44 protein-coding genes and 1 pseudogene (1 of these 45 running past the window's edge) are annotated in these 57,671 nt (G+C 37.1%); 40 read left to right on the top strand and 5 right to left on the bottom strand.

Annotated features, from left to right (window positions below):
* The 13 genes from BAU16_RS05350 to BAU16_RS05295 all read left to right on the top strand — a co-directional run.
* Positions 1–910: the 3' portion of a glycoside hydrolase family 1 protein gene (locus BAU16_RS05350; protein WP_161526650.1), read on the top strand. The gene continues 482 nt to the left of window position 1, outside the view; only the last 910 of its 1,392 coding nucleotides appear in the window; its start codon lies off the left edge, out of view; the stop codon is at positions 908–910.
* A gap of 148 nt (positions 911–1,058) precedes the next feature.
* Positions 1,059–1,886: an MBL fold metallo-hydrolase gene (locus BAU16_RS05345; RefSeq protein ID WP_161526649.1), complete on the top strand. Its 828-nt coding sequence runs from the start codon at positions 1,059–1,061 to the stop codon at positions 1,884–1,886.
* Position 1,887: 1 nt separating this feature from the next.
* Positions 1,888–2,541 (top strand): YitT family protein, encoded by a 654-nt coding sequence (locus BAU16_RS05340; protein ID WP_161526648.1) that lies wholly within the window; start codon positions 1,888–1,890, stop codon positions 2,539–2,541.
* Between the two features lie 9 nt (positions 2,542–2,550).
* Positions 2,551–3,894 carry a family 20 glycosylhydrolase gene (locus BAU16_RS05335; RefSeq protein ID WP_161526647.1) on the top strand — a complete coding sequence of 448 codons (1,344 nt, stop codon included), beginning with the start codon at positions 2,551–2,553 and terminating at the stop codon, positions 3,892–3,894.
* 18 nt (positions 3,895–3,912) lie between these two features.
* Positions 3,913–4,161 carry a sulfatase-like hydrolase/transferase gene (locus BAU16_RS13665; protein ID WP_337248004.1) on the top strand — a complete coding sequence of 83 codons (249 nt, stop codon included), beginning with the start codon at positions 3,913–3,915 and terminating at the stop codon, positions 4,159–4,161.
* Complete coding sequence (locus BAU16_RS05330) at positions 4,143–5,429, top strand: sulfatase-like hydrolase/transferase (RefSeq protein ID WP_237579210.1); 1,287 nt, start codon at positions 4,143–4,145, stop codon at positions 5,427–5,429. The genes BAU16_RS13665 and BAU16_RS05330 overlap by 19 nt, the downstream gene beginning before the upstream one ends.
* Before the next feature lie 206 nt (positions 5,430–5,635).
* Positions 5,636–6,589 carry an ABC transporter permease gene (locus BAU16_RS05325; protein WP_161526646.1) on the top strand — a complete coding sequence of 318 codons (954 nt, stop codon included), beginning with the start codon at positions 5,636–5,638 and terminating at the stop codon, positions 6,587–6,589.
* A gap of 11 nt (positions 6,590–6,600) precedes the next feature.
* Positions 6,601–7,524, top strand: a complete 924-nt coding sequence (locus BAU16_RS05320; protein WP_048603646.1) for a carbohydrate ABC transporter permease — start codon at positions 6,601–6,603, stop codon at positions 7,522–7,524.
* Positions 7,525–7,549: 25 nt separating this feature from the next.
* Positions 7,550–9,022 (top strand): ABC transporter substrate-binding protein, encoded by a 1,473-nt coding sequence (locus BAU16_RS05315; protein WP_048603647.1) that lies wholly within the window; start codon positions 7,550–7,552, stop codon positions 9,020–9,022.
* A 72-nt stretch (positions 9,023–9,094) separates the two neighbouring features.
* Complete coding sequence (locus BAU16_RS05310) at positions 9,095–9,730, top strand: YesL family protein (RefSeq protein ID WP_161526645.1); 636 nt, start codon at positions 9,095–9,097, stop codon at positions 9,728–9,730.
* Positions 9,702–11,435, top strand: coding sequence for a sensor histidine kinase (locus tag BAU16_RS05305; protein WP_161526644.1), 1,734 nt, complete (start codon positions 9,702–9,704; stop codon positions 11,433–11,435). The genes BAU16_RS05310 and BAU16_RS05305 overlap by 29 nt, the downstream gene beginning before the upstream one ends.
* Positions 11,428–12,909 carry a response regulator transcription factor gene (locus BAU16_RS05300; protein WP_161526643.1) on the top strand — a complete coding sequence of 494 codons (1,482 nt, stop codon included), beginning with the start codon at positions 11,428–11,430 and terminating at the stop codon, positions 12,907–12,909. Before BAU16_RS05305 ends, BAU16_RS05300 begins: the two co-directional genes overlap by 8 nt.
* 80 nt (positions 12,910–12,989) lie before the next feature.
* Positions 12,990–14,396 (top strand): sulfatase-like hydrolase/transferase, encoded by a 1,407-nt coding sequence (locus BAU16_RS05295; protein ID WP_048603651.1) that lies wholly within the window; start codon positions 12,990–12,992, stop codon positions 14,394–14,396.
* Between the two features lie 109 nt (positions 14,397–14,505).
* Here BAU16_RS05295 and BAU16_RS05290 read toward each other — a convergent pair whose 3' ends face one another.
* Both BAU16_RS05290 and BAU16_RS05285 read right to left on the bottom strand, forming a co-directional pair.
* Positions 14,506–16,650 carry a GH92 family glycosyl hydrolase gene (locus tag BAU16_RS05290; protein WP_161526642.1) on the bottom strand — a complete coding sequence of 715 codons (2,145 nt, stop codon included), beginning with the start codon at positions 16,648–16,650 and terminating at the stop codon, positions 14,506–14,508.
* Positions 16,647–17,702, bottom strand: coding sequence for a GntR family transcriptional regulator (locus BAU16_RS05285; RefSeq protein WP_161526641.1), 1,056 nt, complete (start codon positions 17,700–17,702; stop codon positions 16,647–16,649). The genes BAU16_RS05290 and BAU16_RS05285 overlap by 4 nt, the downstream gene beginning before the upstream one ends.
* 157 nt (positions 17,703–17,859) lie before the next feature.
* Here BAU16_RS05285 and BAU16_RS05280 point away from each other — a divergent pair, with 157 nt between their 5' ends.
* The 6 genes from BAU16_RS05280 to lacD all read left to right on the top strand — a co-directional run bounded on the left by BAU16_RS05280 (position 17,860) and on the right by lacD (position 26,023).
* Positions 17,860–19,149 carry a glycoside hydrolase family 125 protein gene (locus BAU16_RS05280; protein ID WP_161526640.1) on the top strand — a complete coding sequence of 430 codons (1,290 nt, stop codon included), beginning with the start codon at positions 17,860–17,862 and terminating at the stop codon, positions 19,147–19,149.
* 12 nt (positions 19,150–19,161) lie between these two features.
* Positions 19,162–21,837, top strand: a complete 2,676-nt coding sequence (locus tag BAU16_RS05275; protein ID WP_161526639.1) for an alpha-mannosidase — start codon at positions 19,162–19,164, stop codon at positions 21,835–21,837.
* A 1-nt stretch (position 21,838) separates the two neighbouring features.
* Positions 21,839–22,702 carry an ROK family protein gene (locus tag BAU16_RS05270; RefSeq protein WP_048603656.1) on the top strand — a complete coding sequence of 288 codons (864 nt, stop codon included), beginning with the start codon at positions 21,839–21,841 and terminating at the stop codon, positions 22,700–22,702.
* A gap of 310 nt (positions 22,703–23,012) precedes the next feature.
* Positions 23,013–23,741, top strand: a complete 729-nt coding sequence (locus tag BAU16_RS05265) for a GntR family transcriptional regulator (RefSeq protein WP_161526638.1) — start codon at positions 23,013–23,015, stop codon at positions 23,739–23,741.
* Between the two features lie 16 nt (positions 23,742–23,757).
* Positions 23,758–24,924 (top strand): SIS domain-containing protein, encoded by a 1,167-nt coding sequence (locus BAU16_RS05260; RefSeq protein ID WP_048603658.1) that lies wholly within the window; start codon positions 23,758–23,760, stop codon positions 24,922–24,924.
* 85 nt (positions 24,925–25,009) lie between these two features.
* Positions 25,010–26,023: a tagatose-bisphosphate aldolase gene (gene lacD / locus BAU16_RS05255; RefSeq protein ID WP_161526637.1), complete on the top strand. Its 1,014-nt coding sequence runs from the start codon at positions 25,010–25,012 to the stop codon at positions 26,021–26,023.
* A gap of 46 nt (positions 26,024–26,069) precedes the next feature.
* Here lacD and BAU16_RS05250 read toward each other — a convergent pair whose 3' ends face one another.
* The gene (locus BAU16_RS05250; protein WP_048603660.1) at positions 26,070–26,942 is read right to left on the bottom strand and encodes an AraC family transcriptional regulator; all 873 of its coding nucleotides are present in this window, start codon (positions 26,940–26,942) and stop codon (positions 26,070–26,072) included.
* Between the two features lie 159 nt (positions 26,943–27,101).
* On the opposite strand from BAU16_RS05250, the gene BAU16_RS05245 reads away from it, so the two are divergent.
* The 6 genes from BAU16_RS05245 (at position 27,102) to BAU16_RS05220 (ending at position 32,764) form a co-directional block, all read left to right on the top strand.
* Positions 27,102–28,175 carry a Gfo/Idh/MocA family protein gene (locus tag BAU16_RS05245; RefSeq protein ID WP_048603661.1) on the top strand — a complete coding sequence of 358 codons (1,074 nt, stop codon included), beginning with the start codon at positions 27,102–27,104 and terminating at the stop codon, positions 28,173–28,175.
* Positions 28,176–28,184: 9 nt separating this feature from the next.
* Positions 28,185–28,922 carry a sugar phosphate isomerase/epimerase family protein gene (locus BAU16_RS05240; protein ID WP_161526636.1) on the top strand — a complete coding sequence of 246 codons (738 nt, stop codon included), beginning with the start codon at positions 28,185–28,187 and terminating at the stop codon, positions 28,920–28,922.
* Positions 28,922–29,638 (top strand): ThuA domain-containing protein, encoded by a 717-nt coding sequence (locus tag BAU16_RS05235; RefSeq protein WP_161526635.1) that lies wholly within the window; start codon positions 28,922–28,924, stop codon positions 29,636–29,638. Before BAU16_RS05240 ends, BAU16_RS05235 begins: the two co-directional genes overlap by 1 nt.
* Positions 29,635–30,603: a sugar phosphate isomerase/epimerase family protein gene (locus tag BAU16_RS05230; RefSeq protein ID WP_161526634.1), complete on the top strand. Its 969-nt coding sequence runs from the start codon at positions 29,635–29,637 to the stop codon at positions 30,601–30,603. The genes BAU16_RS05235 and BAU16_RS05230 overlap by 4 nt, the downstream gene beginning before the upstream one ends.
* The gene (locus tag BAU16_RS05225; protein ID WP_161526633.1) at positions 30,603–31,631 is read left to right on the top strand and encodes a Gfo/Idh/MocA family protein; all 1,029 of its coding nucleotides are present in this window, start codon (positions 30,603–30,605) and stop codon (positions 31,629–31,631) included. The genes BAU16_RS05230 and BAU16_RS05225 overlap by 1 nt, the downstream gene beginning before the upstream one ends.
* 641 nt (positions 31,632–32,272) lie before the next feature.
* Positions 32,273–32,764, top strand: a complete 492-nt coding sequence (locus tag BAU16_RS05220) for a hypothetical protein (RefSeq protein WP_161526632.1) — start codon at positions 32,273–32,275, stop codon at positions 32,762–32,764.
* 316 nt (positions 32,765–33,080) lie between these two features.
* On the opposite strand, the gene BAU16_RS05215 is transcribed toward BAU16_RS05220, so the two are convergent.
* The gene (locus tag BAU16_RS05215) at positions 33,081–34,778 is read right to left on the bottom strand and encodes a sensor histidine kinase (RefSeq protein ID WP_161526631.1); all 1,698 of its coding nucleotides are present in this window, start codon (positions 34,776–34,778) and stop codon (positions 33,081–33,083) included.
* Positions 34,775–36,301 (bottom strand): response regulator transcription factor, encoded by a 1,527-nt coding sequence (locus BAU16_RS05210; protein WP_161526630.1) that lies wholly within the window; start codon positions 36,299–36,301, stop codon positions 34,775–34,777. Before BAU16_RS05210 ends, BAU16_RS05215 begins: the two co-directional genes overlap by 4 nt.
* Positions 36,302–36,474: 173 nt before the next feature.
* Here BAU16_RS05210 and BAU16_RS05205 point away from each other — a divergent pair, with 173 nt between their 5' ends.
* The 15 genes and pseudogenes from BAU16_RS05205 to BAU16_RS05135 all read left to right on the top strand — a co-directional run bounded on the left by BAU16_RS05205 (position 36,475) and on the right by BAU16_RS05135 (position 57,662).
* Complete coding sequence (locus BAU16_RS05205) at positions 36,475–37,770, top strand: ABC transporter substrate-binding protein (RefSeq protein WP_161526629.1); 1,296 nt, start codon at positions 36,475–36,477, stop codon at positions 37,768–37,770.
* A 59-nt stretch (positions 37,771–37,829) separates the two neighbouring features.
* Positions 37,830–38,699, top strand: a complete 870-nt coding sequence (locus tag BAU16_RS05200) for a carbohydrate ABC transporter permease (RefSeq protein WP_161526628.1) — start codon at positions 37,830–37,832, stop codon at positions 38,697–38,699.
* A gap of 17 nt (positions 38,700–38,716) precedes the next feature.
* A pseudogene (locus tag BAU16_RS05195) lies at positions 38,717–39,520 on the top strand (carbohydrate ABC transporter permease); the annotation flags it as partial.
* Positions 39,521–39,548: 28 nt separating this feature from the next.
* Positions 39,549–41,732, top strand: coding sequence for an alpha-galactosidase (locus BAU16_RS05190; RefSeq protein WP_161526626.1), 2,184 nt, complete (start codon positions 39,549–39,551; stop codon positions 41,730–41,732).
* A 278-nt stretch (positions 41,733–42,010) separates the two neighbouring features.
* Positions 42,011–43,399, top strand: coding sequence for an extracellular solute-binding protein (locus BAU16_RS05185; protein WP_161526625.1), 1,389 nt, complete (start codon positions 42,011–42,013; stop codon positions 43,397–43,399).
* 64 nt (positions 43,400–43,463) lie between these two features.
* Entirely contained in the window at positions 43,464–44,339 is an 876-nt protein-coding gene (locus tag BAU16_RS05180) for a carbohydrate ABC transporter permease (protein WP_048603673.1), read from the top strand.
* On the top strand, positions 44,339–45,154 hold the full coding sequence (locus BAU16_RS05175) for a carbohydrate ABC transporter permease (protein ID WP_048603674.1): 816 nt from the start codon (positions 44,339–44,341) through the stop codon (positions 45,152–45,154). The genes BAU16_RS05180 and BAU16_RS05175 overlap by 1 nt, the downstream gene beginning before the upstream one ends.
* A 59-nt stretch (positions 45,155–45,213) precedes the next feature.
* Positions 45,214–46,239: a LacI family DNA-binding transcriptional regulator gene (locus BAU16_RS05170; RefSeq protein ID WP_161526624.1), complete on the top strand. Its 1,026-nt coding sequence runs from the start codon at positions 45,214–45,216 to the stop codon at positions 46,237–46,239.
* Positions 46,240–46,452: 213 nt separating this feature from the next.
* The gene (locus BAU16_RS05165; protein WP_161526623.1) at positions 46,453–48,762 is read left to right on the top strand and encodes a glycoside hydrolase family 31 protein; all 2,310 of its coding nucleotides are present in this window, start codon (positions 46,453–46,455) and stop codon (positions 48,760–48,762) included.
* Between the two features lie 110 nt (positions 48,763–48,872).
* A complete protein-coding gene (locus BAU16_RS05160) occupies positions 48,873–51,011 on the top strand; it encodes a glycoside hydrolase family 65 protein (RefSeq protein ID WP_161526622.1) in 2,139 nt (712 codons plus the stop codon).
* Positions 51,012–51,509: 498 nt separating this feature from the next.
* Positions 51,510–52,160: an SGNH/GDSL hydrolase family protein gene (locus tag BAU16_RS05155; protein ID WP_161526621.1), complete on the top strand. Its 651-nt coding sequence runs from the start codon at positions 51,510–51,512 to the stop codon at positions 52,158–52,160.
* On the top strand, positions 52,157–53,938 hold the full coding sequence (locus BAU16_RS05150) for a sensor histidine kinase (RefSeq protein ID WP_161526620.1): 1,782 nt from the start codon (positions 52,157–52,159) through the stop codon (positions 53,936–53,938). The genes BAU16_RS05155 and BAU16_RS05150 overlap by 4 nt, the downstream gene beginning before the upstream one ends.
* Before the next feature lie 3 nt (positions 53,939–53,941).
* Complete coding sequence (locus BAU16_RS05145; protein WP_161526619.1) at positions 53,942–55,384, top strand: response regulator; 1,443 nt, start codon at positions 53,942–53,944, stop codon at positions 55,382–55,384.
* Positions 55,385–55,523: 139 nt separating this feature from the next.
* Entirely contained in the window at positions 55,524–56,822 is a 1,299-nt protein-coding gene (locus BAU16_RS05140; protein ID WP_161526618.1) for an ABC transporter substrate-binding protein, read from the top strand.
* A 15-nt stretch (positions 56,823–56,837) separates the two neighbouring features.
* The gene (locus BAU16_RS05135; RefSeq protein WP_161526617.1) at positions 56,838–57,662 is read left to right on the top strand and encodes a carbohydrate ABC transporter permease; all 825 of its coding nucleotides are present in this window, start codon (positions 56,838–56,840) and stop codon (positions 57,660–57,662) included.
* Positions 57,663–57,671: the final 9 nt, after the last annotated feature.

Raw genomic sequence — 57,671 nt, 5'->3', positions numbered from 1 at the left:
TTTTAATGAGCCGTTGGTCCATATTGAGTGTGGTTATATGGGAGATGCCCATTGGCCAAAAGTTCAGAGTTTTCCTCGAGCAATTCAAGTTGGTTATCATACATTATTAGCTCATGCAAAAGCAGTAGAGAAATATCGTCTGGCTAAAAATAACGATGGACAAATCGGAATTATTTTAAATTTATCTCCTGTCTATCCCAAAAGTACAGAACCACAGGATAAAGATGCAGCAAAATGGGCGGATCTTCTTTATATTCGGAGTTTCTTAGATTGTGCTGTTTTTGGAAAATTTCCAGAAGAACTAGTTTCAATCTTAAAAGAAGCTAAACTGCTACCCAAAACAATGCAAGGAGATCGAGAGATTTTTGCAGAAAATAGGGTAGACTTTATTGGCTGTAATTATTATCAACCTTTGCGAGTTCAAGCACCTGTTGTGGCTCACCGACCAATTACAGGGCCTAGAGATTTATTCAGAGGATACGATTGGCCGGATAAAAAAATTAATCCCTATCGTGGTTGGGAAATTTATCCTGAAGGTATCTATGACATTGCTATGAGGTTAAAAAACAGCTATCAAAATATTCCTTGGTATATTTCAGAAAATGGAATGGGGGTCTCAGATGAAGAAAGATTCGAAAATACAGAGGGTATGATTGAGGATACTTATCGAATCGAATTTTTGGCGGATCATTTGAAGGAATTGCATCGTGCGATTGAAGATGGTTCCCCTTGTTTTGGTTATCATATGTGGACATTTATCGATTGCTGGAGTTGGTTGAATGCTTATAAAAATCGTTATGGGTATTATCGTGTTGATTTGAAAAAAGAATATGAGCGAAAAGAAAAAGCATCGAGCTTTTGGATGGCAGATGTGATTAGGAAGAATGGGATAGAACCAATAAATAACTAAAAAGCTGATTAGTATCTCAAGGATGCCATTGAAATCAGTTACAAAAAGCGTTATCCTTTTACCGTTGTTGAATTAATCAACTTTTAAATTGCAACCGCTTAAATTGACCGAAAGGTAATTCTAAAAATTAATTGAAAAGAGTGAAAATGTGAAAATTCAATATTTTGGTACTGCAGCTGCAGAAGGAGTTCCTGCTCTTTTTTGTGATTGTTCTGTTTGCCAAGAAGCAAAAAAATGTGGAGGAAAAGATATTCGTAGTCGTTCACAGTCGCTGATTGATGACCAAATTCTGCTTGATTTTCCCGCAGATACGTTTATGCATTATTTAACGTATGGATTTGATTTACCAAAGATTCAACATGTGCTGATTACCCATACTCATTCTGATCATTTGTACGCAGAGGAGTTAGTAATGCGGTTGAGTGGGTATGTTGCCAAGGTGGAAAATCCGCTGCATGTTTATGGAAATACGGCAGTTCTTCAACAATTAAAGCGGGTGTTTGATATGGAAGGGTATTGGGAAGAAAGTCGGATTGTTTTTCATCCGGTTAAACCTTTTGTTGCATTCTTTATTATGGACTATCAAATCACACCTTTGCTGGCAGACCACGATCCCAGGGAAGAATGTCTTTTCTATGACATTGCCTCAAAGAATAAACGACTTCTCTATGCGCATGACACCGGCTATTTTCCAGAAGAAAATTGGCAGTATTTTTCTGACGAACGACCACATTATGATTTAGTCAGCATTGATTGCAATGCACAAAACCATGATTCAACAAAAAATCATATGGGCTTTTCTGCAAATTTACTTGTCAAAGAGCGGCTGATGCACTTGCAGGCAGTAAACGAAAAGACCCTCTTTGTCTGTAACCATTTTTCCCATAATAGTGGATTGTTACATGATGAGATGGTTGAATTGGTATCAAAAAAGGGATTCGAGGTCGCTTATGATGGTATGATCAAGGAGTTTTAACATGACAAAATGGATAGATAAAAAGGCATTTGGGAAAATCTTTATCGGCACCCTGTTGATGGGGTTTGCCTATGCTCAGTGGATGAAACCTAATGAAATCATTAATGGTGGTGTAACCAGTCTAGCGATGATTACCAACACCTTAAGCGGTTTTCCACTACTAGTTTTAACAAATGGCTTTACACTAGTCCTGTTGATTATTAGTTGGTTTTTTCTTGGATCAGACAATTTTTTTCGATCGTGTCTTTCAAGTGTTTTTTACAATGTATTCTTCAGTGTTTTTTACTTGATGCCATGGTCGCTGAAAAGTAATCTGCTAGTAGAATTTTTGCTGGCAAATTTATTTATTGCTGTGGGATATTATCTTTGTATTACTGCAAATTCTTCGACCGTTGGTTTAGACATTGTTGCTTTAGTTATTCATAAAAAATGGCAAAAATTAGGTGTTGCCAAAATTTTACGCTACTTAAATTGGAGCGTCCTTACCTTAGGTTTGATCTCTTATAACTGGCAAACCATTGCTATTGGAATTGTTTTTAGTTACGTCAACAGTTGGATTTTAGGAATTTTTCTGAAGGAAAAAAGCAATCGACTGACAGAAATCATGAAATTGCATCTTTCTAAAAGAAAAGCCTTTATTAAAATAGAAAAGTAGGGGAAAGACATGGAAAGTATTCAAACAATTACTAGTAAACCGGAAACACTTGTTGCTGCAAAGGGAATTTGTGCCTTGTGGGAAAAAATGGGGCATCCACTGACAATCACTCATCTAGCTGGAGATTTATCTTTGGAATTAGATGCCTCACTATCAGAAGGATTGATTGAGGTCGCAAATGAAACCGTTACGATTAAGGCTTCTTCAGAGAAATATATTTTTCAAGTGGCAATGCATTTATTGCAATTAATTCAAGCAGATTCGCTTTTAGAGACCCGCTATCAAGTGGAATTTCCAAGAGAAGAAAAATCACTGATGATGGATATCGGTCGGAAATATTTTTCATTGGAAAGTTTAAAAGAAGCAATCGACATGCTTGCCTTTTTTCAATTTGACAATATCCAGCTCCATTTTTCTGAAAATGAAGGGTTTCGAATTGAGTGCCAACAATATCCGGATATTATGTCCGATGAATATCTGACTAAAGCAGAAATCAGAGAATTAATTCAATATGCTGCCGGACGCTTTATGGAGATTATTCCAGATTTTGATGCTCCAGGTCATTTAAAACATATTTTGCAAAATCGCCAAGAATGGTGTTTGCCAATGATTGATGACGAAGGCAATTTAACGAAGGATCTTAGAGCGCTGGATATTTTAAATCCAGAAGCAGGGGCTTTTGTCCATTCGATTTATAAAGAGTATGGGGAACTTTTCAACACCAGCCGCTATTTCCATATTGGAGCCGATGAATTTGTGCCTTTTGATGAGTTGGAACGCTATCCGACACTAAAAGAATATGCGAGTGAAAAATTTGGCAGTGATGCCAGTGGAATTGAAGTTTTCATTGAATTTGTGAACCAAACAATCGATTTCATTCATACTCTTGGTTTCTATCCAATCGTTTGGAATGATGGGTTTTATCGGGTTAATCGAACCGAAAAAATTCATTTATCTGCAGATTGTATCGTCAGTTATTGGACACGTTGGGACAAAAATATGGCACCAATTGAAAGCTACTTAGAAAAAGGGTACACCGTTATCAACCATAATGATAATTATTTCTATTATGTTTTAGGAGAGCATGCCTCATATACGTATCCTACTTACGAAAAAGTGATGACAGATTGGCACACGGATCTTTTTGCCAGTCAACAAGAAATTGATCCAACGTATGCGGCGCAAGTAAAGGCAACAGCGCTATGCATATGGTCAAATATTCCTGAAGCAAAAACAGAAGATGAAGTAAATCAAGATATCTTCTACATTTTGGCAGCAGCGAAACAAAAAATCAACGGGACGGATTTTCCGGAAGAAGTCTTTGATAAATTTTACCAAAAATTTTTTTCTTAATCTAAAGTCGAAAGAAATATGTGTAGAAGAGTGAAAAAAATGAAAGTAAATCAACCCAATATTTTATTTATTCTAACGGATCAGCAGCGAAAGGATACTCTTTCTGCCTATGGTAGTCTACCAGTAAGCACACCCGTACTCGATAATTTGGCAGAAAATAGTAGCGTCTTTGACGAGGCATATACGGTTTGTCCCATTTGCACTCCGGCGAGAGCCTCGCTACAGACAGGGGTGTACCCCATTACCCCATGCATCATGGTATGCTGACGAATTCCTATAATTATGGAAATATGGTTCAAGAATTGCCGGATTCTCCGGAGTTATTGAGTCGCCGTTTGCTGCAAGCCGGCTATCAGGTGGGATACACTGGTAAATGGCATTTAGGAACTGGTGCAGATGCTGTTCGCAAGGATGATTATGTGCAACAATATATGGGACAAATTCATTTTGCTGAACTGGCGATGAATGCTGCTTCAACGCCGACAAGTCTCGGTTACCAAGGAGATGATTTTCCGGGGCATGGTTTCGGCGGATATATCTATCCAGAATATAAGGAATATTTAAAGAACAATCAATTAGAATTAAAAATCGAAAATATTCTCTCAGGAAATTACACCTCCCATCAAGCAGGAGAGATCACATCCGGGGTTAAGTCAACGATTGAATACTATTTGGTTGAACGAACAAAAAAGTGGTTGGATCAGTTTTCTGAGAAAGAAGAACCGTGGTATTTTCAATTGAATTTCTGGGGACCACACGAACCCTACTATGCACCGAGTGAATATCTGGATCTTTATAGAGATAAAACTTTCACGCCGTGGGAAAATTATGACGGTGACAGTGAAAATAAACCTAAAATTCATGATGTCAAGCGGGCGAAGGACCCTACATGGGAAAATTTTATTCCTTATATTCAGCATTATTATGCGAATATCAGCCATATTGATCATCAGATTGGTCGGCTAATCGAATATTTAAAAGAAAAGAATCTGTATGACAATACTTTAATTATTTTCAGTTCGGATCACGGAGAATCATTAGGAATACATGGGGGCTTATGCGATAAAGCGATTTTCATGTATCAAGAGATTACGTCTATTCCGCTATTTATCAAGGCACCAGCACAGAAATCGGTTGTTCATATCCCTGAATTCGTTCAAACGTGCGATATTTATTCGACGATTTTAACTGCTGCAGGTATTAAAAAAGATATGGCTGAAAGGGATGGAAGATCATTACTGCCTTTAATTCAAAAAGAGGCTGTTTTGTGGCGGGATTGTGTTGTGACTGAATGTTCCGGAATTGGTGCTATTTTATTTTCTCAACGCGGAATTCGCTGGAAAAATTGGAAATATGTTTTTAACGCTGGGGATATTGATGAATTGTACGATTTGAGGGATGATCATGGAGAGTTGATCAATCTGATTGAGGAACAACCTGCTGTCCGCGAGTTGATGCAGAAAAAATTAGAACAATGGATGATTGAAAATAATGATAACTTGATTTTTGAGTATCAGTATCTACGGCGGCGTTAATAAAAACAGAAGGATCAGTGACGTTTTTCTGAACCTTGATCCAAGATTTTTAATCATTCTTGGATCAAGGGTTATTTTTTTGTTCACCATGTACTTACAAGTTACTATTTATCCAACATCTTTAATTTGTTCTGACATTCCTTTAGTTTGTTCATTGTTCCTTTCTTTGGAAAGCGCTATTATTTTTAGCGAAGGGAGGAATAAATATGGAAAAAACAAAAAAAAGAAAGAAAAAAAGCTTCTGGCAAAATGTCTGGCGTTATAAAGCACTTATTTTAATGGCGTTGCCTGGTTTCATCTGGTTTATTTTCTTCTTTTACATACCAGTGTTAGCAAATGTCGTAGCTTTTAAAGATTTTCACTTGTCACCAGACGGATTTTTAGCAAGTCTCGGAATCAGTCCGTGGGTAGGGTTCGATAATTTCAAATTCTTGTTTGCATCAAATGATGCATGGCTGATTACCAGAAATACGTTATTGTATAATATTGTGTTCTTGGCATTTAACTTGTTCTTTGCAATCAGTTTTGCAATCGTCATGAGTGAATTAAGAAATAAACGATTGGTTAAGGTATATCACACGATGTCCTTATTGCCTTACTTCTTATCTTGGTTGGTCATCAACTATTTTGCCTACTCATTTTTAAGTCCTGATAAAGGAATTATCAATCAATGGCTGACAAATGGAGGGGGGACACCGATTAACTGGTACGCTGATCCAACTTGGTGGCCGCTGATCTTTGTGTTCTTGAATGTTTGGAAAGGCTTAGGGTATAACAGTATCATCTATTACGCTTCAGTAATGGGAATTGATCCTACATATTATGAAGCAGCAATGGTGGACGGAGCAAGTAAATGGCAACAAATAAAAAATGTTACGATACCACAAATTGTTCCAATGATGACTGTTTTGCTGATTATGAATATCGGTGGTATTTTCCGCGCAGATTTCGGGTTGTTCTATATTATACCGCGAAATTCCGGAGCACTATATAATGTAACTTCTGTTTTAGATACTTATATCTACAATGGCTTGACCGCTACTGGGGATATCGGCATGACAGCAGCTGCGGGACTTTATCAATCAGTTGTCGGTGCTAGCTTATTATTACTTTCGAATCTTGTTGTTCGTAAAATCGAACCAGATTCAGCATTATTCTAGGAGGGACGAGCATGAAAAAGAAAACTGTTTATAATGTAAAAATTCGTTCGTTCAATCCAACGGTCAATTTGATTTTTAATATCATTATTGCACTATTTGCAATTTCTTGTGTATTACCCTTTTTCTTTGTCATTGTTATATCATTGACAAGTGAAGGGTCTCTAGCAGCAAATGGTTACCGATTTTGGCCGAAAGAATTTTCAACGGCTGCCTATGAATATATTTTTCAAGGTGCAATGAGCAGCAAGATTTTACACGCATTAGGTATAACTGTCTTTATTACTGTTTTAGGAACAGTGGTAAATGCTTCTATGACTTCTCTTTATGCGTATGTTATTTCGCGGTCGAATTTTCCATTTCGTAAATTTTTTACGATTTTTGCATTGATTACTATGCTTTTTACACCAGGTATGGTTGCAAATTATTTGGTAATGACCAACCTCTTGCAGTTAAATGACACCATTTGGTCGTTGATTTTACCACTTGCGTTAGGTCCATTTAATATATTGGTTATGCGAACGTTCTTTAAGAAAACAGTACCGGATAGTATTATTGAGTCTGCCCGAATTGATGGAGCGACTGAAATGAATATTTTTATTCGGATTGTTTTACCATTAGCAGTACCCGGAATCGCGACGATTAGTTTATTCGCAGCATTAGGTTACTGGAATGATTGGTTTAATGCCTTGCTTTATATTCAAAAAGATACATTGGTTCCATTACAGTTCCTGTTGATGAAAATTCAAAACAATCTTGAATTTTTATCTCGGAATACCGGAATGGCAGCCCAAATTTCTGGTGGAATGGCGGCATTACCAAGTGAGTCTGCCAGAATGGCGATTGTTGTGTTATCAACATTACCGATTGCTTTGACTTACCCATTTTTCCAAAAGTATTTCGTGGGTGGTTTAACTATCGGCGGTGTAAAAGAATAAAAATTTATTAGTAGGGGGAATAGAAATGAAAAATTGGCAAAAAACATTAGCTTTTGCCGGAGCAGCAGCGTTAACATTGGGATTATCGGCTTGTGGGAGTTCTTCCGATAATAGTTCTTCAGATGGCGATTCAACAGGCACACCAACCTTATTGATGTATCGTCAAGGAGATAAACCAGAAAACTATGATGCATTGATTGACAATGCAAACAAGATTATTGAAAAAGAAATCGGTGCAAAATTAAAAATGGAATTTATCGGCTGGGGCGATTGGGATCAAAAAATGTCTACAATTGTTGCATCCGGTGAAAGCTATGATATTTCAATAGCGCAAAACTATGTAATCAATGCACAAAAAGGTGCTTATGCTGACTTGACTGAATTAGCACCAAAGCTGGCAAAAAAAGCCTATGAACAGTTGCCAGAAAGTTACATTAAAGGAAATACAATCGATGGAAAACTGTATGCTTTTCCAGTAAATGGGAACGTTTATGCGCAACAAGTATTAACTTTCAATAAAGAATTGGTTGACAAATATGATCTTGATATCAGCAAGGTCGGCGGTAGTTATGAAAGCGCAACTGAAGTCTTGAAACAATTCCATGAAAAAGAACCAAATATTCCTGCTTTTGCCATTGGACAAAGTTTCAATGTTTCTGGAAATTTTGACTATGTCATGGGAAAACAATATCCATTCGGAGTAAAAGTCGACGATAGTGGTTCACCAAAAATCATCAACCCATATGAAGACGATGATTTGGTTAACAGTCTAAAAGTTATGCACGAGTGGTATGAAGCTGGTTTGATTCCAAGTGATGCTGCAACCAATACAACAGCGTATAACTTGAATGAAAACACTTGGTTCATGCGTGAAGAAACACAAGGACCTATGGATTACGGTGATACAGCACTGACTAATGCAGCTGGTGGCAAAGAATTAGTTTCACGCCCATTGACAGATCAATTGAAGTCAACCTCACAAGCTCAAATGGCAAACTATGTTGTCGGAAATACATCAAAAAACAAAGAAAAAGCTGTTGAACTACTGGGCTTATTAAACAGCAATCCAGAATTATTAAATGGTTTGGTTTATGGTGTTGAAGGCGAACAATGGGAAAAAGTTGGCGATAATCATGTGAAGTTCCTAGAAGGTTACACCCAAAATACTCATTTAGGTGCTTGGAATACAGGAGACAGCACTATCCTTTACACTCCTGAAACAGTGACAGATGAAATGATCACTGAACGGGATGAAAACATCGAAAATGCTGTTGAATCACCTATTCTTGGTTTCAACTTTAAACAAGACAAAGTAAAAACTGAAATTACCAATATCGCTAATGTAATGAATCGGTATGCATCTAGTTTAAGCACTGGGACAGTTGATCCTGAAGAAAACTTGCCTAAATTAAATGCTGATTTAAAAACAGCTGGTTGGGAAAAAGTTCAAAAGGAAATGCAATCTCAATTAGATGAATTTGTTGCTGAAAGCAAATAATTTTTGATAAGCTGATGACAAAGTTCTTTAGACTTTGTCATCACTTATCTTACATAGAAAAGAGGAAGAAAAATGGAAAGTTCAGGCATTCAACGATTGTTTTATCTAAGTTGGACAGTAATCAAATTGAACCTGATTTTTGTACTGTTGACGGTGATGGGCGGTGTGGTTTTTGGAATAGGCCCGGCTTTTCAAACAATAAATGATCTTTTGGAAGAAGCTCGTATCGATTACCAAGAGATTACTTTTAAAAAAGCTTTTGAACATTGGAAACGCAACTTTAAAAAAGGAAATCGTGATTTTTTAGTGATGGCGACTGCCTTGTTTATCATAGGCTACAATCTTTTCTTAGCCGTTCAATTGACCGGCATTCTTTGGCTGCTGATTGCTTTTTTACTTTTTTCTGTTTTATTGTTGCTAAGTGTGATGTATCTGTATATGATATTTTATGAAACAAGTTATTCAATTGGTTTTTTTGACTTAATGAAGCTGGCATTTATCAGTGTGTTTTTGAATTTTGGTGTTTTCTTAAGAGTAATCTTTGGTATTGGCAGTGTCGTGATTTTAAGCTGGTACTTCAAGGGATTGCTACTATTTGCTACATTTGCCCTCATCCTTATGTGGTGTGGTTATACGACGAGAAAAAATCGTAGTCTAGTGGATGGAAAGTTGGAAGCAAATGAAACGACTTCTACGAAAGTACTTTAAAAAAAATTATCTCATCAATCAATTGATGCAAATTTACAGCCTTCTGTTAGTAGGAATCATCCTGCTAACAGTGGCTGCTTCTTGCGTTTTTATTGGTCGCAATAATTATGTTTCTCTGGAAACAAAAACGAATGCTGCATTGTACCAATTGGATAGCTATGTAAGAAATCGTAAGGATGTCATGGATGGTCTTTATACAGATCTAGTGGGTTCTCAGGCAAAATTTGAAAATTTGCGGAATTATATGCAAATGACACCTCGAGAATATTTTGAGTACACGTCAAAAGCGTGGGCGATTAATCAGACGGATATCAATTTTCCTTCGTTACTGGGGAGCCAATTCTTTACTTTTTCAGACTTGGATGCGATTTATCTTAATTTGGATGAATTAGATTATTATTTGCGTGCAGATCGGGAGACACGCAATGGGCGAATTATTGCCGGTAAAGTATCAGATCTTAATGGGTTGTCCATGATGCGGGTCATTCAAGATCAATATTCAGGTAAACCGATTGGAACCTTGTATGGCGTTTTTTCATCCGAAGCTGTATTAGGCAGTCTGGCGGAAACAATGGAAACAGATAGTATTGACAGTTTCATTTTTAACAGTTCAGGGGAGCTAATATTTTCCAACAGTAATTACACGAGTACAAAAGAACGAAAAAAGGTAGCGGAATTGGTCAAGGTGAACAGCGATTTACAACAGACTTTTTCTACTGACTATTTCGTTACTGAAGATACTAGCAGCGGACAGGCAACAATCGTTCTTTTGGCTAGTAAGCATTTATTTTGGCAAAAGGTCCTACAATCTTCATTAATTATGTTATCAGTTGGTATCATCATTGCGGGAATTTTACTAATCATCCTGCAACGTACCTTCAAACGATACAGCAAGCAGGTCACAAGCATCGTGAATGTAACTGAAAGTGTCAGCGAAGGCAATTTAAAAATGCGAATTGATACTTCCCATGTTCAGGACGAATTGTATGATTTGGCATCGGCTATCAATTTTATGGTGGGTAGTCTGGATCAATACATCAAAGATATCTATGTTTTAGAAATCAAACAGCGTGATGCTAACATGCGGGCTCTACAGTCTCAGATCAATCCACACTTTTTATATAATACGTTGGAATATATCCGAATGTACGCCTTAAGCCGGCAACAGGAAGAACTGGCGGATGTCGTTTTTGCATTTTCCGCTTTGTTGAGAAACAATACGACACAAGAAAAAACAACGACACTTGAGAAGGAATTATCTTTTTGTGAAAAATATGTGTATCTGTATCAAATGCGCTATCCAGACAGAATCGCCTACCATTTCACGATTGATGATGCATTAAAGAAAATAGTTTTGCCTAAATTTACCATACAACCCTTAATCGAAAACTATTTTGTGCATGGCATCGACTATACTCGTAATGATAATGCTGTCAGCGTGAAGGTCTTTAAAAAAGAAACGCAAGTAGTGATTCAAGTATCAGACAATGGAAAAGGTATGGATGCTGAACAGTTACAAAAGGTTAGAGAAAAACTGAAGGAACCAGATGTTGATATGTCGACATCCATTGGGTTGCGTAATGTCCATGAACGACTGCAAAATTATTTTGGGCCAAGTTATTCCTTGGAAGTCGAATCAAGTTTAGAAACGGGAACAAAAATAACCATTCAATTTTCTGAAGAGGGGGCATTTGACAATGTATAAAGTGATGCTCGTAGATGATGAATATATGATTTTGGAGGGGTTAAAATTTATTTTACCTTGGGAAACGCTAGGTTTTGAAATCGTAAAAACTGCTCGCAACGCTGCTGAAGCACTTGGTTTTTTGAAGGAGCAAAGAATTGATCTTTTAATCACGGACATCACGATGCCGGAGATGAGTGGTATAGAATTAGTGGAAAAAGCGCAAGCAAATGGAGACACTTTTTTCACCATTATTCTTTCCGGCTATCAGGAATTTGCGTATGTAAAGCGAGGCATTGAATTAGGAGTAAAAAATTATTTAGTCAAACCAGTAGATAAGGAAGAATTAAGAAGCAGTCTTATTCAAATCAGAGAAGAATTAGATACACAGCAAGAGCTGGTGAAGCAGCAGGAAATTTACAAAGAGACCAACTTGGTTCGCTGGTTGAATGACGAACTGAACGAGGCGGAATTCCAACAGCTGAAAAAACAAGTTTCTCAGGCGATGGAGGGTCCATTTACACCATTGCTGGTGCAAGGGTCCCTGGAAATTTTAACTGCCATCCAACTCTTTTTTCAAGAACATGGACAGTATCTAGCGTTTACTTCTCATTTTTATGGAAACAGTTACCTACTGATTTATGAAGGCAGCCATCATGAATTGTTGGCAGATGTTCATCAAGTAGAGAACGATCTTCAGGATCAAGATTGGCAAATGGTCATCGGTGAGACGATTTTTGAATGGGAAAACCTTTATTCCAGTTTTGAAAAAATCAAACAAGTTCAATCTTTGCAGGAATTTTACCCGGACCTCCTTCCTCCAAAACGAATTTTGCGCGTCGATGTGGCCAGCAAAGAAGAAGAGCTCCCTTTTTTATCTTTTAACAAGGCGTTGATGATTGGGGATACAAAAACAATTCGCCAGGAATTAGACAATATTTTTGATCAATTATTAAAAATTCAAGCAAATCCGGAGCATGTAAAAACGGTATCGTTTCTTTTGTTTATTGATTTGTATCGCTTGGCACCTGTGCTGACTCCGAATGATTACGAACAAACCGTCAGCAGAATTCGTAATAGCCAAACTATTATTGAACTTCGTCGGCTCTTTGATAGCGTTTTAGAAATGATTAAAGAACAACCTGATGACAAACGTTATTCTGAGACGGTACAGCGTGTGCTGCAAATTATCAATGAAGAATATATAAAGGATATTTCTTTGAAAACAGTGTCAGAGACATTGCATCTGAGTGTTGTCTATTTAGGACAGCTTTTTAAGAAAGAAACAGATCTTAGTTTTAATCAGTGTCTTAATCAGGTTCGGATCAAAAAAGCGCAGGAGTTGCTTTTGCAAACGCAACAGACAATCAATGAAATTTCCGAAGCCGTGGGGTATAACAATACGAATTACTTTTCGAAGATGTTTAAAAAATTAAATGGCTTAACACCAAAAGAGTTTCGGGAAATTTATGAAAAAGGGTACGAGGCTATTTGATGCCAGCTGATCAATTAGAGGAAGGAATCAAGCGGAAAAAGTACTTTTTCCGCTATAAAATATAGAAGGAAGCGAAGAAAATGAAAAAAAATGTTTTATTTCTTGTAGCAGACGATCAACGGTTCAATACAGTTCATGCCTTGGGAAATAAAGAGATCCAGACGCCCAATTTGGATAAGTTAGTAGAACGGGGGACAACTTTTGAGAACGCCTACATTCCTGGTGGAACTTCTGGAGCAGTTTGTATGCCTTCACGAGCAATGATGCACACCTCTCAACATCTCTTTCAATTACAAGATCTCGGTGCAGTAATCCCAAAAGATCATGCAATTTTAGGAGAAGAATTGAAAAAAAACGGCTACCAAACAATCGGGATTGGAAAGTGGCATAATGGGATCGATGGTTATGGTCGAGCCTTTACCGATGGAGGAAAAATCTTTTTTGGCGGTATGTGGGATCATTGGAATGTTCCTGTGAATAATTTTGATCCTTCAAAGAAATATGATCAGTGGAAAAACTTCACCTACGATCCGTTTTCTACAAATATCAAAATAAAAATGCCTGCAGATCATCTGGATTTAGGGAAACATTCCACTGATTTGTTTTCAGATGAAATTATTAAGAAAATACACGAAGTTTCCGGTTCAGAGCAACCCTTCTTTATTAACGGCAATTTTTTGGCGCCGCATGATCCACGAACGATGCCAGAAAAATTCCAAAATATGTATGATCCAGATCAGATCGAACTACCTGTCAATTATTTGCCGGAACATCCTTTTGACTTTGATGTCAAAGCACAGCGGGATGAATCATTGGAAGCTTATCCACGACCTGAAAAAGCGGTGAGACAGCATATTGCAGATTATTACGCAATGATCAGCCACATCGATGAGCGCATCGGAACGATCATTGATGCGTTAAAAGAGACTGGTCAACTGGAGAACACACTAATCATTTTCACTGGTGACAATGGCATCTCAATTGGTCAACACGGCTTAATGGGCAAACAAAATCTTTATGAACACAGTATTCACGTTCCTTTGATTATGGCAGGACCGGGAATTCCAGAAAATTATCGAGTGGAAGAAAGAGCATTGCTTTTAGATATCATGCCGACGATTTTAGATTACGCCGGTGTTCAGATTCCTGAAGGCTTGTTCGGTAAATCCTTGCTCCCAGTAATCGCTGGAGTAGAAGAAGGGCGGAAAGAAATCTATTTGCTCTTTACTGATAAAATTCGTGGCCTTTTGAAAGAAAACTATAAACTGATTGAATATGCAACAATCTATGGACGGCATACGCAATTGTTCGATCTTATGAAGGATCCAAAAGAGATGAATAATTTAGCCGATTCGGAAGAATTTCAGCCTCTTGTAAAAGAAATGCAGGCAGAATTGGTTCAACATGCAAAAGTGTTAGGAGATCGCCAGTTTGAACAAGGTAAGATTTTTTGGGCGCAAAAAGAAAAACTAGAGTCAGAAAAATAAATTTATTCTTAGTTTGAGGATAATTGGCTTTACCTTCATCAAAAAGAATTTAACAAGTAAAATCCTCGCAAAGCCGTAGAAATCAGCTTTGCGAGGATTTTTAAGTAGTTTATTTTGAAAGTGAAAAAGGGAGCTCGTTTGAGTGATACGTTCGTGGATTTGGAACGATTCCCAGATGGAAATCAATGGTTCCGCCAGCCAACAACTCATTGTGTGTGAAGTAGAGCGCTTTGTGAATCTCTTGGTTTCGCTTGATTTCGTGAATAAATTGTTGCTGAGGTAAATTTGGTGTTGCTTCGATCACTAGCTCTTTTCCGTTTGAAAGGCTGATCTTTGCGTGTTTCACCAAAGGCATTCCAATCACGTATTCTCCACTACCGGGGGTGACAGGATAAAAACCAAGGCTGTTAAAAATGTACCAACCAGCCATGCTGCCGTTGTCTTCATCTCCCGGATAGCCTTTAATTCCTGAATGAAAAGTTTCTTGCATCAATTGTTTCAGTAAAGGCTGGGCCATCTCGGGTTTGCCAATGTAGCTGAAAAGAAATGGATAATGGAAACTTGGTTGATTGGAAATTGCCAATTGACCAAATTCTAAAGCGGCCATTTCACTCATTTCATGAATCTCAAATCCGTAGCCATCGACGTCAAAAGAGGGAGGTTGATTACATAGATCAATCAGTTTTTGTTGGAAGGCAGTGTCTCCTCCAGATAACTTGATTAAGCCAGCAAAATCCTGATAAACGGCAAAGCTGCTTTGCCATGCACTTCCTTCCGCGTAATCGCCACCCCAGCGAACAGAATTGAAATGGCTTCGGAAATTTCCTTCTCGATCCTTTGCTCTCATTAATCCTACGTGCTCATCAAATAATTGGCGATAGTTGCCGGCTTGTTGTCGATAGTGAGCAACGGTTTCCGCTTGATTTAATGTGTCTGCAACTTGAGAAATACAAAAATCACTATACGCATAATCAAGCGTATGATTGACTGACTCGTGATAATCACTGGGAACGTAGCCGTATGTCAGATAATCCTTTGTTCCTTGTCGACCATAGTTGTCTTTTTCACTTTGGATGGTCGCTCCTTTAATCATGGCTTTTAAAAATTCAGGCATTAAATCAGGACGAATTTCCTTGACAGCTGCATCAGCGATCACAGCATCTACTAATGTTCCCGGCATCAAGCCTCGTTCATCAGGAGAAAGCCATTTTGGTAAAAAGCCGGATTCGTAGTAGCTGTTTAAAAAACCTTCCAACATCTCCTCATATTTTTCTTTAGCAATCAATGAATATAGCGGGTAAACCGTTTTGTAGGTATCCCAGAATCCATTATTTGTATATAAAACACCGGGGCGAACCTGTTTATGCAAAGTATCATAATGGATTTTCTCTTTTTTCTCATTAAGTTCATAGAAGGTCTGCGGAAAAAGAAAGACACGATAAAGATTATGATAAAAAGTTTTTGTTTGTTCATAGTCGTGGTGCTCCACTTGGATTTTATCCAAATAGTGCTGCCATTGGGATTGACTGGCTTGAAGATAGTCTTGAAGCGTTTGTTCTTGTTCCCGTTGCAAGTTAAGCAATGCTTGCTCTTGACTAATAAAGGAAGTACCAAAACGCAAAACTTGTTTTGAGCAATTACCAAAAGATAGCAATACGTGACCATCTGTTCCTGATTGCATTTCAAAAGCTTCTATCATAGGGTGTTCAAATTGTAAAATTCCATAAAAAGTGAAATGGTCATCTTCACACCCGCTGAAATTAATCAGTTGAAAAGCCAAATGTTTTTCATCGAGGGCTTTGATTTGATAGGTACCTGGCAGGGAAAGAAAGAGACCGTTTTCTTTTTTTTGATACGTAATTTCTAAAATTCCTCCATACATGCTGGGAATTAGTTTTGAGGTAATTTGATAACGTAATTGTTCCATCGCTAAATGGGTGGGACTGAAGTGGCTTTCTTCTGGACGATACGAACTTTGCACGTGAAAAGGGGATACTTGTTCAAAATGTCCACTGACTGGTGTTATCAGGAGGGAACTGAAATCCCCCATCCAAGGACTGGGTTGATGTGTTAAGCGATAACCTTGAAAAACCCGGTCTTCCGGATGAAACCACCAGCTGCCTTTTTGATCAGTGGTTTGAGGGGCAAAATAGTTCATACCAAAAGGAACACCAGTATAAGGTAAACAATTTCCGTTAGAAAAGCTATGTTGATTGGCGGTTCCGTGACGTGTGTCAATTTTTTCTATGTTCATTGAGACTTCTCCTTAGTGGTTTCTTTTGTTGAAGCACGTTTAATTAAATGCACAGGAACATTGTGATCCTGTGACAATTCTCCTTTTTCGATCCAGTTAATCAGAAAGGTTCCCGCTGTTTGTCCCAATGTCCGAAAATCTTGTACAACGGTCGTTAATGGAGGATCAACAAGCGCAGCCGCTTGAATATCATCAAAGCCGATGACAGAGAAATCTTTAGGAACCTGTTGCTGATGTTGCTTGATGATCCGCATGGCCTCTATAGCAACTAAATCATTTTCACACACCAAGCCAGTAATGTTGTGCAGCTGAAGATAGTGCCAGAGATTTTTAGTTGTCGCAAGTGGATCATCTAAAGAAGTGTGAAAAGTGATTCCAGCTTGATTGATGGCTTGAATATAGCCTAGATAACGTTGACGAACAGATTGTGGATGGACTTGATTCCCAAAAAGATAAGCTATTTTTTGATGTCCTGACTGGATCAAAAATTCAGTTGCCAGTTTACCTCCAGACCGATTGTCCGATAAAACAGTGGGAAAGGGCAGGTCATAAATTTTTTTATCAAGAATAACTACAGGGAAATTTTTCAGGGATAATTCGAAAAGAATATCTAGATGCTGTTCGGTGTCTAAAGCATAATAAATCAATCCGTCAAATTCTTTTTGAATATCGTCAGCATTTTTTTGTGTCAGAAAATCAGAGGTTGTCAGTAACACATCATATTTTTTCTTCTGTAAAAATGGTGTCAGACCTTCATTGAAATTTCCAACAGACAAATCATTGACAAAAGGCAAAAGAAATAAGATACGATGGGTAGTAACTTTTTTTTCTGCTTGATTCGTAGCTTTTACAAAACTGCCTTTGCCTCGAAGACGATAGATCAATCCTGCTTGTTCTAATTCAGTCAGTGCACGTTTTGAGGTGATACGACTAACTTGATATTTTTCTGAAAGTTCCTTTTCAGTAGGTAGTTGTGCGCCGGCAGGAAAAGTTCCTTTTTTTATGTCTTTAACAAGATCTTGTAAAATTGTTTTGTATAGTGGTTCCTTCATGATAGCCTCCTCTCTTAAATGATATATCATATTTTGATAATACCATATTTTTCAAAAATGTAAATGTTCTTTTTTTCTCTGAAAGCGTAGACAACGGGAGAGCGAAGAGGTATACTTACGGAGTAATGATATATCAAATATTGGAGGAAACAAATAAATGGTTTATAAAGATATACCAAAATCAGTTGAGAACTTTATGGAAATGATCACTGAAAAATGCGGCACGGACCATCGTGGATGGGCAGAGAATTTTAATGCGGCATTTGCAAACACCCTCTTAACAACTGTCAAACGACAAACAGATGGTACGACTTTTCTTTTGACAGGAGATATTCCAGCAATGTGGTTGCGCGATTCCACGGCGCAGGTTAGACCCTACCTGGTTGTTGCAAAAGAAGACGAAGATTTAGCAGCAATGATTTCAGGACTTGTAAAGAAACAATTTTTCTATATCAATATTGACCCTTATGCGAATGCTTTTAACGAAACAGCCAATGGTGCAGGGCATCAAACCGATCATACTGAGATGAATGATTGGATCTGGGAACGAAAATATGAAATCGATTCTCTTTGTTATCCCGTTCAGCTGGCTTATCTGTTATACAAAAATACTGGACGAACCGATCAATTTAACGAAAATTTTGTTTCTGGGGTAAATAAAATCTTAGAGGTTTTTGCAACAGAACAAAACCATGCAGAGTCACCTTATACCTTTGTTCGTGACACGGATCGTAAAGAAGACACTTTGATCAATGAAGGCCGCGGTGCAAAAGTCGCTCCTGTTGGGTTAACGTGGTCAGGCTTCCGTCCAAGTGATGATGCTTGCGCTTATGGCTATTTAATTCCATCAAATATGTTTGCAGTAGTAGTTTTAGGTTATCTGGAAGAAATTTTTTCAACTATTTTAAAGGATCCAGCGATTGTTCAAAAAGCAGGAGTATTGAAAAAAGATATTCAAAAAGGGATTGAAGAATTTGGACGTACAAAAAATCAAGCTGGTGAAGATATTTACGCCTATGAAGTAGATGGAAAAGGAAACGCTACTTTAATGGATGACAGTAATGTTCCTAATTTGATCGCTGCGCCTTACTTGGGGTATGGCGAAATGAATGATCCGCGTTATTTACGTACGAGAAATACATTGTTAAGTAAAGAAAACCCGTATTATTATGAAGGAAAGTTTGCCAAAGGAATCGGTTCTTCTCATACACCGGAAAACTATGTTTGGCCAATTGCACTAGCAATGGAAGGGATGACAACAAACAGCAAATCAGAAAAAGAACGCATCTTAAACCAATTAGTGGCAACAGATGCCGGAACACATTTGATGCATGAAGGTTTTCATGTGGATGATCCCGATCAATACACTCGGGAATGGTTCTCTTGGGCAAATATGATGTTTTGCGAATTAGTGATGGATTATTTTGATATCCGTGTAGAAAAATAGGAGGAGTTCTCAATGAAAAAAGTTCATATTATCTCTCATAGCCATTGGGATCGTGAATGGTATATGGCTTATGAGCAACACCATATGCGGTTAGTGACCCTAATGGATGATTTGTTGGAGTTATTTGAAAAAGATCCTGAATTTAACAGTTTCCATTTAGATGGACAAACGATTATTTTAGATGATTACCTTCAAGTCCGTCCTGAAAAACGAGAAGCAGTACAAAAAGCAATTCATGCGGGGAAATTACAGATTGGCCCTTTTTATATTTTACAAGATGATTTTTTGACCAGTTCAGAATCAAATACCAGAAATATGTTGATTGGCATGGCAGAAAGTAAAAAGTGGGGCACACCGGTCATGCTGGGCTACTTCCCGGATACTTTTGGTAATATGGGGCAAACGCCACAAATGATGTTACAGGCAAATTTAAAAAGTGCGGCATTTGGTCGGGGAGTAAAACCAATCGGCTTTGATAATGAAGTTTTGCCAGATGATAACTATACCTCTCAATATTCAGAGATGAATTGGGAGGGACCGGATGGGAGTGAAATTTTTGGATTGCTCTTCGCTAATTGGTATAGCAATGGAAATGAAATCCCAACTGATCTAGAGGAAGCAAAAATCTTTTGGAAACAAAAATTGGCAGATGTTGAAAAATATGGCTCAACGAATCATTATTTAATGATGAACGGAGTGGATCATCAGCCAGTACAGAAGGATGTTACTGCGGCAATTCGACTTGCAAATGAATTGTTCCCAGACTATGAATTTGTTCATTCTAGCTTTACAGAATATTTAGAAGCAGTTCAAGGCGATTTGCCAGAGGATCTGGGAACTGTTCATGGCGAACTGACCAGTCAGGAAACAGATGGTTGGTATACCTTAGCAAATACTGCTTCTGCTCGTGTATATTTGAAACAATGGAACACTCGGGTATCTCGTCAATTAGAAAATATTGCCGAACCTTTAGCAACGATGGCTTATGATGTGACGAAAAATTATCCTCACGATCAATTAACTTATGCTTGGAAGACTTTGATGCAAAATCACCCTCATGACAGTATTTGCGGCTGTTCTGTTGATGAAGTTCATCGAGAAATGATGCCTCGTTTTGAAAAGGCAAATGAAGTTGGGAAATTTGTGGCAGAGGAAGCGGCAGCAACATTGATTCAAGCCATTGATACGACTCAATTTCCTAAAAACAGCAAACCGTTTGTCGTATTCAATACAAACGGCACAATTAAAAGCGGTACCGCTGAAATTGAAGTGGAACTTGAGCGGAAAACATTTAAAGAAGGCGTTCCTCACCGTTTATTTGAATCATTAAAAAATCAGCCAGCTGGTATGTATCGAATCATCAATGCTGCAGGTGAAGAAATGAAGGCCGCAATTAGTGAGCCCAAAGTTCGCTTTAATTACGAGTTGCCAAAAGAAGCATTTCGAATTCCTTATATGGAAAGTTATGTTATCGTAACACTGGAAGTAGAGAAAATGGCTGGATTTTCATGGGAAACATTTGCATTAATTGAAGAAAAAAGTGCGATTGTTCCAAATTCCTTGGTACACGAAAATGGCCGCGTTTTGGAAAATCAATTTGTAAAAGCGACGATTGAAGAAAATGGTTCTTTGACTTTAACAGACAAAGCTACCGGTAAAACGTTGAAAAATCTCTTGGTTTTTGAAGATGTAGGGGATGTTGGAAATGAATACATCTTTAAGCAACCAGTCAATGATCGGGCGATTTTATCCAAAGAGTTTCCTCATACTGTAGAAATTATTGAAAACAATGGTGTTATTGGAAAGGTTCTTTTAACACAAAGTATGTTGGTACCGGAAGCGGCAGACGAACGGTTGACGGAGGAACAACAAGCAGTCATTGAATTTCGTTATCGAAAAGCGCAACGTTCTAAAAAAATGATTCCAATGACTCTAAAAACAATTATCACTATCAATGATGTGACCCGTGACGTTTCATTTGAAACATCAATGAACAATCAAGCGAAAGATCATCGGTTACGAGCACTGTTCCCAACAACCCTAGCCGTTGAAACCCATGAAGCAGATAGCATTTACGAAGCTGTCACTCGACCAAATACCGTTTCAACTCATTGGGAAAATCCAACGAATCCACAACATCAGCACGCATTTGTCAACTTGCACGGTGATACCTTTGGTGTGACGGTATCCAACTTTGGATTAAATGAATATGAAATTGTCGAAGATACGATTGCGCTGACTTTATTACGAAGTGTAGGAGAATTAGGCGATTGGGGCTATTTTCCAACACCGGAAGCGCAATGCTTGGGTGAGCACACATTTGTCTTTGGTATTGAAATTCATGGGGCACCTGAGGAACGTTTTGCAACATATCAACGTGCACACAGCAATCAGGTACCATTTACAGGTAAACAAACCAGTATTCATACCGGAACTTTGGAAAATAAAAAGCACTACTTAAGTATCAAAGGTTCAACTTTTGCAGTCACTGCTTTAAAACGCCGAGAAAGTGATGCGAAATTGATTGTTCGGGGGTATAATCTAAGCAATGAAGCAACTGAACTGATGGTTACAAAAGAAAATCAAACCAACAGTGAACTGCTGAATTTATTAGAAGAACCAATCGGAACGGTTTCAAAAGAATTGCGACCTTATGAAATCCGCACGATTGGAATCGAGGAGGAGTAACATGTATTTTGGTGGTATCGAAGCCGGCGGAACAAAATTTGTTTGCGCAGTAGCTGATGAAAATCAAAAAATAATTGAAAAAGTCAGCATTCCAACAACAACACCAGAGGAGACCTTTGAGCAAGTTTTTCATTTTTTTGATCACTATTCATTAGAAGCAATGGGAATTGGGTCATTTGGACCAATTGGAATCGATGAATCAAAAGAAAATTATGGTTTTGTTTTAGCAACGCCGAAAAAAGGCTGGGCAAATTATGATTTTCTGGGAACGATGAAAAAAAGATACGACATTCCTTTTGCATGGACAACGGACGTGAATGCAGCAGCTTTTGGTGAGTTGAAGCAAGGAGCCGCGCAAGGAAAAGACAGTTGTATTTATCTAACCGTTGGTACCGGGATTGGTGCGGGTGTTGTTTTGAATGGCGAGATTTTTCAAGGGATTGCCCATCCCGAAATGGGGCATATCCGAATCAAACGTCATCCACAAGATGATTATGAAGGAACCTGCCCTTACCACAAAGATTGTCTTGAAGGGTTGGCTGCCGGACCTTCCTTGGAAGCTCGAACAGGAATCAAAGGACAAGATTTGCCAAAAGATCATCCGGTTTGGGATATTCAAGCCTACTATATTGCCCAAGCTTTGATGAACTATGCATTGACACTGGCTCCTGAGGTCATCATTTTGGGTGGAGGTGTAATGAACCAAGACCATCTTTTGCAAAATATCCGTCGACAATTTGTTGAGCAAATGGCTGGTTATATGGAAACACCGGCACCAGAAGAATACATCGTGCGTTGGGGTATGCCAAATGAAAGTGGAATTATTGGTAGCTTGCTGTTGGCGAAGGAAGCAATGAAAAAATAAATTACGCTACAAATTGAAAAGAAGTCCTTGATAACGGGGCTTCTTTTTTTTCTTTTTTCTTGGAGAAAAAATTCTTCGTTCTTTTCATGTTCATCTTGGAAGAGGTTAAGGAAAAACATTGACTTATAATTTAACAGGTAGTATATTGGATGTGTGGTTACTACCAGTTGGTGTGGAGGGAAAAAGGGAGTGAGTGATTAAGTGATTTGTTGGTACAAAGCAAATTTGTTTGCTATTATAAAAATAAAACTGCAAACTAACAGATATAATGGTGCTGAATAGGTTGTAGTAACCAGAAAAGGTGAAAAACATGGCAAACAAAATAAAAAAGCAACCACTCTATGATCAATTGGTGGAATTATTAAAAGAAAAAATTGAAAATGAACTTGAATCCCACACCATGCTTCCTTCAGAAAGAGAATTATCTGAAATTTATGGATTAAGCCGTACAACGGTGCGGCTTGCCTTGCAGGAATTAGAAAACCTTGGATTTATCTATCGACAGCATGGAAAAGGAACTTTTGTATCAGATTTGAAGGATACAGCGTTGAATTTGGTTGGTTCTTATAGTTTTACGGAACAAATGAAGTCGTTAGGGAAAATTCCAAAATCTGAAGTTCTGTTGTTTGAAAAAATTGAAGCCAATAAGTATTTGGCTCAGCAAATGAATCTACGTTTGGGAGTAAAATTGATCAAATTGAAGCGATTGCGTATTGCGGATGAATTACCAATGATGTTGGAAAGGACATATCTACCCTTTAACCATTTTCTGACATTGACCAAGAAACAATTAGAAGAGAAAGCGATGTACGATATTTTTAAAGAAGATTTTCAGGAAACAATAAAATTAGCGGAAGAAGAATTTTATGCGAGTATTGTTCGGGCGAAGGACACAGAATTATTAGCCATTCGTGAAGGGGCACCAGTCCTACACTTGATGAGAAAAACATATAATATGAAGAATGAAATCATTGAGTATACGGAAAGTATCGCACGTGCGGATCAGTTTCGTTATAAAATCGTTCATACCCGCTTTTAATAGTGGAGGTATAACTATGTTTAAACTTTCTAAAGCTGAATTGGAAAAACAAGGTGCAGCAATTACAACTGCAGAAATTATGCAACAACCCGATTTATGGATAGAAACGCAGCAAATCTACCATCAGATAAAAGAAAAAATTGATAGTTTTTTAGCTATTGCTTCTCAAGAAGCTTCTGGAAGAATTCGAGTGATTTTTACTGGTGCTGGAACTTCTCAATATGTTGGCGATACACTGAGACCATTCTTGAATCAAAATGGGGATCACACTCGTTTTGATTTCGTGAGTATTGGAACAACGGATATTGTGGCAGCACCATTAGACTATTTACAACCAGATGATTGGACGATCCTAGTATCTTTTGCTCGCAGTGGGAATTCTCCTGAAAGTTTAGCTGCGGTTAAAATTGCGAATCAAGTGGTTACTCACATTCGCCATATCACTATTACTTGTGCATCGGAGGGAAAATTAGCTCAGCAGTCAAAAAACGATCCCAATAATTTATTACTGTTGATGCCTAGTGGAGCGAATGATCAAGGATTTGCAATGACTGGTAGTTTTTCTTGTATGTTATTGATGGCACTTTTGGTGTTCGATAAAAATCACCAAAAAGAACAATTCATTGATGAAATGGCTGTATTAGGAAGAGAGGTCATTGAAAGGGAATCGGAAATCCAGAAAATAATTGCATTGGATTACCAACGGATTGTGTATCTTGGGTCAGGCGTATTTTCAGGCTTGACAAGGGAAGCTTCGTTGAAGGTCTTAGAACTGACTGCTGGAAAAACGGCGACAGTTTTTGATTCTTCTATGGGTTTTCGTCATGGTCCTAAATCTTTTGTAGATAATAAAACATTGGTTTTTGGTTTCCTTAGCAATACAGCTTACACCCGGCAATACGATTCTGATATTTTAGAAGAAATAGCTGGAGATAAAATCGCACTACCAGTGGTAGCAATTGGTCAAAGGAACGACAAACGAGTATTCCCAGGTACAAATTTTCTTTTTAATACAGTGAGTGATCCCTTACCAGATGGTTATGCAGCACTACCGTTTTTGATGGTGGCACAAACTGTAGCTTTACTGTCTTCTGTTAAAATCGGCAACAGGCCGGATACTCCTTCGCCAACAGGCACTGTCAACCGTGTAGTTAAGGGGGTAACAATCCACCCATACGAATAAATAAAGTCATTTAAAAATAGACCAAAAGTGTAGACCGAGTAGTCATTTCTATGATAGGTCATAAATAATATTTGAGGTGAATGATGTGTTAGAAATAAGTAAAAGCAAAAAGAATATGATGAATCAGCTGTCTACAAAGGATGGTGTTATTGCTGCGTTGGCCATTGATCAACGAGGTGCATTAAAAAAAATGTTTGCTGCATTGGGTAAGACGGCAGAAGCAAAAGATATTGAAGAGTTGAAGGTTCTGGTTTCTAAAGAGTTAACTAAGTACTCTTCTTCTATTTTATTGGATCCTGAATACGGACTACCCGCAGCTGATGCGCGGGCTAAGACAGCAGGATTATTGTTTGCTTATGAAAAAACTGGCTACGATACAACGACTCCGGGAAGATTGCCCGATTTATTGCAGGAATGGTCGGTGGAACGTCTTAAAGCCAGAGGAGCAGATGCAATTAAATTTTTACTGTATTACGATGTGGATGAAGGTTCTGAAATCAATGATCAAAAACATATTTTTATTGAACGTTTAGGAAGTGAATGTGCTGGAGAAGATATGCCATTTTATCTTGAATTAGTTTCCTATGATGCCAATATTTCTGATGTGAATAGTCGTGAATATGCAGTTGTGAAACCCCGCAAAGTAATTGAAATGATGAAAGAATTCTCCAAACCCAAATATAAAGTTGATGTTTTAAAAGTTGAAGTACCGGTCAATATGCGTTTTGTTGAGGGGTTCGCCGAAGAAGAAGCCGTCTATACTCAAGAAGCCGCACAGACCTTTTTCAAAGAACAAAGTGAGGCGACGACTCTGCCATTTATTTTCTTATCTGGCGGCGTTTCAGCAAAGCTGTTTCAAGAAACTTTATTGCTTGCTAAAGAAGCTGGCTCTGAATTTAACGGAGTGTTGTGTGGGCGAGCAACTTGGAAAGGTGTTGTCGAACCATTTGTAAAAGAAGGGCCTGAGGCTGCAGCGAAGTGGTTGGCAACAGAAGGACGTCAAAATATTGAAGCATTAAATGAGATTCTCAATACAACCGCTTCTACTTGGCATTCAAAAGTAGAAGTTAAAAAATTGGATCCAGTAGTTTCAGCCTAGTAAAAAATAATCCCAGAAGATTAACTGCAAAACTAATCTTCTGGGATTATTTTGTTCCTCCCAATTGTTTCTGAAACTGCATTGGAGAGATTCCCACACTGGATTTAAAAACGTGATGGAATGTTTTGACGCTGGCAAAGCCAGATTTTGTTGCGACCTCAGTCATTGGCAGTTCTTCTGTACCTAAAATATATTTTGCTTGATTGATGCGATATTCCGTTAAATATTGGGTAAAGGAAAAGCCAACATTTTTTTTAAAAAAGCGAGAAAAATAACTAGGACTGAATCCTAAATGGGAAGAAATATCCTCCAAAGAAAGGGGATCGAGATAGTGTTGTTCAACATATTCAAAAATGGTATTCAAATAGGTCAAAGTCTCTTTATTTTTTAGTGCTTTTTGGGTGGCGCGCTTCGCATCTTGAACAGGTTTTACGGGTAACCGATAAAACAGACTGACAATTTGATACAATGCCCCCATAATTGTATATTGTTTTCCCTCGTTTTCTGTCTCATTTTCTTCATAGATCGAAAGTAACAATTTTTTTAGTTGTTTTTCACTGTTCTCTGGCCAAAAACGGCTGTGATTGACTGCTGTATCGAAAAGTTCAAATAGTGTTCGATCCTTTTGCTGGAGGTTTTCATTTTCATGAAAAAGCTTTAACTCAAACTGATACACGATTCTTTGGCTATCAGGGGAAGCCAGAAAAAAATGCGGTTCACCACTTGGAAAAAAATAAATTTCCCCCTCTTCCAATTGAATGATCTCCTCATAAACGCCTAAATTTACCCGCCCCTTAAGACAGTAAATAATTTCAATTTCTTTGTGCCAGTGAGGATAGGTGATGTCCCATCCATGACTGATAAAGCTCCGAAAGGGAAAGAGTCCGTTTAATTTAGGAATTTCCAAATATTGGCTCATAGTTTTCCTCCAAACATGGTTTGTTTCTTTTGTTCTATTGTACCTGAAAAAAAGTAAATTAGGACAAAAATCGGGAATTTTTTACAAGAAAAATGGGAAGAATTCTTTTATTCAGTTCGTTATACTTAGATAAAATAAAACGGTTACAGGAGGAAATGAATGAAACTAAAAATTGGAATTATTGGCTGCGGCGGTATCGCTAACGGGAAACATATGCCGGCATTATCAAAAGTTGCCGAAGTAGAAATGGTGGCTTTTTGTGATTTGATTGAGGAACGCGCAGAAGCGGCACAGGAAAAATTTGGGAAAAATAAGGGACATATTTATACAGATTACCGAGAAATGCTCAAAAAAGAAAAGTTGGATGTTGTTCACGTTTGTACGCCAAATGCGACACATGCTGAACTTTCAATTGCAGCAATGGAAGCAGATTGTCATGTCATGTGTGAAAAACCAATGGCAAAAACTTCTGCTGAAGCCAAACAGATGATTGCTGCTGCTGAACGAACAGGGAAAAAATTAACGATTGGTTACCAAAATCGTTTCCGGACTGATTCGACTTATCTCCATAATGTTTGTCGAGAAGATGGACTTGGAGAAATCTATTTTGGAAAAGCCCATGCCATTCGTCGCCGGGCAGTACCGACTTGGGGTGTCTTTCTTGATGAGGAAGCTCAGGGAGGAGGTCCATTGATTGATATCGGTACCCACGCATTGGATTTGACTCTTTGGATGATGGATAATTATCAGCCAAAATTGGTTGTTGGAAAAGCTTATCATGAATTGTCGAAAACTGAAAATGCGGCAAATGCTTGGGGTCCATGGAATCCCGAGAAATTTACAGTCGAAGATTCTGCCTTTGGCTTTATTACGATGGAAAACGGTGCGACGATTTTCTTGGAATCCAGCTGGGCATTGAACAGTTTGGATGTAAAGGAAGCAAAAACAACTCTTTGTGGAACCAAAGCTGGTGCAGATATGAATAATGGTCTGACAATTAATGGAGAAGATCACAGTTTGTTATATGCAAAAGAGATTGAACTGGAAACTGGTGGGGTTGATTTTTATGAAGGTGCGGATGAAACACCTGAGATTCGAGAAGCTAAAAGCTGGATTAACGCGATTCTAACTGACACAGAACCAGTCGTTAAACCACAAGAGGCTTTTGTAGTCACACAGATTTTAGAAGCGATTTACGAGTCTTCGAAAACTGGCGCACCGGTTTATTTATAGGAGAAGAAAATGAAACCTAAAATTGCTTTGCAATTATGGAGTGTCAAGGAAGCTTGCGAAGCCGATTTCTATGGCACCCTAAAACAACTGAAAGAAGCTGGCTATGATGGTGTCGAATTTGCTGGTTATCACGGAAAAACAGCAGAAGAAATCAAAAACTGGCTGACAGAACTGAAACTGGAAGTAGCTGCTTCTCATATTTCGTTTGAAGAGCTGAAAAATGATTTACCAGCGGTTATCGCTTTTGAAAAAGCGATTGGTAATTCACAAGTAGTTTGTCCATGGCTGCATTTTGAAACCTTTGAAGACTGGCAGCAAGCAGCGAGTGACTTACAACAGATAGATACAAAGTTGAAAGCAGCTGGATTGCACTTTGCTTACCACAATCATGCTCATGAGTTTTCTGAAATTCCAGACACAGATATTCTCGATTATTTGTCGCAAACAGTGAAATTAGAAGTTGATCTTTATTGGTTGGCTTATGCTGGGATCGATGTAGCTGCTTGGCTTAAACAGCATCAATCGAAAATAGCCTTGCTGCATATTAAAGATATGCAGAGGGAGCCTAAAGAAAGTACGGAAATTGGTCGGGGTTTGCTACCAATCAAGGATTATTTGGAATTTGCCAAAGTACAAGCAATGCCTTGGCTAATCATTGAGCAGGAAGCCTTTCAAAAGTTTTCACCGATGGAAGCTGCTGTAATGAATCAGCATAATTTGAAAAAAATAATAGAGGAAGTGTTTTAATGATTCGCGTAACGATTTGGAATGAATTTCGTCATGAAAAAACGGATGAAGCAGTTCAACAAATGTATCCTAAAGGTATTCACGGTCAGTTGGCGGAATTATTGGCAACAGATGACTTCACGATTCGCACTGCTACTTTGGATGAGCCAGAACATGGCTTGACTGAGGAAGTTTTAGCTCAGACAGATGTGTTAGTGTGGTGGGGGCATCAAGCACATGATGAGGTACAAGATGTCATTATCGAACGGGTCCAACAGCGGGTATTGCAAGGAATGGGCTTGATTGTGTTGCACTCCGGTCATTTCTCAAAAATTTTCAAAAAATTAATGGGAACTTCCTGTGATTTAAAATGGCGGGAAGATCAGAAACATTGCCGCATTTGGAATGTAAAACCAGGACATCCGATTACAGAAGGTATCGGTGATTATTTTGAATTGGAACAAGAAGAAATGTACGGAGAACACTTCGATATTCCTGCTCCCGATGAACTGATTTTTATCAGCTGGTTTCCTGGCGGAGAAGTTTTTCGCAGTGGGTGTACTTATCAACGGGGCAATGGTCGTATTTTCTATTTTCAACCAGGGCATGAAACCTATCCAAGTTATTACAACAAAAATGTGCAAAAAGTCCTTAAAAATGCGATTCACTGGTGTGCACCAATTCGGGCTGTTTACCCAACATACGGACATTATCAAGCATTGGAGGAAGAAAAATGAAATTAGGTGTATTTACGCCAGTTTTTAACAATTTGACGTTTGAAGAAATGATCACTGCTGCTGCAAATTACGGATTACAAACCGTTGAGATTGGAACAGGTGGCTCTCCCGGTAATGCCCATCTTGATATTGATCATCTTTTAGCATCTGGGGATGCACGTAAAGAATATTTAGCAAAATTAGCAGATAAGGGTTTGGAAATCTCTGCATTGAGTGCCCATCATAATCCGATTTCTCCACTTCCGGCAGTAGCGAAAGAAGCCGATGAATTATTACAAAAAACGATTAAACTTGCTTCGTTGATGAACGTACCCGTAGTCAACGGTTTTTCTGGGGTCTCTGGTGGAAACCCAACGGATACTCAAGTCAACTGGCCTGTTTTGCCTTGGCCAACTGAATACAACGATAATTATGAATACCAATGGGAACAAAAGTTGATTCCTTATTGGAAAACAATCAATCAGGTGGCAGAAAGTGCCGGAGTAAAAATCGGAATTGAATTACACGGCGGATTTTTGGCACATACGCCTTATACTATGTTGCGTTTGCGAGAAGCAACTGGAAAAGCGATAGGCTGTAATTTAGATCCTAGTCATTTATGGTGGCAGGGAATTGACCCGGTAGCAGCAATCAAGATACTGGGTGAAGCAAATGCAATCCATCATTTTCATGCGAAGGATACGTACTTGGACCAAGACAATATTAATATGCATGGATTGACAGATATGCAACCTTACAGCAATGTAAAAACACGGGCATGGACATTTCGTTCTGTAGGTTGTGGACATGATTTAAAAGTTTGGTCGGATATGATTTCAGCTTTGCGAATCTATGGGTATGATTATGTTTTAAGTATTGAGCATGAAGATCCAATTATGTCAGTAGACGAAGGATTGACACGAGCAGTCAAAAATCTAAAATCAGTAATGATCAAAGAGCAACCTTCGGAAATGTGGTGGGTGTAATGAACAAACCAATTCATTTTGCAATCATTGGCTACGGCGGGATGGGTTCCTATCATGTAAGTACGATTATGCCACAGGCAGAGCAACGAATTCAGGTGGTTGGAACCTATGATATTTCTGGTGAACGACAAGCATTTGCCAAACAGAACGGGTTGAGAAATTATGAAAGTTACGAAGCCGTTTTAACAGATCCAACGATTGAAGCCGTTCTGATTGCAACGCCAAACGACTGCCATAAAGAACTGGCTATTCAAGCAATGAAAGCGGGAAAACATGTAGTATGTGAAAAACCTGTTGCAATGAATACCCAAGAATTAGATGAGATTTTACAAGTTGCAAAAGAAACCCAACAAATTTTTATGGTACATCAAAATCGCCGATGGGACCCAGACTTTTTGATTATCCGCGAGTTGTATAAAAAGCAAACAATCGGAGAACTTTTTCAGATTGAATCTCGGGTGCAAGGAGCAAACGGTATTCCTGGTGACTGGCGTCATGTGAAAAAACATGGCGGGGGCATGTTGCTGGACTGGGGGGTTCATTTACTGGACCAATTGTTATGGTTGGTGGATAGTCCAATAAAATCAGTAGATATTGATTTCAGCTATATTCTTGGGGATGAAGTTGACGATGGTTTTATCAGTTATCTGATTTTTGAAAATGGTGTTCGTGCTTTGGTGGAAGTTGGCACGACGAACTATACAAAATTGCCACGTTGGTATGTGAAGGGAACAAATGGGACCGCTAAAATCGAGGATTGGGATCTTTCTGGAGAAATGGTCAGTGCCAGTCAAAAACAAAATGTGGCCGCACCGGCGCCTATTCAAGCGGGAGTTGGGCTGACCAAAACGATGGCGCCACCGTCTGAAGAAGCAACGATCCGATTACCATTTCCTGAACCTAAGACGGAATATCCTTCTTTTTATCAAAATTTCTATGAAGTTGTCAGAGAAGGTGCGGAGCCTGTGGTGAAAAATGATGAAGTCCGCAAGGTGATGCAGTTGATTGATGGGATGATGAGGAAATAAAAATAGTTGTATCTCTGTTTTGTTTGTTATGCTCCTATCATACGTAGACTAGAAAAAGATTTTTAAATCTACGTATGATGGGAGTTTTTAGTATATCCAAAGAGTAAAATTTAGTGTAGAAGAAAAAATATTTTCTATTAATCAGGTTCTTCAAGGAAAGAGCTCTAGAAAGGAAGAAATTAAAAGAATCGGAGTTTGCGAGATGGTTATAGGGGATTGGATTATTAAATTTCCTGAAGGAGACATCGAGCGACTTGGGAACTTAGAACCTAGAAGAGATACTCTGAGAAAACTAAATTACTTGCATTCATAGCTGTCTTGAATGTGGAAAAATCTAGCAAGTGGTTATTAGAGAATACGCTATTTCTAGTTCCAGTATTTTGAAAAATTGGATTTCCAAGTATAGGTGGACTATGGTATCCAGTGGACATATTGTTATATCCTTTGTTCAATTCTACTGGTCTACTGGCGATCTAGTTGGTTATACCGTCGATTTTTAGTAAAGCTTTATGGTTACTTTTTATAAAACCGTTCAGTTAAGCATTATAATGAATGCATTATGAGAGGGAAATAAAATGGGGTATTAATTAAATAAGAAGTTGTTGTATTATCAATCAAAAAATTTTACAAGGAGGTTTGAAATGTCTGTAGGAATATATATAGCTAGTTATCAAAAATTGACACAGACTCCAGTTAGTTCAGATTCAGAACTATTTTCACTTAACGAACTATGTCGATTAGATAACTTTGAGGAGATTGTTTCAGATTTGGAAAACAACTTAGGCATTAATGTAAAAAATGTTGATCCCGATGAGAAAATGTTTGTTCTTCTGAATGACTTGGACGAGACTTTTTCTGTAAAAAGAGAGAAAGAGGAGAGCACAATAAATAGATACACGAATAGGCCTTTTATTTATTATGTCGATGTTTATGATTGGGGAAACTTTTATGGACCATTTTCCGAATACCTGCAATCAATAAATGGTTCATTTGAATTGTGGGAAATAGAGGAAGATAAGGTTGAATTAAAGGACTTGAGAACTATTAAACTGGTAAGTTTGGATTCACAAAGTTTAGAAAGGATACTTGATTTGAATGATTACCTAAATCCGATTGTTGGAATCTATGAATAAAATACTAAAAAATGCGTTTTTGTATGTTCAATTATTTCTATCATGAGTGCAGTCATTGCTCATGGACTGGACTATGACAAAGCCATCGCTAAATAATCATAAGTGTATCACGGTAAAACATGGCAATCTCATGCCAATCGTAATCAGAAAACGCTTGATTATTTTTATTAAACTGGAAGATATGCTGCAGAAAAGAACATTCTGCAACACATCTAAAGTCCAATTCGAGTTTCACTCGAACAAATTATTGTTTGTTTTTTTCACAGTCTACTTGACAGGGAATAGTTCAGTACGGAGATACAACTGGTTCTTTCTATTAAATTTTCCACGGTAGAATAAGAGTGACAAGTGTTCCATTATGCTGTTCTGAGTGGATATCAAGTCCAAAGGAAGAACCGTACAGAAGATGAATCCGTTCATTGATATTTCTTAGGCCGATTCCAGAATAGGTTGATTTTAATTGGAAATTGGCAGGTTGTTGAAGTTGTGTCGTATCAAAGCCAATCCCGTTATCCATAATCTCGATATATAGTTTATCTTCCTTCTTTTGAGTAAAAACCTGGATGAAGCCCTCTGTCTGATTGGGAAACGCATAAAGATAGGCGTTTTCAATAATTGGTTGAATAATCATTTTAGGAACAAGACAAGCCAAAGTATCGTCGCTGGCAAGAAAATTCACTTGGATATTGTCTCCATAGCGTAGCTTTAAAATATGGGTATAAGCTTTTACTCCTGCTAACTCTTCTTCCAAAGAAACGACTTCGCTAGGGTTTCCTAATGTTTGGCGCAATAACACGATGAAATTTTCAATAGCAAGGACCGCATCTTCTGTCTGTTGCTGCCAAATTAAAAATTTTATCGAAGTAAGGGTGTTGTAAATAAAGTGCGGTTGAATTTGCATCTGTAATGAACGAATTTCGGCGAGTCGTTTTTCCTTTTCGGTTTCAAGCAAATGATCAAAATAGGTTTGCAATTCAGTAAGCATTGAATTATAGGCCTTCCCCAATTCTTTAATTTCCCGAGTTCCTTCCAAGTGAACCTTATTTGAAAAATCCCCACTTTTGGTTGCTGTGAGTTTCCCAATTAAATGGTAAATCGGCTGGGTTGTTTGCCGAACAATCCAAAATGCTAAAAAGCTAACAATGAGAATACCTAATGTTGCCACAAGCAGAGTAGGTCTGAGCCAATTCATATTTTGAATTAGTTTTGTCTCATTTAAGGAATTATAAAGTGTAAAATTATAGCTGTACAGAGGTAGTTTGCTAAGAATTTCTTTGGGTGAATTTTTTAATTTTAGCGATTTCCCAAGTAATTGCTTTTGATTGGAGGAAATAATCTGCCTTTGTTCATTTACGATTTGAATTTTATGAAATTGATCATTCATTAGTGTTGTATAGATTGAAGCAAATTTTTGTTCCGGAATAAAAATCAGTGCATACCCAAAAGTAGTTTTTTGATCTGAAAGTTTACGAATAAACATTAAGCCGGGTTCGTTTTGTGTGGAAGTTGTAATTCCGGCGTCACGATAAAAATAATGACTAACCGCTGATGACTGATCAAAGGTGGTAATCAGTTCTCCAGACAAAAAATCTTCAATAGATTGACTCCGTACACCATCATTTTGGAAAAAAGTTTTTCCATTCCTTCCAAGTAGAATCAAGTTAGAAGGGATATCCTCAAAGATTGAGCGGGTATCAGCCATTTGCTTCTTTAAATCAATAATAAGTTGACCAAGATCGGACTGATCACTTTTCAGATATTGTTCAACTACCTGACTGTTGTCAACTGTTTCAAAAATACGTTGAATATTTTCGTTCAATGTTTCATAGTCGTCTTGAATTTTTGTCATCAAAAGTTGGTTAGAGTTCTGATAAGAATCAAGATAAGCATCTTTTGACCGGTTGAAGGCAATAACAGTCGTTAATAGACTAATCAGAATAATCGAAATAATAACAATAACCATCAATCGCGTGAACAATTCATTTGATCGAATCCATCGCTGCAGGCGCCTCATGAATGTTTCTCCCTCCGGTATCTTGAAGGACTGATTCCAAATTCCTTTTTGAATTGTTTAGAAAAATAACTCAGATCTGAATATCCGCAAGCCTCACTAATTTCTGATAGGTTCAAGGGGGATTCCAATAAATAGCGTTTGGCCTCTTGAAGTCGGACAGCGTTGACGTATTCAGAAAAACTGCAATCAAAATGTTTTGAAAAGAAAGTAGATAAATAACTGTAACTAAAATGAAATGCATCGGCTAACTGACTCAGAGAAAGCTCTTTTTGAAAATTTTTCTTAATATAAAAAGTTATATCATTGATAAGTTCATCTGTGGATAAATTATTGACTTTTTGTTCCTGCAACTCATTTCGAATCTTTAAAATAGTTGCTAAAATTACCTTCGAAAAATCTTCTAAATAATCTGTTCGGGTCAATTCATTAAAAAAGGACAGTTTTAGCTGACGAAAAGTGGTACTTTTTGGATAGGAGCTTTCCAATGTTGACAATAAGGTATAAAAAAAGCTGCTTGCCTGCTTTTTTAAATATACTGGCTCCACGAAAGAAAGAATTAGTTGATTAAAGAAATCTTCAATTCTCTGAATGCCTAATGAAAAATCGTTATTTAAAATATCTCGAATAAATCGTTTGGTGTTAAAAAGGGCTTCATGATTGAGTAAAAAGCTCTCTGCTTCATCTATTAAAAAAATATTTTTAAAATAAAACCGTTGACCCAAACTTTTTTGTGCTAAATTGCGCAGTTGTTGAGATACCTCCGTTATTTCGGTAAAGGGATCGCCGATAACAAAAAAACCTTCTGGATTTGTCGCCTGCAACGTAATCATGGTTGTTTTTAGCTGTTTCTTTGAAAGTGGTGGATTTTTGGTTGCCAGCAATAATCCCAAATCTCCATTGGTAGAATAAAAAGGCAACCAACGGCATAACTGTGTATCCAACAAATCATTTTTTTCTAAAAAATGTTGAACATGAAGGGCATCTTGATACCAATGGGCATTCGTGTAGACCAATTGGAAAGTCGTAAAGTCCAAATACTCTGCTATTTTTTTTAATTCAAAATCATCCATGTAACCGCTTAAAATTCGATTTAAGCTTTGTGAAGTCATCTGTTGTTTGGAGTCACCCTCATGTTTTTTTGTTAATTTGAGTGAAATCTTTTTGATGGCATGCAGTAAGTTCTGAGGATTTAATGTAGGCTTTAAAAGGTAATCAACCGCTCCGTTTTTAAAGGATTGTGAGACATAGTTAAAATCATCATAGCTGCTTAAAATCAAAAATTGACTATCAGGATATTGTTGATGTATCACTTGAGAAAATTCCAATCCATCCATTTCTGGCATGATGAGATCTGTAATGATTATTTCGGGTTTTTTTACTCGAATGAGTTCTAACGCCTGTTTCCCATTTGCTGCTTCGCCAATGATCCGAAAACCTTCTTTTTCCCAAGGAATCAGATGTTTAAGACCGTCTCTGATTGTCTGTTCGTCATCAACGATCAAAATGGTAATTAAGGTTTCCAAAAATAGCCCTCCTTTTTCTGCTTTTTATTAAGTATACCTTTTTTCGTATGCAAAAGTAAAACTTGTAAATATTTTTGTTTTTTGTAATATTTTAACCGCTTTCAGTCAGTGTGTTGATAACGCTTTCTATGAAGGATATAGTTATTATATAAAAAGAGAAAAGAGGAAGAATGATGAAAAAAATTGTTAGCTCTTTATTGATTGGTGCAGCAGCACTCACATTGGCAGCTTGCGGTGGCGGAGGAACATCTAACAGCGGTAGTGATGATGCGGGTAGCAGCGATAAAATTACCGTTTGGGCGTGGGATGAAACCTTTAACATCAAAGCAGTTAATGAAGCAAAAAAAGTCTATGAAAACTCTGATGTGGATGTTGAAGTGGTTACTATGTCCCAAGATGACATCGTACAAAAATTAAATACAAGTTTGGCAGCTGGGAATACGGATGGGTTACCTAATATCGTCTTGATTGAAGATTACCGGATTCAAGGGTATCTTTCTTCTTATCCAGACGCTTTCTCAGATTTAACAGATATTGTTAGTGAAGATGATTTCTCAAGTTATAAATTTGCAGTCAACAAAGTTGATGATAAAATTTATGGGGTACCATTTGATAGCGGTGTCGCTGGACTGTTTTATCGTCAGGATTATTTAGAAGAAGCAGGTTACACTGAGGCAGATTTGGAAAATATCACTTGGGATGACTATATTGAAATTGGAAAAGCAGTAAAAGAAAAAACGGGTCACGCATTGATGTCATTGAATCCAAGTGACTTAGGTTTAGCTCGAATCATCATGCAGTCGGCAGGAGAGTGGTATACCGGAGAAGATGGGACTTCTGTAACAATCAAAGACAATGAATCCTTAAAATATGGATTAGATATTTTTGCACAATTACTGAATGAAGATATTGTTGAACAAGTTTCTGATTGGGATGGGGGCGTAAATGCTGTTCAATCAGGTAGTGTAGCATCTTCACCAACAGGAGCATGGTATTCAAGTACGATCCAAGGGGCGGAAGATCAAAGCGGCAAGTGGCGGATAGCTCCAATTCCATCAATTGCGGGTAATGCAGATTCTGTTCATGCCTCAAGTATTGGTGGAGCTGGCTGGTACGTTATCAAAGGTGTAGATGGAGAAGAAAATGCCAAAGATTTCCTATCAAATACCTTTGCGTCTAACAAAGAGTTAATGGGAACTTTGGCGAAAGAAATCGGACTGGTTTCAACGATGAATGCTGCTGAAGAGACCGATGTATATAAAGCCGGTTTAGAATTTTATGGTGACGAAAAAGTTTTTGAAAACTTTTCAAAATGGTCTGGCGAAGTTCCAGCTGTAAACTACGGAAATCACACGTATGCGATTGAATCCGTGTTAGCTGAGAGTGCACAACGCGTTATTAACGGTGAAGATGTTGATAAAGTATTGACAGAAGCACAAGGACAAGTTGAAGCGCAAATCGCAAACTAGGGCGGTAGGAACTCGTGGAAGATCACGAGTTCCTATTTTCAAAAAGGAGGAGATTTTTTATGAAGAAAAAGAACCTGTTTGCGAATGGGAATGGTTTTATTACACTACCGGTTATTTTAATCACGTTATTAGTGTTCCTTCCAATGGTATCGGCACTGATTACGTCCTTTCAATCTGGGCCACCGACGAATATGTCGTTTAACGGACTAGGTAATTATCAGCGGATGCTGACCGATTCAACATTTAAGAAAGCATTTGGAAATACTTTTTTATATCTGATTGTACAAGTGCCAATTATGTTATTTTTAGCGTTGGTTCTTTCCAATATCTTGAATGACAAGAAATTGAAATTCAAAGGACTTTTTCGGACAGCCTTATTTTTACCATGTATTACCTCTCTAGTTTCTTATTCTCTGATTATGAAAAGCTTGTTTTCAGTGAATGGTTTGGTAAACACTTTTTTATTGAATATCAACTTGATTGAAGATCCAATCAAATGGTTGACCGATCCTTTTTGGGCAAAGGTTTTAATCATCTTTGCAATCACATGGCGTTGGACAGGATATAATATGATATTTTTCATTTCCGGTATGCAAAACATCGATCCGAGCATCTATGAAGCGGCAGAAATTGATGGGGCTTCAAAAAGAGATCAGTTTTTCAAAATTACTATCCCAAATTTGAAGCCAATTATTCTTTTTACTACAATCACTTCGACGATTGGAACACTACAATTGTTTGATGAGGTTCAAAATATCACCATGGGTGGTCCTGCAAATGCGACAACAACACTGTCCCAATATATTTATAATCTAAGCTATCGTTTTACACCTAACTTTGGTTATGCCGCGGCAGTTTCTTTTGTAATCGTTGTTGCAATTGTCGTTCTGTCAGTTATTCAGGCAAGAGTCGGAGGGAGAGAAAACTAATGAAAAAAGTTGAAGCTGGATTAAAATACTTTTTGTTAAGCGTTATGGCATTTATCTCAATCTTTCCTTTTGTTTGGATGATTTTGGGGATGACCAATAAAGCTGTAGACATTACGGCAGGAAAAATTATGATTGGAAATCAAATCGCAATTAATTTTCAAAATCTTTTTTCTTCAGATCTAAATTTTACTCGTGCATTGGCAAATTCCGGTATGATTGCAGTAATCACAACGGTCTTAGCTCTGATTTTTTCTTCGATGGCCGGCTACGGGTTTGAGATCTATCGAACGAAAACGAAAGACACTATCTTTAATATTTTATTGTTATCGATGATGGTTCCTTTTGCTGCATTGATGATTCCGTTATATCGTATGTTTAGTAAGCTTAGTGGTACACCGTTAGGAATCAATAGCTATGCTGTCGTGATTTTACCGGCTATTTGTACTGCTTTTCTGATTTTTTTCTTTCGCCAAAACATCAAATCATTTCCTAGAGAACTAGTAGAAGCTGCACGGATTGATGGTTTGGGAGAACTAAGTATTTTCTTTCGAGTCTATATGCCAACTGCTAAAAATACCTACGCTGCTGCCGCAATTATTACCTTTATGAGCAGTTGGAACAATTATCTGTGGCCATTAGTGGCTTTGCAATCACCAGATAAACGAACGGTGCCGTTGGTTCTTTCTGCAATGGGTGCTTCTTATACACCGGATTACGGTATGATGATGTCAGGAATCGTAATTGCAACGCTACCAACCGCGATTATTTTCTTCGTTCTTCAAAAACAATTTGTTCAAGGAATGCTGGGCTCAGTTAAATAAGAGTAAACGTTTGGAAAGGAATTCGATTATGATCTATTTTGATAAGGAGCAACAGGTTTTTCATTTAAGTAATAAAAAAATCAGCTATCTCATTGCAATTGAAGAGAACAATTATTTGAGCCATCTTTATTTTGGCAAGAAAATTAATCAGTACTCTGGGAACCATCGCTATCCACGGATTGATCGTTCTTTTTCACCGAATCCACCAAATAGTATTGATCGAAATTTGTCCTTAGATACATTATTGATGGAATTTCCCGGGAATGGATTTGGTGATTTTAGAGAACCTGCCTATAATATAAAGTTAACCAATGGCAGCAGGGTTGTTGATTTTCGATATAAAGACTATCGAATTAGCACGGGAAAAGAGAGATTATCCGGGTTACCCGCAACTTATACCACTAATGAGGGGGAAGCAGAAACATTAACCCTTATTTTGGAGGATAAGGTCAGTCAGTTAAATTTGGAGATTAGTTATAGTATTTTTTCTTATTTGAATGTTATTACTCGCTCTGCAAAATTAATTAATTTTGGTGCTCAAAAGGTCGAAATCAATCGATTGGCCAGCCTCTCCCTAGATTTTCCAGCGACAAATTTTGATTTATTGCATTTGAATGGAACTTGGGCAAGAGAAAGATATTTGACACGTGAGTCAGTGAATACTGGAATTAAGGTATTGGATAGCAAACGCGGCTCGAGCAGCCATCAGCAAAATCCTTTTGCTGTATTAGCTGAGTCCTCAACCTCTGAAAATCATGGAATAGCTTATGGCTTTTCTTTGATTTATAGTGGTAATCATGAAACAGTTATTCAAAAGGATCCGTATGATCAAACTCGCTTGATTATGGGAATAAATTCTTATAATTTTTCGTGGCAGCTAGAAGCTGGAAAGTCATTTCAGACGCCAGAAGCTGCCATGGTATTTAGCGAGGATGGCTTAAATGGAATGTCTCAAACCTTTCATGAACTATTTAATCATCACCTTACACGAGGACAATTTAAACAAAAGGAACGACCTGTGCTTATCAACAATTGGGAAGCAACGTATTTTGATTTTGACGAACCAAAAATTATGAAAATAGTGGATGAAGCAGCGAATTTAGGAATTGAAATGTTCGTTTTAGATGATGGGTGGTTTGGAAATAGAGAAAATGACCAATCCTCATTGGGAGATTGGTTTGAACATCCAACGAAGCTTGTTAGTGGACTCAAAGGACTTTCTCAAAAGGTTCACCAAAAGGGAATGAAGTTTGGTATTTGGTTTGAACCAGAAATGATTTCAGAAGCTAGTGAATTATATAAGGTGCATCCAGATTGGGCTTTCGCTGTTCCTTCCCGTGAAAAATCATTAGGGAGAAGTCAATATGTATTGGATTTTTCTAGAAAAGATGTTCGAGAAAATTTATATGAGCAAATGAAAAAAGTTTTAGATAATGCAACGATTGATTATATTAAATGGGATATGAATCGAAATATGACAGAAGTGTATTCAAAACTGTTGCCAGCTGATCAGCAAGGGGAAGTGGCTCATCGATACATTTTAGGATTATATGAATTTTTAGAAAAATTGACTAAAGAATATCCAAATATTTTATTTGAAAGTTGCTCAGGTGGTGGAGGAAGATTTGATCCGGGAATGCTCTATTATATGCCGCAGACTTGGACAAGTGATAATACAGATGCAATAGCTCGTTTAAAAATCCAATATGGAACTAGTCTTGTTTATCCAATTTCAAGCATGGGTTCACATGTTTCAGCCATTCCTAACCATCAGACTGGGCGGAAGACGAGTTTGAAGCTACGAGGTGATGTAGCTATGTCAGGAATTTTCGGGTATGAACTGGACCTCACAGCACTTGAAATGAGTGAAAAAAATGAAATAAAAGAACAAGTCACCTTTTATAAAAAGCATCGGAGATTATTGCAATATGGAAAATTCATTCGTTTAAAGAGTCCTTTTGAAGAAAATGAGACTGTATGGATGCTTGTTTCCGGAGATATGACAGAGGCCTTACTTTTTTATTTCCGTGTTTTAGCTGAAGCGTCAAATCCCATTACTACATTAAAACTTACCGGTTTGTCGGAAGATATCTGCTATCGAATTGGTGAAAAAAACTATTTTGGTGATGAGTTAATGAACCTTGGTTTGCCAATTAATCCGGAATTACAAGGAGATTACGTGTCGGAAGTTTTTTACTTGGAGGGGAAATAAATATATTGGAAACATAAGTATCGTTAAAATAGGGTCGATCAGGTGAAACTGGTCGATCTTATTTATTATGTCTTCAGACTCAGCTGAGCTTGCAAAGTGTGCGAAAAAATTCTCTGAAATTTTGTTATTTTTTCTTAAAATGATGCGATAAACTCAAAGTCCTCAAATAAAAATGGATTATTAAATAATAAATCTTCTATGGAAGCGTTGACAAAATTTTAGTTTAACGTTAAACTATATTCGAAGTTAAACGTTAAACTAAAGGGAGGAAAAGCTTCATGAAAAAGAAAAAAATTTTTATGGCGTTAGCATCACTCTTAATGATCAGCGGATTGGCAGCCTGCGGGAGCAGCAAAGATGGTGGAAGCGCCGGCGGGACAACGGATACAAAAGAAGATAAGGGAATGGAGGTTCTTGGTGATCAAGTAAAATTTGATCCTAATAAACTGGTCAACGATGGAGAACCAATTAATATTGAATACTGGACTTGGAATGAAGGGGATCCTGCCATTACGATGGCCAAAGAATATGAAAAAATCTATCCTAATGTAACAATTAAAGTCGTGAATCATCCATGGGAAGATTACTGGACAAAGCTACCATTAGCATTAAAGGGAAAAAATGGGCCAGCAGTTTTTAACATTCATAATTCTCAACATGATTTATTAATTCCATATTTACAGCCATATGATATTGACACAGAGGAATTGAAAGCAGATTTCACCTCTGTTGATCCTCACGTAATCGATGGGAATGTTTATTATATCGACAGCATGATCAATACTGGGAACATTTATTACAATAAGGATTTGTGGAAAGAAGCAGGGTTAACAGATGCAGATATTCCAAAAACTTGGGATCAATTCCGGGAAGTTGCTAAAAAATTAACAAAAAAAGATGGCGACAAGATTACTCAAGCAGGATTTAACTGGAATGGTGAAACCTACAGTGCCATTTATCAAGGATTAAATTACCAAAAAGGGGAATTACTCTTCAAAGAAGACAGTAAAGTTGCTAATTATGACAATGATACAACAAAAGAAAATCTGCAATTTTTGCTAGATCTTTATAATGAAGATCAAGTTGGTTCAAAAGATTTTGGTGCAGATTCTTCTCAAAGTTTTGGTAATGGACAGTCAGCCATGGTTTACAAATGGGGCTTCTATTTAAATGAATTAAATACAAATTACCCTGACATTGATTTTGGCGTCTTTGCAACACCAACTCCAGATGAATCCGTTCCAATGGCGTATGATCGCTACAATGGTGAAAGTACACCAGGTATTAATAAGAATCAAACGGAAGAACAACAAGCAGTTGCACAAGATTTCTTGAGATACTGTTTAGCAAATGATGAATATTCAAAAGCAGGAGCTCTGTCATTGGCTTCCTTCCCAACGAAAAAATCACTTGCTGAAAATAAAGATATTTTAGATAATCCAATTCTAAAAGTAATCGCACCACGGGTCGATCGCTTGATTTGGCCGGGGCCATTCCCAGCAACGATTGAAACAACAGGGACACAAACAATGGAAGACGTTTTATTTAATGGCAAAGCTTTAGATAGTTCATTAAAAGCTGGACAAGAACAAATGGAAAAAGATATGAAAGATACAGATTTTACATCTTTGGAAAGCAGCTATCAATTTATCGATGAAGCTAAATAATTAAATGTCTTGAGATGCTAAGAAACGTCTTAGCATCTCTATTTACAAAGAGAGGTGAGATACAATGGAGACAATAAAACGAAAAAATTCAATTATTAATTTAAGAAATGTCGCAGTGGTTTTATTGATTGTTTACTTTGCAATCTTTTTAGTCTACCCAATTTATAAGGCATTTGCTGGTAGTTTACATGACTGGAATCCATTGATCGACAAATACAATTTTGTAGGACTGGAAAACTTTAAAGAGGTATTAACGAGTGGTCTTTTCTGGAAGTCCATGGGAAATACAATGGTATTCGCCTTTTTTGCAGTTGTTTTTCGGGTAGTATTTGGGTTGGGATTGGCGCTGTTGCTTTCTTCCAAACTAACTAAAGTAAAAACTGTTTTTCAAGGGCTTTTCTACATGCCAACGATCACGCCTTTAGTAGCTGTTTCCTTTGTTTGGATGTGGATGTTTGATCCACAGTTTGGCTTAATCAACAAAGTGTTCAACTTAGATATCAACTGGTTAAAAGATTCCCAATGGGCATTACCTGCTATTATTATTATGACAATCTGGAAAGATTTTGGTTATGCAACCGTTTTGTTTCTAGGAGGATTGATGGGGCTTCCAGAAGATGTTTTTGAAGCTTCAAAAATTGATGGAGCATCAGGTTGGCAGACTTTTTGGCGGATTACTTTGCCATTGTTGAAACCAACGACTCTTTTTGTAGTCATCACTTCCTTGATTACATATTTGCAAGCCTATATTCAAATTTTGATCATGACTGATGGTGGACCGGGGACCTCGACTTATGTTATCTCCTATTTGATTTACGATGAAGCATTTGTCAAATATAATTTTGGGACAGCTTCGGCAATGGCAATTTTGCTGTTCGTTATTATCGGTATCTTGACAATCATCATGTTCAAGATTACTGGGGAAAGGAATGACTCCTAATGGAAAAAACAAAATCTGTTATACTAAACTTGATTTTACTTCTTTTGGCATTGGTTACGATTGTTCCATTTGTCTGGATGCTGCTTTCATCTTTTGCTCCAAACAGTGAAATCGTAAAAATCGGTGGAAGTTTATTTCCAACTCCTTCCACACTGTCAAATTTTACAGATGTCCAAGAAAAATTTGATTTTATGAGAATGTTCTTTAACAGCTTGTTTGTAGCAGTCTTAACGACAGTAATCATTATCTATACAAGTGCTTTAATGGGATTTGTTTTTTCGAAATTTCATTTTAAAGGCAAAAATATCTTGTTTGGTGTTGTGTTAAGTACGATGATGCTGCCATGGGCGGTTACGATTATCCCTAAATATGAAATGATGGTAGATTTTGGTTGGTTGAACACCTATAAATCATTGATTATTCCTTCCATGGTCAGTGGATTTGGAATTTTCATGTTCCGGCAGTCGATTTCTCAAATATCAGATGAATTACTTGAAGCTGCTCGCGTGGATGGTGCCACAGATTTCTATATCTTCCATCGTATTATTTTACCCATGTCGCGAAATGCAATCTCGAGTTTGGCAATTTTTCAATTCTTGTGGAGTTGGGAAGATTTTCTATGGCCTTATTTGATGATTGATGATCAATCCAAACAGTTATTGTCGGTAGGACTTCGTTTGTTTAATGGACAATACGGAACCGATTATGGTGGATTATTTGCTGCAACATCTATTTCCATTATTCCAGTTGTAGTTATTTATATTATTTTCCAAAAACGGTTTATTGCAGGGGTAGCCAGCGGATCGATTAAGTAATTGAACATTTTCAATAATCAGCTATAATACTCTTAACACGACCGGAAAGGACGATGAGCATGAAAGTAACTATAAAAAAAATCGCAGAAGAAGCGGGGGTCAGTATTACAACCGTTTCTAACGTGATCAATAACAAGGCTCATCGCGTTTCAGAAAACAAACGGGAACTAATCGAAGGAATTATTGAAAAATATAATTACTCACCAAATATGAATGCTCGTGCGTTGGTTCGCTCTTCTTCTCGCTTGATTGGGCTGTTGTATTTTTCTCAAACACCCCAATTGGATTTCACGGACCCATTCGTTGCAGAAGTATTGGAAGGAATTGAGCGAATCACAAAGCCAAACGGTTTTTTTACGTTGGTTCATAAAGTGACTTCACAAAAAGATATTGAAAATATACAAAAGAATTGGCGGTTTGACGGATTTATCGCTGTAGGATTCAGCCAATCGCTTTTTGAGAAAATAAATCAGAGCATTCAGGTTCCAATTATTTTTATTGACACTCATTTAGATGAAAGAATTTACTCAAATATTACTGAGTATCCAAATCGCTATTTTGTGAATACGGATGATTTCACTGCTGCTTTTTTGGCGACAGACTACTTGATTGAAAATGGACATAAAAAAATTGCCTTTCTTTCCTATGATTTTGATATCAACCAAACAAGTGTTGTCCAGCAACGTTATATTGGCTACTTGTCTGCTCTGAAAAAGAAAAATCTGATAGTGAGTGATTCCTTCCTTTATACCCATAATGATTTTGACGAAATGCTGGCAAATTTTGGAGACTATTCTGCTGTTTTGATTACTGCTGACTATTTAGCGATTCGTTTCCTTTACTTTCTGAAGGAAAATCAGGTGAATTATGAAGAGGAACTCTCAGTTATCGGTTTTGATGACATCAAATATGCAGAGTTTAATGATCCGCCGTTGACAACAGTCAAGTTAGATCAACTCAAAAAAGGGATGTTGGCGATGCAAATGTTGGCAGACATTGTTGATAAAGGGAAAAAGGTTCCCCAATTGACTAATCTTTCAGGAGAATTAAAGATTCGAGAAACAGTAAAAAAAATAAACGAATAAAATGATTAGTGTAACAATAAATACAAGAAATACCGGGAATTTGAAAATATAGGCAGTTCCCCGTCCCCTGATCTGCAGTTGATCAAGTGGGGCAATTTCTTCTCCTTTAAGTTGAACGTTAAACTTTGGGAAGCACAAACTGAATTGAGAATAAATTCTTTTCTATCAAAGAATGAGAGATACATGTAAACAAATTAGATTGAAGGTGCAGACATGGTTCAAACAATTATTCAAGGAAAAAAATACCGCTTTTCTTTATTGACAGAAAAGTTACTCCGCATGGAATATTCCGAGGAAGGAATATTTACGGATAGTCAAACACAGGTAGTATTAAACAGAGATTTTGAAGAAGTTCCCCATAAGCTTATTGAAAAAGAGGATAAGATTGAAATTATAACTTCGAGCTATCATCTGTATTATCAAAAGGAGGAAGCATTCAATAGTAAAAGTTTAACAATCGATTTTGCCTACAGCTTTTCTCACTATCATAATCAATGGCGCTTTGGAGAAAAAATCGTTAACTTGAAAGGTACCCTACGAACAGTTGATGAAATTGATGGTTCGGCTCCGTTGGAAGATGGTATTTTGAGTCGGAACGGCTTCGCAATTTTGGATGATTCAGCCTCTTTTTCTTTAGATAGCACAGGAGACCCTAAACCGCGGAATAAGGATCTTAAAGATGTATATATCTTTGCGTACGGACATGATTATCAGACAGCTCTCAAGGATTATTTTCGATTGACAGGTTTTCCACCCAAATTACCTCGATATGCTCTTGGTAACTGGTGGAGTCGTTATTGGAAATATACAGAACAGGAATATAAAGAATTAATCACTCGTTTTGAAAAAAATAAGATTCCTTTTTCTGTCGCAGTTTTAGATATGGACTGGCACATCACAGAAGTTCCAGAGAAATATGGCAGTGGTTGGACAGGTTATACTTGGAATCGGGAGCTTTTTCCAGAGCCAAAGGAATTTTTAGACTGGCTCCATGAACATGGATTGGCTGTTACATTAAATGTCCATCCGGCTGACGGTATCCGAGGATTTGAAGAACAGTATCCCATTGTTTCACAAAAGCTAAATTTAGTATCGGAAATTGAAGAACCAGCAAAATTTGATTTGAATAACCCAGATTTTAGAAAAGTATACTTTGAAGACGTGAACCATCCATTAGAAGAAATGGGGGTTGATTTTTGGTGGCTGGATTGGCAACAAGGGGAAGAAAGCAGTATAGCAGGATTGGATCCTCTATGGACGCTGAATCATTACCATATTTTAGATATGCAGAAACAAGGGAAGGCTCCTCTGATTCTATCTCGCTATGCCGGTCCAGGAAGCCACAGGTATCCAATTGGTTTTTCCGGTGACTCGATTGTTAGCTGGGATTCATTGGCTTTTCAACCTTATATGACAGCGACGGCCAGCAATATCGGCTATACGTGGTGGAGTCATGATATCGGCGGACATATGCACGGATATAAAGATGAAGAGCTGGCTTTACGCTGGTTACAGTTTGGTGTATTCAGTCCAATCAACCGTCTGCATAGTTCCAGCAGCCCATTCTTTAGTAAAGAGCCATGGATCTATCGTGGAGATATTGAAAAAATCATGACAAATTTTTTACAGTTACGACATGAATTATTGCCGTATCTCTTTACAATGAACGTTAGGACCGCTGAGAAGGGAATTCCTTTGATTCGTCCGATTTATTATGATTATCCGGAGGAAGAAGGTTCCTACGCTTATCAAAATGAATACTTTTTTGGTTCCGAGCTTCTCGTCAGTCCAATCATAGCTGCTGAAAATAAAGAAATTCATCTGGCGGAAAATAAGATGTTCTTTCCAGAAGGGGACTGGTATGATCTCTTTTCCAATTTACGATACTCAGGAAATAGTGAATTAGCCGTTTATCGTTCGTTAGAAACGATTCCTGTTTTTGTTAAAGCAGGTGGTATCCTTCCATTTGACGGTGAAGTAGGAAAAACGATTGGAGAAAATCTACCTGAATGTATTCAGTGGAAAATTTTCCCGGGAAAAAGTAATCAATTTGAAATGATCGAAGAAAAAGATGGAAAACAGGCGATTACAAAAGTAGTATTGGATTATGAAAAAGAAATTCTGACTCTTTCCGTTATGGATGAAGAGGGAATTCTGCCACAAAATAGACAACATATATTTGTCTTTTGTGGGACGGAGATGTTTGAACCACATTGTGAAATGGGGCAACTTTTACCTTATGATTTAGAGAAAACTGAACGGAGCTTCTTGCTTGAAGAGCCATTCAAAGAACAAGTAACTATTGCTATTAAAGGTTTCCAACCAATAAAAATACAAGTCATTCGTAAAGAATTTTTTGAACGAATCAATCATGCAGAGATTTCTTTTGATGAGAAAGAACGAATTTGGAATTTCTTTAAGTCAACATCTGATGCCTTTAAGCTGACGGCTTTCTTGCAACAAATAGAAAATGATACTTTGCGGCAAGCATTGTATGAATTGATTTATATCCAAAGAAGCTAGAAGAAAAGTCTCAAGGTCTCAAAAATGATATTTTGAGACTTTTTTCATTTTTAGATTAACAAACACAATGTAGTAAAATAGTTTTATAAATAAAAGATCGGAGAAGCCAAGTGAAAATATCTTTGAATGATTATACGAAGGAAGAATTGGAAAAAGCAGAAAGTATTTTATTTAACGGCAATGGTTTTATTGGTGTACGGGGAAATCTTGAGGAATGGTATTACGATTTTTTTGTGACAAACCGAGAGACATACCTTAATGGTTTTTATGAAACCAAAGAAATCAGCTATCCAGAAAAAATGTATGGTTTTACACCAACTGGGGAGACAATGGTCAGTGTGGTGGATGGGCAAACGACGCTGATAAAAATTGGTGGAGAAGATTTTCGGATTGATCAGGGAAAAATGACAGATTCGAAACGATATGTTGATTTAGAAAAAGGAATGACGATTCGAGAAATGACCTGGACCTCACCCAAAGGACGAGTGACTCGAATCAAAATTTCTCGATTAGCTTCCTTTATTCATAAAAATCTATTTGCCATGAAATTTGATTTTGAGCGAATCAATCATCAAGAGCCGATTAAGCTGATTACTCATCTAAATTTCCAACCGGTTAAAACAATTGATAAAAATGATCCAAGAATGAGTCATGACACGCACCAGTTAATCATAAATGATGTCGATTTTGACAAAGGAATTTGCAGCTTTGAGACAGCAAACTCCCGTTTAAAAGCAGCTATGCATTGGTCAATCAAAGGAAAGCTGATTGATCAGCAACAGAAAGCAGACCGAGTAGTTATTCGAACGGAGCTGGAAGGAAACACTTATGAAAAAAAACTTAGCTATGCTTTTCGTGAAACAACCCATCAAGGAATGAATTTGAGTTTTGAAGAATTGGCGACACTACAGAAAAATTACCTGCAAAAATTCTGGCAAACTGCGAAAATAAAAATCAAAAGTAAAGATCGCTTAGAAGAAAGCGTGAACTACAGTACTTACGCGCTATTGCAATCTCTGGGAACGGATGGTCAAACGAGCATCGCTGCAAAGGGATTAAGTGGCAGCGGTTATGAAGGTCATTATTTTTGGGATACAGAAATGTATGTCTTTCCGCTATTTCTGCATTTAAAACCTGAATTGGCTCGGCAAATGTTGTCCTATCGAATTAATACATTGGATAAAGCACGAGAAAATCGGCGAATGTTCGGTTACCAGACAGGTGCGCTTTATCCTTGGCGAACGATTTCCGGGACAGAATCTTCGGCATTTTTCGAAGCTGGGTCGGCGCAACACCACATCAATGCGGATATTGCGTATGCGTTTATCAGCTATTTTAGACAAACCAATGATTTTTCTCTTATGCTAGATGGAGGGTTCGCTGTTTTACTTGAAACTGCGCGGGTATTTAACGAAATCGGGTATCGTAAAAATGGTCAGTTTCATATTGATAAAGTAACTGGTCCGGATGAGTATTCTGTATTAGTAAACGATAATTTTTACACAAATCGAATGGTGGAACACCAATTTATTTGGGTAAATAAAATTGCTCAAGAGATTAAGAGAGAATTTCCTGAAAAATGGCAGGAGCTTTGCCAAACCCTGAAAATATCGGAAGAAGAGCTGACCCAAATGACAGAAAATGCTCAATGTATGGCTAAGCCAATTGATGAAGAACTCGGAATAATTGCGCAGGACCGTGACTTTTTAAACAAAGAAATCTGGCCTTTATCTAAAGAAGAAACGCAGTATCCTTTACTGATGAACTACCATCCTTTGATGATTTATCGTTATCAAGTGGCTAAACAGGCAGATGCTGTACTTGCTTTGATGCTGTTTCAAGAAGATTTCTCTCAAGAAACAGCGATTAAAACCGTGGGATACTACGATCAAATAACTACCCATGATTCTACACTTTCCTACTCAGCATTTGCGACTGTTTACAGTCGATTAGGAAATAGTGCAAAGGGATATCAGTACTTCCTAGAAAACGCACGAGTTGATCTGGATAATTCCCATCAAAATACGAAAGATGGAATTCACACAGCATCAATGGGTGGTACTTTCTTGACGATTGTTTATGGTTTTTGTAATTTGTCTTTTACTGAAAGCGGTCCTGTCCTCGAGCCTCACTTGCCTACTGAAATCGAGGCAATTCGGTTTACAACTACCTTCAGAGGCGAAAAATATGCTATTTCAGTGACTCACGAACACCACGAAGTCAAAAAGATAAGCGCGAAGGAAGTATAAAAAAATTCAAGCCTGAGCACGCGATTAGAGAATCCGTGTTTGGACTTGAATTTTTCTTTAATCTAGTCATTCAATTTTTTAAGGCTCTATAATATTTAGTGTCCTTACTCGATTTGAGTAACAACACTAAATATTATAGAACCATAATTAGTCAGTTTGACAATTGGAAGTTCAAACTGACTATTTTTGTAGAAGCAAAGAGACAGGTCAGTTTTTAGCTCTTTTCTATTCATTAAGAAGTGAAATAGTGATATTGCTTGTGATTTATCAAATAAAATTATTTATTTGATAAATTTATCTTCTAAGAACTCTATTTGATAGCCTTCTCGAAAGAGTGTTAATTTATCTTAGAAATATTTTTAATTAATGGAAAATGTTGTTTTATAAATCAACGCAGATAATTCTTTTGTTAGTAGTTCAAATATTTCAACTTTCTAGTAGAAATATAAAACAGTATGTACTATGCTGTTAATAAATAAATTAAAAGGGGGAGGAAAAGTGGACGTAAAAGGTAAAAAAATCTACGCATTTGGAGACAGTATAATAAAAGGACACGTCTACCATCGAAGTTTCGTTGATGAATTAGCTGAAAAAAATACCATGGATTTGGAAAAATTTGCGTTAAATGGGGCAACTTTGATTCAAACAGGGAAAGAAGGATTTCCTTGGTTGTTACAAGAAATTTATGATGCCCCCACTGAAAATCCAGATTTAATTTTATTAGACGGTGGAATTAACGATTTGCTGTTCTTAGATGAGCTGTTGGAAAAAGGTATTTTGGATGAAACAATTCAAGATTTATTTGAAAGCGCTCTAGTAAAAACTCTTTGGGAGATAAAACGAAAGTGGATTAATGTTCCGATTGCATATATTCAGCTACATCGTTTGCCGGCAAGAAAATGGGATTTGCAGTTAATGATGCATAGAGTGAACACCAAAATATGTATGGAAATGGGTATTTACTTTATTGATTTTTTTGCAGGAAGTACATTTGACACAAGAGTCGAAGAGCAAAGGAAAAAATACAGTTTTGATAATCTAAATCAAGATGGACAACCGGGTATAAATGGTAGTGGTACCCATCCAAATGTCGATGGGTACAGGACATTTTATGTTCCATTCGTAGAAAACAAGTTAAAAGACCTATGATAAAACGAATTGCTACTTATTATAGTAATCTATCCTATCAAGGGAAGCTCAAATCTATCTTTAACATCATTCTTTTTTTAGTAGGAATTACAATTCTTTTTATAGGAATAATGTTTTCGCGGATTATGATGAAAGAGATATATGATCGAAATCAAGAAAAATTATCCATTCTTTCTGCTAACGTTAAACAGGAGCTGGAATCAGTAGAGCAAGTAACAACAGAAATTCATCAAAATGGAATTATTCAAAATAACTTACTTAAAGTAAATGACCCGAGTTTATCCGCAATTGAAAAAACAAAGTTTGAAACAGCTATACGTAAAGAATTCTCTTGGCTTTTAGCAAATAAACGAAATATTAAGTCAATGATTTTGTTAGATTCTGAAGATCAACGGATTATTGGGGAGCACATAAATGAAAAGAATTTTTTTCAAGATTACTCCTTTTCACAAATTTTGGCTACTATTCCAGAAAATTCAAAAAAAGGACGATGGTTTTTTGATAAAGGATTGCAGGAAGGCTTATTTAGCCAAACTTTATATACCACACGTTCAGGTGTGTTGAAAAAAGCAGGAACGATACTTCTTTTTGTGAATACAACATTTATCCAGGACTTCTTAGAAAATTCTGGAATTTTCTCGGATAAAGATTTTTTTGTGATGGAGCTTGATAAAACGTTCTATACCACAAATCTGAGTAATTACGATGAGTATATCAACTTTATTAAAGAAAATAAGATGGCGGATTCAGCGACGAATGCTTATGAGATAGACACTATAGATCGAATAAAATATTATGTTTATGCAGATGCTGTTTCTTTGTCCAATAATGATTTCCATTTCTATTATTTTCTGATGAATCAGCAGGTGATACAAAAGGCAATTCAAATTGAAATTGTATTCTTTTTTGTGATGAGTTTAATGCTATTTACGGGGTTCCGACTAGTAAATTATTTTATTCGGAAAGTAATTACTCCAATTAATGAATTAGCGGAAAATATGAAAAAGTTTGAGGGAGAAGCAGACTTGGAAAAGCTTCGTTCACTAGATACCACAGCATTATCCATGAAGCGAACCGATGAAATTGGTATTTTATATCATAGTTTTCAAGAATTAATTAAAGAAATTGAGACTTTGGTTATCAAGGATTATCAATCAAAATTACTGACTCAGGAAATGGAGTATAAATTTTTACAAGCACAACTAGACCCGCATTTCTTATATAACACCTTAAATTCAATTAACTACCTGGCTTTAAACAAAGGAGATCTGGAGGTTTCTGAAATGGTGACATCGCTTGCACTACTTTTCAGGAAAAAAATTTCCAATCCTAATGATTTTAATACAGTTCAAGAAGAATTGGATGTGATTCAGGCCTATATTAGTATTCAAGCTATCCGGTTTAAATCACGGCTTATTTTTGAAATGAATATTTCACAAGATGTAAGAGGATTATCAATTCCTGTTTTGAGTATCCAGCCAGTAGTGGAAAACGCGATAAAATATGGTGTTGAAAAATTAAGTAGACCGGTAACGGTGAATCTATCCATCTTTACAGAAGGAGAAGATTTGGTAATTAGGGTTACGGATAATGGATTAGGTTTTGAAGCTACTTTAAGTGAAGCTAGTGATTCATCAAGATTAGGTTTGAAGAATATTCAATCGCGTTTGAAAGTCATCTACGGAGAAAAAGCGAATCTCAAAATTACATCTATACCGAATATAAAAACAGAAGTTACTATTATGATCCCATTGCTGGACCAAGAACAAGGAGAATAACCAATGGAGCAACCTAAACTAATCATTGTTGATGATGAAGAATTAAGCGCTGATGGACTAGAGCTATTGATTGGTTATACTAATCTAGATGTTGATATTGTTGGAGTCTATTATTCGAGTATGCACGCTCTTGAATTTTTGGAAAATAATCCTGTGGATATTGTTATAACAGACCTCAACATGCCTGAGTTGAGCGGACTGGATCTAATTGAACAAATCAAGGCAATCAACCCTATGATACAGTTAATGATATTAACAGGATTTGGAACTCTGGATTATGCAAAACAAGCAATGCGTTTTGGTGTAAAATACTTTTTGCAAAAACCGACTTCTCCCAAAGAACTGAAAGAAAATTTAGAACAATGTTTATTGGATCTGAAAAGAAATCAGACGAATCAATTTTTACACTGGAAAGAGAGTATTGAAGCTATAATTTTAGGAAAAGGAAATGCGGATCATTCACTAATTCCTCCATTTAAACTAGTGATGTATGCAGATGACCACTATTCATTGTTTCATCCGATTATTGAGAAGACATTTGTAGATTTAAAAATAAGATATGTTTTTGGCGGATTAAAAGGTGCAGTGGCTTATTATATTTTTTCTGATCAGTCTTTTCAGTCTGAATTGTCTCGAAAAATAACTGAAGTAACAACTCATCCAAGTATTATTTTTGTAAGTGACAAGGGGAGTCAGTTTAATATTGATGAAGTGTTTCAACGAGGTATCAAGTCTTTTGAGACAAGCTTCTATTCGATGGGTCCACAGCTTTTTATTGATGGAGAAGCTATAGAAGATAATAGCGATATACCTGATAGATTTGTAACCTTATATCATCATATTTTAACCAATGATTTCTCAAACGGCTTAAGATATTTAGAAAAAATACTCAAATATGCAAAAGAGATACTTTTTTCTGTAGAAGATTTAAAGAGAGAAGCAATAGATTTCTGTAAAAAAATTCTTGGAGAAGTTCTTCGAGACAAAAATACAGATTATCAAAACTTTCCCGTAAAAATCTTAGAATCGGATTCGATTTCTCAAATAGAGGTTTTGTTAAAAAAATGTATCCAGCTCGTTGAAGAAATGAAGGATGTAGAGATGATGCAGGGAAGTATCTCTGCTAACTTGAACTGGTTAATTGAAAAGCACTACAATTATTCAGATCTTTCATTGCGATGGATCTCAAAAAACAAACTATTCTTAAACCCTGAATATCTGGGCAAAGCATATTTAAAAGAGACGGGTCAAAAGTTTTCTCAAAAGTTATTTGAAATAAGAATGCAAAAAGCTGTAGAACTCATAAAAGATGGATACAAAGTATACGAGGTTGCAGAAATGGTTGGATATGAAAAGAACCCAGATTATTTCATTCAGCTCTTTAAGAAAAAATATGGAATTACACCAAAACAATTTGTCCAACAAAATGGCGGAAAAACTAGTTGATTATTTTTATTCAACTAGTTTTTTTGATTAACATCTGTTTTTTAATGTTTTTTATCTAGTTACTCTATTTTTTCAAGCGCTTACAAGTCGTAAACTGTTCATGTAAACGATAACAATATTAAAAAGTGAGGGACAAAAAATGAAAAGTTGGAAAAAAATTCTTGGACTTGCAGTAATGGCTCTATCTACTACAATGTTTCTAACTGCTTGTGGTAGTAAAAAAGAGGCCAGTGATTCAGATGGTAAAGTTACTATCCGAATGTCATGGTGGGGGAATGATGATCGGCATAAGGCAACTCTTGATATGATAAAGAAATTTGAAAAATCACATCCGAATATTACTGTAAAAGCTGAATACAGTGGGTGGGATGGCATCGTAGAAAAAATGGCAACTCAAATAGCTGGTGGAACAGAGCCTGATTTAATGCAAATGAATTATGACTGGTACATGACTTATTCGCCTGATGGGAATGGCTTTTATGATTTGAATGAATTATCAGATGTTATCGATTTCTCTGGCTTTTCAGAGGACCTAGTTGAACCCGGAACAATAAATGGAAAACTTAATGGAATTACGTTTAACCAAAATATGGGAGGAGTATGCTATAACAAAACCACATTTGATAAATTTGGGGTTGAAATACCTGAAACTTGGGATGATTTAATAGAGGCGGCAAAGAAATTCCCTGATGGTTACTATCCATTGGCGGGATTATCATTCTATCAAATAGCTCAATATTTAGCTCAGAAATATGATGAACCTGTCTTTGATGAGAAGGGAAATTTAAATTTAACTGAAAAACAAATACAGGAAGGTTTGGAATGGAAACAAAGCATGGTTGACGCCGGGGTAATTCCAAGCCAGAAGGAAATCATTGAAAACATTGGGAATAATTCTGTAGCAACAGTCAAACAATTTATCGAAGGTAATTATGCTGGTCAAACAGAATGGATTCAAGGTGTTTCTAGTTATAAACAAGTTTTAGATGAAAATAACCAAGAGTCAGTAATTGCAAAGTATCCAACCATAGATGGTGCGAAAAGTGATGGAGTAGTCACACAGCCTAGTATGGAGTTTTCTATCAGTAAAAATACCAAGCATCCGAAAGAAACCGCTGAGCTGCTTAATTTCATGTTGAACGAAAAAGAAGGTGTTCTAGCTATGGGAACAGCACGTGGGATTCCAGGAAATACAAAAGCCATTGAAATTTTGACTGAAGCGGGCATGGTTACTGAATTCGATCAATCTATTTTAAATATCATGAATGATACCGAAGGGCTTTACCAAGGACCATACTTTGGACAAGCATCTGTGTACTCTATTTATACTGATATTCTTGAACAATATGGGTTAGGTACGGTTGACTCTAAAGAAGCAGCCGAGTCATTAGTTAATCAAGCTGAAGCAGCTGTTGCAGAAATCAAAAGTAATCAATAAAAGGATAGTGCAAATATGAAATCAAAACGAAAAGGATCAAAAATGGGATTAATTTATATCCTACCATGGCTGATTGGCTTGCTTATCTTTGTTATATATCCATTTATCAGCTCACTTGTTTTAAGTTTCACTAACTATAATTTAATATCAAAACCAACGTTTGTTGGTTTTGATAACTTTATTAAACTATTTACTACAGACAAGGATTTCCTTAAGTCCATTTTTTCTACATTCAGATACGCAGTAATTACTGTGCCGTTACAGCTAGTATTCGCTCTTTTTATTGCATTCATCTTGAACTTCAAGCTTAAGGGAATCAATATGTTCCGTACAGCCTACTATATTCCTTCGATTTTAGGGGGGAATGTGGCAATTGCTGTCTTGTGGAGATTCCTATTTTCTGGTGATGGTTTGATTAACCAATTGTTAGGGATAATTGGAATTTCACCAGTTGGTTGGTTATCAGAACCAGGCCCGGCGATGGCTGTTATTGCTTTACTTAGAATCTGGCAGTTTGGTTCGTCCATGGTAATTTTCTTAGCTGCACTGAAGGAAATTCCCGAGGAACTTTATGAAGCTGCTAGAGTTGATGGAGCAGGCAAATGGAAAATATTTTTCAAAATTACAGTTCCATTAATCACCCCTACAATTTTCTTTAATCTTGTGATGCAGCTAGTTAATGCTTTCCAAGAATTTAATGCACCATTCTTAATCACCAATGGTGGTCCATTGAAATCAACATATTTAACCTCACTAATGATTTATGAAAATGCATTTAAATTCTTCAAGATGGGATATGCAAGTGCTATGAGTTGGGTATTGTTTATTACTAAAACTTGAAAGTTGGTT

This window comes from Enterococcus sp. JM9B, from assembly GCF_009933265.1.
In the GTDB taxonomy this organism is placed as follows: domain Bacteria; phylum Bacillota; class Bacilli; order Lactobacillales; family Enterococcaceae; genus Enterococcus_C; species Enterococcus_C songbeiensis.
This window is presented reverse-complemented; position numbering and strand designations above follow the sequence as displayed.

What these genes read in the sequence shown, in the direction of transcription:
- BAU16_RS13665 (WP_337248004.1), top strand. Translation starts at nt 3,913, where the DNA reads ATGTGTAGAAGAGTGAAAAAAATGAAAGTAAATCAACCCAATATTTTA.
- BAU16_RS05320 (WP_048603646.1), top strand. Translation starts at nt 6,601, where the DNA reads ATGAAAAAGAAAACTGTTTATAATGTAAAAATTCGTTCGTTCAATCCA.
- BAU16_RS05225 (WP_161526633.1), top strand. Translation starts at nt 30,603, where the DNA reads ATGAACAAACCAATTCATTTTGCAATCATTGGCTACGGCGGGATGGGT.
- BAU16_RS05250 (WP_048603660.1), bottom strand. Translation starts at nt 26,942, where the DNA reads ATGAGCCAATATTTGGAAATTCCTAAATTAAACGGACTCTTTCCCTTT.
- BAU16_RS05205 (WP_161526629.1), top strand. Translation starts at nt 36,475, where the DNA reads ATGAAAAAAATTGTTAGCTCTTTATTGATTGGTGCAGCAGCACTCACA.
- BAU16_RS05180 (WP_048603673.1), top strand. Translation starts at nt 43,464, where the DNA reads ATGGAGACAATAAAACGAAAAAATTCAATTATTAATTTAAGAAATGTC.
- BAU16_RS05245 (WP_048603661.1), top strand. Translation starts at nt 27,102, where the DNA reads ATGAAACTAAAAATTGGAATTATTGGCTGCGGCGGTATCGCTAACGGG.
- BAU16_RS05240 (WP_161526636.1), top strand. Translation starts at nt 28,185, where the DNA reads ATGAAACCTAAAATTGCTTTGCAATTATGGAGTGTCAAGGAAGCTTGC.
- BAU16_RS05235 (WP_161526635.1), top strand. Translation starts at nt 28,922, where the DNA reads ATGATTCGCGTAACGATTTGGAATGAATTTCGTCATGAAAAAACGGAT.
- BAU16_RS05330 (WP_237579210.1), top strand. Translation starts at nt 4,143, where the DNA reads ATGCATCATGGTATGCTGACGAATTCCTATAATTATGGAAATATGGTT.
- BAU16_RS05275 (WP_161526639.1), top strand. Translation starts at nt 19,162, where the DNA reads ATGAAAAAAGTTCATATTATCTCTCATAGCCATTGGGATCGTGAATGG.
- BAU16_RS05265 (WP_161526638.1), top strand. Translation starts at nt 23,013, where the DNA reads ATGGCAAACAAAATAAAAAAGCAACCACTCTATGATCAATTGGTGGAA.
- BAU16_RS05185 (WP_161526625.1), top strand. Translation starts at nt 42,011, where the DNA reads ATGAAAAAGAAAAAAATTTTTATGGCGTTAGCATCACTCTTAATGATC.
- BAU16_RS05165 (WP_161526623.1), top strand. Translation starts at nt 46,453, where the DNA reads ATGGTTCAAACAATTATTCAAGGAAAAAAATACCGCTTTTCTTTATTG.
- BAU16_RS05260 (WP_048603658.1), top strand. Translation starts at nt 23,758, where the DNA reads ATGTTTAAACTTTCTAAAGCTGAATTGGAAAAACAAGGTGCAGCAATT.
- BAU16_RS05280 (WP_161526640.1), top strand. Translation starts at nt 17,860, where the DNA reads ATGGTTTATAAAGATATACCAAAATCAGTTGAGAACTTTATGGAAATG.
- BAU16_RS05150 (WP_161526620.1), top strand. Translation starts at nt 52,157, where the DNA reads ATGATAAAACGAATTGCTACTTATTATAGTAATCTATCCTATCAAGGG.
- BAU16_RS05340 (WP_161526648.1), top strand. Translation starts at nt 1,888, where the DNA reads ATGACAAAATGGATAGATAAAAAGGCATTTGGGAAAATCTTTATCGGC.
- BAU16_RS05295 (WP_048603651.1), top strand. Translation starts at nt 12,990, where the DNA reads ATGAAAAAAAATGTTTTATTTCTTGTAGCAGACGATCAACGGTTCAAT.
- BAU16_RS05215 (WP_161526631.1), bottom strand. Translation starts at nt 34,778, where the DNA reads ATGAGGCGCCTGCAGCGATGGATTCGATCAAATGAATTGTTCACGCGA.
- BAU16_RS05315 (WP_048603647.1), top strand. Translation starts at nt 7,550, where the DNA reads ATGAAAAATTGGCAAAAAACATTAGCTTTTGCCGGAGCAGCAGCGTTA.
- BAU16_RS05270 (WP_048603656.1), top strand. Translation starts at nt 21,839, where the DNA reads ATGTATTTTGGTGGTATCGAAGCCGGCGGAACAAAATTTGTTTGCGCA.
- BAU16_RS05200 (WP_161526628.1), top strand. Translation starts at nt 37,830, where the DNA reads ATGAAGAAAAAGAACCTGTTTGCGAATGGGAATGGTTTTATTACACTA.
- BAU16_RS05175 (WP_048603674.1), top strand. Translation starts at nt 44,339, where the DNA reads ATGGAAAAAACAAAATCTGTTATACTAAACTTGATTTTACTTCTTTTG.
- BAU16_RS05305 (WP_161526644.1), top strand. Translation starts at nt 9,702, where the DNA reads ATGAAACGACTTCTACGAAAGTACTTTAAAAAAAATTATCTCATCAAT.
- BAU16_RS05285 (WP_161526641.1), bottom strand. Translation starts at nt 17,702, where the DNA reads ATGAAGGAACCACTATACAAAACAATTTTACAAGATCTTGTTAAAGAC.
- BAU16_RS05220 (WP_161526632.1), top strand. Translation starts at nt 32,273, where the DNA reads ATGTCTGTAGGAATATATATAGCTAGTTATCAAAAATTGACACAGACT.
- BAU16_RS05230 (WP_161526634.1), top strand. Translation starts at nt 29,635, where the DNA reads ATGAAATTAGGTGTATTTACGCCAGTTTTTAACAATTTGACGTTTGAA.
- BAU16_RS05335 (WP_161526647.1), top strand. Translation starts at nt 2,551, where the DNA reads ATGGAAAGTATTCAAACAATTACTAGTAAACCGGAAACACTTGTTGCT.
- BAU16_RS05325 (WP_161526646.1), top strand. Translation starts at nt 5,636, where the DNA reads ATGGAAAAAACAAAAAAAAGAAAGAAAAAAAGCTTCTGGCAAAATGTC.
- BAU16_RS05290 (WP_161526642.1), bottom strand. Translation starts at nt 16,650, where the DNA reads ATGAACATAGAAAAAATTGACACACGTCACGGAACCGCCAATCAACAT.
- BAU16_RS05300 (WP_161526643.1), top strand. Translation starts at nt 11,428, where the DNA reads ATGTATAAAGTGATGCTCGTAGATGATGAATATATGATTTTGGAGGGG.
- BAU16_RS05190 (WP_161526626.1), top strand. Translation starts at nt 39,549, where the DNA reads ATGATCTATTTTGATAAGGAGCAACAGGTTTTTCATTTAAGTAATAAA.
- BAU16_RS05135 (WP_161526617.1), top strand. Translation starts at nt 56,838, where the DNA reads ATGAAATCAAAACGAAAAGGATCAAAAATGGGATTAATTTATATCCTA.
- BAU16_RS05310 (WP_161526645.1), top strand. Translation starts at nt 9,095, where the DNA reads ATGGAAAGTTCAGGCATTCAACGATTGTTTTATCTAAGTTGGACAGTA.
- BAU16_RS05140 (WP_161526618.1), top strand. Translation starts at nt 55,524, where the DNA reads ATGAAAAGTTGGAAAAAAATTCTTGGACTTGCAGTAATGGCTCTATCT.
- BAU16_RS05145 (WP_161526619.1), top strand. Translation starts at nt 53,942, where the DNA reads ATGGAGCAACCTAAACTAATCATTGTTGATGATGAAGAATTAAGCGCT.
- BAU16_RS05170 (WP_161526624.1), top strand. Translation starts at nt 45,214, where the DNA reads ATGAAAGTAACTATAAAAAAAATCGCAGAAGAAGCGGGGGTCAGTATT.